59 protein-coding genes (1 of these 59 only partly in view) are annotated in these 56,100 nt (G+C 59.1%); 45 read left to right on the top strand and 14 right to left on the bottom strand.

Annotated elements, in window-relative coordinates; translation table 11 throughout:
* The 37 genes from rpoC to AD928_RS14470 form a co-directional block, all read left to right on the top strand.
* Nucleotides 1-1,720, top strand: partial view of a DNA-directed RNA polymerase subunit beta' gene (gene rpoC / locus AD928_RS08580; RefSeq protein WP_062141830.1) — the final stretch only. It extends 2,456 nt beyond the left edge of the window; 1,720 of the gene's 4,176 nt are visible here — the last part of the coding sequence; its start codon lies beyond the left edge, outside the window; the stop codon is at nt 1,718-1,720.
* Between the two features lie 350 nt (nt 1,721-2,070).
* Nucleotides 2,071-2,442 carry a 30S ribosomal protein S12 gene (gene rpsL, locus AD928_RS08575; protein WP_025826436.1) on the top strand — a complete coding sequence of 124 codons (372 nt, stop codon included), beginning with the start codon at nt 2,071-2,073 and terminating at the stop codon, nt 2,440-2,442.
* A 14-nt stretch (nt 2,443-2,456) separates the two neighbouring features.
* The gene (gene rpsG, locus AD928_RS08570; protein WP_043552235.1) at nt 2,457-2,933 is read left to right on the top strand and encodes a 30S ribosomal protein S7; all 477 of its coding nucleotides are present in this window, start codon (nt 2,457-2,459) and stop codon (nt 2,931-2,933) included.
* A gap of 91 nt (nt 2,934-3,024) precedes the next feature.
* Nucleotides 3,025-4,215 carry an elongation factor Tu gene (tuf, locus tag AD928_RS08565; RefSeq protein ID WP_062249798.1) on the top strand — a complete coding sequence of 397 codons (1,191 nt, stop codon included), beginning with the start codon at nt 3,025-3,027 and terminating at the stop codon, nt 4,213-4,215.
* Between the two features lie 104 nt (nt 4,216-4,319).
* The gene (gene rpsJ / locus AD928_RS08560) at nt 4,320-4,628 is read left to right on the top strand and encodes a 30S ribosomal protein S10 (protein WP_007282720.1); all 309 of its coding nucleotides are present in this window, start codon (nt 4,320-4,322) and stop codon (nt 4,626-4,628) included.
* A gap of 10 nt (nt 4,629-4,638) precedes the next feature.
* Complete coding sequence (gene rplC / locus AD928_RS08555; RefSeq protein WP_043552239.1) at nt 4,639-5,322, top strand: 50S ribosomal protein L3; 684 nt, start codon at nt 4,639-4,641, stop codon at nt 5,320-5,322.
* A 4-nt stretch (nt 5,323-5,326) separates the two neighbouring features.
* Nucleotides 5,327-5,941 (top strand): 50S ribosomal protein L4, encoded by a 615-nt coding sequence (gene rplD, locus AD928_RS08550; protein WP_062249796.1) that lies wholly within the window; start codon nt 5,327-5,329, stop codon nt 5,939-5,941.
* The gene (locus AD928_RS08545; protein WP_043552242.1) at nt 5,938-6,273 is read left to right on the top strand and encodes a 50S ribosomal protein L23; all 336 of its coding nucleotides are present in this window, start codon (nt 5,938-5,940) and stop codon (nt 6,271-6,273) included. The genes rplD and AD928_RS08545 overlap by 4 nt, the downstream gene beginning before the upstream one ends.
* A gap of 16 nt (nt 6,274-6,289) precedes the next feature.
* Nucleotides 6,290-7,120 (top strand): 50S ribosomal protein L2, encoded by an 831-nt coding sequence (gene rplB, locus AD928_RS08540; protein WP_043552244.1) that lies wholly within the window; start codon nt 6,290-6,292, stop codon nt 7,118-7,120.
* Between the two features lie 13 nt (nt 7,121-7,133).
* Nucleotides 7,134-7,412: a 30S ribosomal protein S19 gene (rpsS, locus tag AD928_RS08535; RefSeq protein ID WP_025826448.1), complete on the top strand. Its 279-nt coding sequence runs from the start codon at nt 7,134-7,136 to the stop codon at nt 7,410-7,412.
* Between the two features lies 1 nt (nt 7,413).
* A complete protein-coding gene (rplV, locus tag AD928_RS08530) occupies nt 7,414-7,824 on the top strand; it encodes a 50S ribosomal protein L22 (RefSeq protein WP_043552246.1) in 411 nt (136 codons plus the stop codon).
* Nucleotides 7,825-7,827: 3 nt separating this feature from the next.
* Nucleotides 7,828-8,505 (top strand): 30S ribosomal protein S3, encoded by a 678-nt coding sequence (gene rpsC / locus AD928_RS08525; protein WP_043552247.1) that lies wholly within the window; start codon nt 7,828-7,830, stop codon nt 8,503-8,505.
* 18 nt (nt 8,506-8,523) lie between these two features.
* The gene (gene rplP / locus AD928_RS08520; RefSeq protein WP_025826454.1) at nt 8,524-8,940 is read left to right on the top strand and encodes a 50S ribosomal protein L16; all 417 of its coding nucleotides are present in this window, start codon (nt 8,524-8,526) and stop codon (nt 8,938-8,940) included.
* 1 nt (nt 8,941) lies between these two features.
* A complete protein-coding gene (gene rpmC / locus AD928_RS08515; protein WP_061509090.1) occupies nt 8,942-9,181 on the top strand; it encodes a 50S ribosomal protein L29 in 240 nt (79 codons plus the stop codon).
* Nucleotides 9,182-9,194: 13 nt separating this feature from the next.
* A complete protein-coding gene (gene rpsQ / locus AD928_RS08510; RefSeq protein WP_043552251.1) occupies nt 9,195-9,467 on the top strand; it encodes a 30S ribosomal protein S17 in 273 nt (90 codons plus the stop codon).
* Between the two features lie 18 nt (nt 9,468-9,485).
* Nucleotides 9,486-9,854 (top strand): 50S ribosomal protein L14, encoded by a 369-nt coding sequence (gene rplN / locus AD928_RS08505; protein ID WP_006557767.1) that lies wholly within the window; start codon nt 9,486-9,488, stop codon nt 9,852-9,854.
* The gene (gene rplX / locus AD928_RS08500) at nt 9,855-10,175 is read left to right on the top strand and encodes a 50S ribosomal protein L24 (protein ID WP_043552253.1); all 321 of its coding nucleotides are present in this window, start codon (nt 9,855-9,857) and stop codon (nt 10,173-10,175) included.
* 10 nt (nt 10,176-10,185) lie between these two features.
* Entirely contained in the window at nt 10,186-10,755 is a 570-nt protein-coding gene (gene rplE, locus AD928_RS08495; RefSeq protein WP_061509091.1) for a 50S ribosomal protein L5, read from the top strand.
* An 83-nt stretch (nt 10,756-10,838) separates the two neighbouring features.
* Nucleotides 10,839-11,144, top strand: a complete 306-nt coding sequence (gene rpsN, locus AD928_RS08490) for a 30S ribosomal protein S14 (RefSeq protein ID WP_025826462.1) — start codon at nt 10,839-10,841, stop codon at nt 11,142-11,144.
* 9 nt (nt 11,145-11,153) lie between these two features.
* Nucleotides 11,154-11,552 carry a 30S ribosomal protein S8 gene (gene rpsH / locus AD928_RS08485; RefSeq protein ID WP_025826465.1) on the top strand — a complete coding sequence of 133 codons (399 nt, stop codon included), beginning with the start codon at nt 11,154-11,156 and terminating at the stop codon, nt 11,550-11,552.
* A 10-nt stretch (nt 11,553-11,562) separates the two neighbouring features.
* A complete protein-coding gene (rplF, locus tag AD928_RS08480) occupies nt 11,563-12,096 on the top strand; it encodes a 50S ribosomal protein L6 (RefSeq protein WP_061509092.1) in 534 nt (177 codons plus the stop codon).
* Nucleotides 12,096-12,458: a 50S ribosomal protein L18 gene (gene rplR / locus AD928_RS08475; protein ID WP_043552261.1), complete on the top strand. Its 363-nt coding sequence runs from the start codon at nt 12,096-12,098 to the stop codon at nt 12,456-12,458. Before rplF ends, rplR begins: the two co-directional genes overlap by 1 nt.
* Nucleotides 12,459-12,473: 15 nt before the next feature.
* Nucleotides 12,474-13,052: a 30S ribosomal protein S5 gene (gene rpsE, locus AD928_RS08470; protein ID WP_061490106.1), complete on the top strand. Its 579-nt coding sequence runs from the start codon at nt 12,474-12,476 to the stop codon at nt 13,050-13,052.
* Nucleotides 13,045-13,230, top strand: coding sequence for a 50S ribosomal protein L30 (gene rpmD / locus AD928_RS08465; protein WP_043552264.1), 186 nt, complete (start codon nt 13,045-13,047; stop codon nt 13,228-13,230). The genes rpsE and rpmD overlap by 8 nt, the downstream gene beginning before the upstream one ends.
* 1 nt (nt 13,231) lies before the next feature.
* Entirely contained in the window at nt 13,232-13,723 is a 492-nt protein-coding gene (rplO, locus tag AD928_RS08460) for a 50S ribosomal protein L15 (RefSeq protein WP_043552267.1), read from the top strand.
* A 136-nt stretch (nt 13,724-13,859) separates the two neighbouring features.
* A complete protein-coding gene (gene secY / locus AD928_RS08455; protein ID WP_061509094.1) occupies nt 13,860-15,218 on the top strand; it encodes a preprotein translocase subunit SecY in 1,359 nt (452 codons plus the stop codon).
* Complete coding sequence (locus AD928_RS08450) at nt 15,215-15,865, top strand: adenylate kinase (RefSeq protein ID WP_062249794.1); 651 nt, start codon at nt 15,215-15,217, stop codon at nt 15,863-15,865. Before secY ends, AD928_RS08450 begins: the two co-directional genes overlap by 4 nt.
* Before the next feature lie 138 nt (nt 15,866-16,003).
* On the top strand, nt 16,004-16,381 hold the full coding sequence (gene rpsM / locus AD928_RS08445; protein WP_025826479.1) for a 30S ribosomal protein S13: 378 nt from the start codon (nt 16,004-16,006) through the stop codon (nt 16,379-16,381).
* A gap of 67 nt (nt 16,382-16,448) precedes the next feature.
* Entirely contained in the window at nt 16,449-16,841 is a 393-nt protein-coding gene (gene rpsK / locus AD928_RS08440; protein WP_006557780.1) for a 30S ribosomal protein S11, read from the top strand.
* Between the two features lie 112 nt (nt 16,842-16,953).
* Nucleotides 16,954-17,973: a DNA-directed RNA polymerase subunit alpha gene (locus AD928_RS08435; RefSeq protein WP_043552272.1), complete on the top strand. Its 1,020-nt coding sequence runs from the start codon at nt 16,954-16,956 to the stop codon at nt 17,971-17,973.
* Nucleotides 17,974-18,003: 30 nt separating this feature from the next.
* Nucleotides 18,004-18,429 (top strand): 50S ribosomal protein L17, encoded by a 426-nt coding sequence (gene rplQ / locus AD928_RS08430; protein WP_043552274.1) that lies wholly within the window; start codon nt 18,004-18,006, stop codon nt 18,427-18,429.
* Nucleotides 18,430-18,746: 317 nt separating this feature from the next.
* A complete protein-coding gene (locus AD928_RS08425; RefSeq protein WP_061509096.1) occupies nt 18,747-20,075 on the top strand; it encodes an MFS transporter in 1,329 nt (442 codons plus the stop codon).
* A 316-nt stretch (nt 20,076-20,391) separates the two neighbouring features.
* Nucleotides 20,392-21,432, top strand: coding sequence for an ABC transporter substrate-binding protein (locus tag AD928_RS08420; RefSeq protein ID WP_062249792.1), 1,041 nt, complete (start codon nt 20,392-20,394; stop codon nt 21,430-21,432).
* A 107-nt stretch (nt 21,433-21,539) separates the two neighbouring features.
* Nucleotides 21,540-22,193 carry an ABC transporter permease gene (locus AD928_RS08415; protein ID WP_233420016.1) on the top strand — a complete coding sequence of 218 codons (654 nt, stop codon included), beginning with the start codon at nt 21,540-21,542 and terminating at the stop codon, nt 22,191-22,193.
* Nucleotides 22,190-23,002, top strand: a complete 813-nt coding sequence (locus AD928_RS08410) for an ABC transporter ATP-binding protein (protein WP_062249791.1) — start codon at nt 22,190-22,192, stop codon at nt 23,000-23,002. The genes AD928_RS08415 and AD928_RS08410 overlap by 4 nt, the downstream gene beginning before the upstream one ends.
* An 85-nt stretch (nt 23,003-23,087) precedes the next feature.
* Nucleotides 23,088-23,327 carry a hypothetical protein gene (locus tag AD928_RS08405; protein ID WP_062249789.1) on the top strand — a complete coding sequence of 80 codons (240 nt, stop codon included), beginning with the start codon at nt 23,088-23,090 and terminating at the stop codon, nt 23,325-23,327.
* A gap of 52 nt (nt 23,328-23,379) precedes the next feature.
* On the top strand, nt 23,380-23,556 hold the full coding sequence (locus tag AD928_RS14470; RefSeq protein WP_043552281.1) for a DUF1328 domain-containing protein: 177 nt from the start codon (nt 23,380-23,382) through the stop codon (nt 23,554-23,556).
* 63 nt (nt 23,557-23,619) lie between these two features.
* On the opposite strand, the gene AD928_RS08400 is transcribed toward AD928_RS14470, so the two are convergent.
* The 5 genes from AD928_RS08400 to AD928_RS08380 all read right to left on the bottom strand — a co-directional run bounded on the left by AD928_RS08400 (nt 23,620) and on the right by AD928_RS08380 (nt 34,593).
* Complete coding sequence (locus AD928_RS08400) at nt 23,620-25,176, bottom strand: efflux transporter outer membrane subunit (protein ID WP_062249787.1); 1,557 nt, start codon at nt 25,174-25,176, stop codon at nt 23,620-23,622.
* Between the two features lie 8 nt (nt 25,177-25,184).
* Nucleotides 25,185-28,481: an efflux RND transporter permease subunit gene (locus tag AD928_RS08395; protein ID WP_062249784.1), complete on the bottom strand. Its 3,297-nt coding sequence runs from the start codon at nt 28,479-28,481 to the stop codon at nt 25,185-25,187.
* The gene (locus AD928_RS08390; protein WP_062249782.1) at nt 28,478-31,669 is read right to left on the bottom strand and encodes an efflux RND transporter permease subunit; all 3,192 of its coding nucleotides are present in this window, start codon (nt 31,667-31,669) and stop codon (nt 28,478-28,480) included. Before AD928_RS08390 ends, AD928_RS08395 begins: the two co-directional genes overlap by 4 nt.
* Nucleotides 31,666-32,925, bottom strand: a complete 1,260-nt coding sequence (locus AD928_RS08385) for an MdtA/MuxA family multidrug efflux RND transporter periplasmic adaptor subunit (RefSeq protein WP_062249808.1) — start codon at nt 32,923-32,925, stop codon at nt 31,666-31,668. The genes AD928_RS08390 and AD928_RS08385 overlap by 4 nt, the downstream gene beginning before the upstream one ends.
* 267 nt (nt 32,926-33,192) lie before the next feature.
* Entirely contained in the window at nt 33,193-34,593 is a 1,401-nt protein-coding gene (locus AD928_RS08380) for an MFS transporter (protein WP_062249780.1), read from the bottom strand.
* A 112-nt stretch (nt 34,594-34,705) separates the two neighbouring features.
* On the opposite strand from AD928_RS08380, the gene AD928_RS08375 reads away from it, so the two are divergent.
* The 3 genes from AD928_RS08375 to AD928_RS08365 all read left to right on the top strand — a co-directional run bounded on the left by AD928_RS08375 (nt 34,706) and on the right by AD928_RS08365 (nt 36,888).
* A complete protein-coding gene (locus AD928_RS08375) occupies nt 34,706-35,011 on the top strand; it encodes a CsbD family protein (RefSeq protein ID WP_062141816.1) in 306 nt (101 codons plus the stop codon).
* 126 nt (nt 35,012-35,137) lie between these two features.
* Nucleotides 35,138-35,767 carry a ribonuclease HII gene (locus AD928_RS08370; RefSeq protein WP_062249779.1) on the top strand — a complete coding sequence of 210 codons (630 nt, stop codon included), beginning with the start codon at nt 35,138-35,140 and terminating at the stop codon, nt 35,765-35,767.
* Nucleotides 35,764-36,888 (top strand): site-specific DNA-methyltransferase, encoded by a 1,125-nt coding sequence (locus AD928_RS08365; RefSeq protein ID WP_062141814.1) that lies wholly within the window; start codon nt 35,764-35,766, stop codon nt 36,886-36,888. The genes AD928_RS08370 and AD928_RS08365 overlap by 4 nt, the downstream gene beginning before the upstream one ends.
* Nucleotides 36,889-36,999: 111 nt before the next feature.
* On the opposite strand, the gene AD928_RS08360 is transcribed toward AD928_RS08365, so the two are convergent.
* From AD928_RS08360 to AD928_RS08340, 5 genes are all read right to left on the bottom strand, one after another.
* Complete coding sequence (locus AD928_RS08360; protein WP_062249806.1) at nt 37,000-37,608, bottom strand: ankyrin repeat domain-containing protein; 609 nt, start codon at nt 37,606-37,608, stop codon at nt 37,000-37,002.
* Between the two features lie 71 nt (nt 37,609-37,679).
* A complete protein-coding gene (locus tag AD928_RS08355; protein WP_062249777.1) occupies nt 37,680-39,851 on the bottom strand; it encodes a hypothetical protein in 2,172 nt (723 codons plus the stop codon).
* A gap of 5 nt (nt 39,852-39,856) precedes the next feature.
* The gene (locus AD928_RS08350) at nt 39,857-42,859 is read right to left on the bottom strand and encodes a DUF4159 domain-containing protein (RefSeq protein WP_062249775.1); all 3,003 of its coding nucleotides are present in this window, start codon (nt 42,857-42,859) and stop codon (nt 39,857-39,859) included.
* On the bottom strand, nt 42,856-43,929 hold the full coding sequence (locus AD928_RS08345; protein ID WP_082779828.1) for a DUF58 domain-containing protein: 1,074 nt from the start codon (nt 43,927-43,929) through the stop codon (nt 42,856-42,858). The genes AD928_RS08350 and AD928_RS08345 overlap by 4 nt, the downstream gene beginning before the upstream one ends.
* Nucleotides 43,930-43,933: 4 nt before the next feature.
* Nucleotides 43,934-44,953 (bottom strand): AAA family ATPase, encoded by a 1,020-nt coding sequence (locus AD928_RS08340; RefSeq protein WP_062249774.1) that lies wholly within the window; start codon nt 44,951-44,953, stop codon nt 43,934-43,936.
* Between the two features lie 131 nt (nt 44,954-45,084).
* Here AD928_RS08340 and AD928_RS08335 point away from each other — a divergent pair, with 131 nt between their 5' ends.
* The 5 genes from AD928_RS08335 (at nt 45,085) to AD928_RS08315 (ending at nt 51,659) form a co-directional block, all read left to right on the top strand.
* Entirely contained in the window at nt 45,085-45,654 is a 570-nt protein-coding gene (locus AD928_RS08335; RefSeq protein WP_233420014.1) for a DUF1285 domain-containing protein, read from the top strand.
* The gene (locus AD928_RS08330) at nt 45,651-46,865 is read left to right on the top strand and encodes a CCA tRNA nucleotidyltransferase (protein WP_233420013.1); all 1,215 of its coding nucleotides are present in this window, start codon (nt 45,651-45,653) and stop codon (nt 46,863-46,865) included. The genes AD928_RS08335 and AD928_RS08330 overlap by 4 nt, the downstream gene beginning before the upstream one ends.
* 45 nt (nt 46,866-46,910) lie before the next feature.
* Complete coding sequence (locus tag AD928_RS08325) at nt 46,911-48,698, top strand: ABC transporter ATP-binding protein (RefSeq protein ID WP_062249770.1); 1,788 nt, start codon at nt 46,911-46,913, stop codon at nt 48,696-48,698.
* A 187-nt stretch (nt 48,699-48,885) separates the two neighbouring features.
* Nucleotides 48,886-50,085 carry an HlyD family secretion protein gene (locus AD928_RS08320; protein ID WP_082779827.1) on the top strand — a complete coding sequence of 400 codons (1,200 nt, stop codon included), beginning with the start codon at nt 48,886-48,888 and terminating at the stop codon, nt 50,083-50,085.
* Entirely contained in the window at nt 50,082-51,659 is a 1,578-nt protein-coding gene (locus tag AD928_RS08315; protein WP_062249768.1) for a DHA2 family efflux MFS transporter permease subunit, read from the top strand. The genes AD928_RS08320 and AD928_RS08315 overlap by 4 nt, the downstream gene beginning before the upstream one ends.
* A 151-nt stretch (nt 51,660-51,810) precedes the next feature.
* On the opposite strand, the gene AD928_RS08310 is transcribed toward AD928_RS08315, so the two are convergent.
* The 4 genes from AD928_RS08310 to AD928_RS08295 form a co-directional block, all read right to left on the bottom strand.
* The gene (locus AD928_RS08310; protein ID WP_156470155.1) at nt 51,811-53,247 is read right to left on the bottom strand and encodes a TonB-dependent receptor; all 1,437 of its coding nucleotides are present in this window, start codon (nt 53,245-53,247) and stop codon (nt 51,811-51,813) included.
* The gene (locus AD928_RS08305) at nt 53,214-54,215 is read right to left on the bottom strand and encodes a TonB-dependent receptor plug domain-containing protein (protein ID WP_167347357.1); all 1,002 of its coding nucleotides are present in this window, start codon (nt 54,213-54,215) and stop codon (nt 53,214-53,216) included. Before AD928_RS08305 ends, AD928_RS08310 begins: the two co-directional genes overlap by 34 nt.
* A gap of 277 nt (nt 54,216-54,492) precedes the next feature.
* Nucleotides 54,493-55,335, bottom strand: a complete 843-nt coding sequence (locus AD928_RS08300) for an SDR family oxidoreductase (protein WP_062249762.1) — start codon at nt 55,333-55,335, stop codon at nt 54,493-54,495.
* A gap of 148 nt (nt 55,336-55,483) precedes the next feature.
* A complete protein-coding gene (locus tag AD928_RS08295) occupies nt 55,484-56,002 on the bottom strand; it encodes an RNA pyrophosphohydrolase (RefSeq protein WP_062249760.1) in 519 nt (172 codons plus the stop codon).
* Nucleotides 56,003-56,100 lie beyond the last annotated feature (98 nt).

Genomic DNA, 56,100 nt, shown 5'->3' with positions numbered 1-56,100 from the left:
TGATTGCGGCACCGAGCGCGGCCTGACCATTCGTGCGGTGATGGATGGCGGTGAGGTTGTTTCCTCTCTGTCCGAACGGATCCTCGGCCGGACACTGGCTGCAGACGTGATCGATCCGGCTTCTGGTGAGGTTGTTGCGCCGCGCAACTGCCTGATCGACGAAGCCGATGCTGAACGCATTGAAGCATCCGGCGTGGAAACGGTTCAGATCCGCTCTGTGCTGACCTGTGACAGCCGCGTTGGCGTGTGTGGCCACTGCTATGGCCGTGACCTTGCACGAGGCACGCCGGTCAACATTGGTGAAGCTGTCGGTGTTATTGCCGCCCAGTCCATCGGTGAGCCGGGCACTCAGCTGACCATGCGTACCTTCCATATTGGTGGTGCGGCGCAGCGTGGTGCTGAGCAGTCCATGATCGAAGCGTCTCGTGACGGCAAAGTGGTTATTCGTAACCGCAACGTTGTGCAGAACAGTCAGGGCGTGCCAGTTGTCATGGCCCGTAACTGTGAAATCCTGCTGACGGACGAAGCTGGGGTCGAAAAAGCCCGCTATCGTGTGCCGTATGGTGCTCGTTTGCTGACGACGGAAGGTGCGGAAGTCACACGCGCTCAGAAACTGGCCGAGTGGGACCCCTACACCCTGCCGATCATCACCGAGAAGGCTGGTAAGGTTGAGTATCTTGACCTGATCGACTCCATCACGCTTGTCGAGCGTATGGATGAAGTGACGGGCCTGACTGCCAAGACCGTGGTGGACTACAAGCAGGCAGGGAAGGGCGTTGATCTGCGTCCGCGCTTGCAGCTGAAGGACGCCAAGGGCGACGTGATCAAGCTAGATAACGGCAACGATGCCCGTTACTTCCTGCCGCCTGAATCACTTCTGTCTGTTGAAAACGGCGCAGAAGTTCATGCGGGTGACGTGCTGGCACGTCTGCCGCGTGAAGGGTCCAAGACCCGTGATATTACCGGTGGTCTGCCGCGTGTGGCCGAGCTTTTCGAAGCCCGTCGCCCGAAAGACCATGCGATTATCGCGGAAATGGAAGGCCGTGTTGAGTTTGGGAAGGATTACAAGTCCAAGCGCCGCGTTATCGTGAAGAACGATGAGACGGGTGAAGAGACCGAATATCTGATCCCCAAAGGCAAGCACGTGTCCGTTCAGGAAGGCGACTTCGTCGAGAAGGGCGATCCGCTGGTTGATGGTCCCCGCGTGCCGCATGACATTCTGAAAGTCATGGGGGTTGAGGCTCTGTCCGACTACCTCGTGAACGAAATTCAGGATGTGTATCGTCTGCAGGGCGTGAAGATTAACGATAAGCACATTGAAGTCATCGTCCGTCAGATGCTCCAGAAGGTCGAAATTCTGGAGCCTGGTGATACGACGTATCTCATTGGCGAAACCGTTGATCGGATTGAGTATGAGACCGAGAATACCAAGCGCATGAATGCTGGGGAGCGCCCTGCGCTTGCTATGCCGGTGCTGCAGGGTATTACCAAGGCCTCTCTGCAGACCCAGTCCTTCATCTCTGCTGCATCCTTCCAAGAGACCACACGTGTCCTGACAGAGGCTGCAACGGCAGGGAAGGTGGATACCCTGAATGGTCTGAAAGAGAACGTCATTGTCGGTCGTCTGATCCCGGCTGGTACGGGGAGCGTCATGAACCGTCTGCGGGCAATCGCAGCGTCTCAGGATCGTCAGCGCGTCGGGCGGTCTGCTGCCGAGTAAAGAGCAGGCGTCATTAAGACGTTAGAAGAGGAGGGATCAGGGCTATGCTCTGGTCCCTTTCTTTTTATGTGAGGGCTTCTTTCTTCTTTTCGCGGTCGAGAATCGCGTACCCCGCTTGACTTAAGGGGGGGGGAGAGGTAGTTAGCAGCCCTCAGCTTCTGCTCCCGTGCCGGAGCGGAGGTAAATTCGTAATTCTTGTGTAAGCATGCGGTTGGCTTTCTCTGGAAAGTTAGAGCCGGATGCCTAGATAGCCCCACACGGGTGTTGTTGCCTGGTGGGTTTTTCAAATGACAGTCGGCAGCCGATAAAAAGGTTAGCCGGCCGAACTGTGTAAGGATCGGGAAAGGCGCATGCCGACCATCAACCAGCTCATTGCCAAGGGGCGCAAGCCTGCAGTCAAGCGCAACAAAGTGCCCGCGCTGCAGAGTTGCCCCCAGAAACGTGGTGTTTGCACCCGTGTTTATACGACGACGCCTAAAAAGCCGAACTCCGCACTGCGTAAAGTTGCAAAGGTGCGTCTGACGAACGGCTATGAGGTGGTGAGTTATATTCCGGGTGAAGGCCACAACCTTCAGGAACATAGCGTCGTGCTTATCCGTGGGGGTCGTGTAAAGGATCTTCCGGGTGTGCGTTATCACATCCTTCGCGGTGTCCTGGATACCCAGGGTATTGCTAAGCGTCGTCAGCGGCGTTCGCTCTACGGCGCGAAGCGTCCGAAGTAAGAGGAAGTTAAGGTATGAGCCGCCGTCACCGCGCTGTTAAGCGTGAGATTCTTCCTGATCCGAAGTTCGGAGATATTGTCATTACGCGTTTCATGAACGCTCTGATGTATGATGGCAAAAAATCCACTGCGGAGAGGATTGTTTATGGAGCTCTCGAGGCGATGGTTCGCCGGAGTGGAGCTTCTGCAGATCCGGTCGCATTGTTCCACAATGCTCTGGATAACGTTAAGCCTGCAGTAGAAGTTCGCTCTCGCCGCGTTGGTGGTGCGACCTATCAGGTGCCTGTTGAAGTTCGCACTGAGCGCCGTCAGGCGCTGGCCATCCGCTGGGTGATCGACGCTTCCCGCAAACGGGGCGAGAACACCATGCAGGACCGGTTGTCCAACGAACTGATGGACGCTGTGAATAACCGTGGCGCTGCTGTAAAGAAGCGTGAAGATACCCATCGTATGGCCGAAGCCAACAAGGCATTCAGCCACTATCGCTGGTAATCTTTTAGGTGTGGCATTCACTCCTTGTGGAGTGGGGGCGGACTTATTAAAAACTGCATCCCGATAAGTTTTCGGGGTATGGAGTAGAGAAATGGCTAAGGCTAAATTTGAGCGGAATAAACCGCACTGCAACATCGGCACCATCGGTCACGTTGACCATGGCAAGACGTCTCTGACGGCTGCTATCACGAAGATGCTGGCAAAATCCGGTGGTGCTGACTTTAAAGCATACGACCAGATCGATGCGGCTCCGGAAGAGCGCGCTCGTGGGATCACCATCTCCACGGCTCACGTGGAATATGAAACCGACAAGCGTCACTACGCGCACGTCGACTGCCCCGGACATGCTGACTACGTGAAGAACATGATCACGGGTGCAGCGCAGATGGACGGCGCTATCCTCGTGGTTTCCGCAGCTGATGGTCCGATGCCGCAGACCCGTGAGCACATCCTGCTCGCTCGTCAGGTCGGTGTGCCGGCTCTGGTTGTCTTCCTGAACAAAGTTGATCAGGTTGATGATCCGGAACTGCTTGAGCTGGTTGAAATGGAAGTTCGTGAACTTCTGTCTTCCTATCAGTTCCCTGGCGACGATATCCCCATCATCAAGGGTTCCGCTCTGGTAACTCTGGAAGATGGTGATCCAGAAGTCGGTGAAAACCGCGTTAAGGATCTGATGGATGCGGTCGACTCCTACATCCCGCAGCCGGAACGTCCGGTTGACCGTCCGTTCCTGATGCCGATCGAAGACGTGTTCTCCATCTCCGGTCGTGGCACCGTGGTGACGGGCCGTGTCGAGCGTGGCGTTGTGAACGTGGGTGACGAAGTTGAAATCGTCGGCCTGAAGGACACCGTTAAGACGACCGTTACGGGCGTTGAAATGTTCCGCAAGCTGCTCGATCGTGGTGAAGCTGGTGACAACATCGGTGCGCTGGTGCGTGGCACGAAGCGTGAAGATGTTGAGCGTGGTCAGGTTCTGGCTAAGCCGGGCTCCATCACCCCGCATAAGAAGTTCAAAGCTGAAGCTTACATCCTGACGAAGGATGAAGGTGGCCGTCACACGCCGTTCTTCACCAACTATCGTCCGCAGTTCTATTTCCGCACGACCGACGTCACCGGCGTTGTTCACCTGCCGGAAGGTACGGAAATGGTCATGCCTGGCGATAACTGCGCCATGGATGTTGAACTGATCGCTCCGATCGCCATGGATGAAGGCCTGCGTTTCGCTATTCGCGAAGGTGGCCGCACCGTTGGTGCCGGCGTGGTTGCTTCTATCACCGAGTAATCGGTTAGAAGCCTAGGACTGGATGGCCCCGGCTGAGTCTTCGGCCGGGGTCTTACTTGGCGGCCGGGTTACCCCGGACCAGTAAAGTGTTGGACTAAGAAACAATGGACAACCAGAACATCCGCATTCGCCTGAAGGCGTACGATCATCGTGTTCTCGATAACAGCACGAAAGAGATCGTCAATACGGCGAAGCGTACGGGTGCGCGGGTTCGGGGTCCTATCCCGCTGCCGACGCATATCGAGCGGTTTACAGTGAACCGCTCTCCCCACGTGGATAAGAAGAGCCGCGAACAGTTCGAAATTCGGACTCATCGCCGCCTGCTCGATATTGTCGAGCCGACTCCGCAGACCGTGGACGCTCTCATGAAACTCGACCTCGCCGCTGGCGTGGATGTCGAGATCAAACTTTAAGGTCCAGACGATGCGCACCGGATTGATCGCAAAAAAGTTGGGCATGTCCCGACTGTTCAAGGAAGATGGCACACATGTGCCCGTTACCGTCCTGCATGTGGATTCCGTGCAGGTGGTTGATGTCCGCACCCAGGAGCGGGATGGCTACACAGCCGTTCAGCTGGGTATGGGCAAAGCCAAGGTAAAAAATGTCTCTAAGCCGAACCGCGGCCATTTTGCCCGCACAAAGGTAGAGCCGAAGAAGAAGCTGGCTGAATTCCGTGTAGCTGACGATGCTACGCTGGACATCGGTGCTTCTCTGTCCGCAGCTCACTTTGTTGTGGGGCAGAAAGTCGACGTGACAGGCACCAGCAAGGGTAAAGGGTTCGCAGGCGCCATGAAGCGCTGGAACTTTGCCGGTCTGGAAGCCTCCCACGGCGTATCCATCTCTCACCGTTCACATGGTTCTACCGGTAACCGTCAGGATCCCGGCAAGACCTTCAAGAACAAGAAGATGGCTGGCCACCTTGGCGATGAGCGTATTACCACGCTGAATCTTGAAATTGCTGCGATCGATCCGGAAAAGAACCTGATCATGATCCGTGGTTCCGTTCCCGGAGCTAAAAACGGTGTCGTTCTGGTCCGTGATGCGATTAAAAAAGCCCGCCATGTCGATGCGCCTTACCCGGCCGCTCTCGTGACGGCGGAGGGCTGAGGTCATGGAAATCGAAATCAAAACGCTTGATAACGGCACCGCAGGTTCTGCAACGCTCCCCGAGGCGCTGTTCTCCGTAGCACCGCGCAATGACATCATGGCGCGTGTTGTGCACTGGCAGTTGGCTAAGCGCCGCGCTGGTACGCATAAGGTCAAAGGCATGGGCGAAGTGTCCGGCACGACCAAGAAGCCGTACCGCCAGAAAGGCACCGGTAGCGCCCGTCAGGGTTCTCTCCGTGCGCCGCAGTATCGTACCGGTGGCGCTGTCCATGGTCCGGTTGTGCGTGATCATGGCTACGACCTTCCCAAGAAGGTGCGTCGTCTGGGTCTGATTTCTGCGCTGTCCCAGAAGGCAAAAGAAGGCAAGCTGGTTGTTCTTCAGTCTGCTTCTGGTGTGGCACGCACGAGCGAACTGGCTGCAAAGCTGAAAACGCTTGGCTGGACGTCTGCCCTGATTGTTGACGCCGCTGTTGATGAAGACTTCCTGCGCGCAGCAAGCAACCTGCCGCGCATTGATGTCCTGCCGACAATCGGTGCCAACGTTTATGACATTCTTAATCACGAGGTCCTGGCAATTACCCAGGCTGGCCTCGAGGGTCTGAAGGAGCGCCTGGCATGACGAACATTCTTGCTCTGCGCAAGAAAGCCGAGCGTCTTTCTCGGGAAGCGATGTACGACATTGTTCGTTCTCCGCTGATCACCGAGAAGGCAACTGCGCTTTCAGAGAAAAATCAGGTTGCTTTCAAGGTTGCGATCTCTGCAACCAAGCCTGAAATCAAAGTGGCTGTGGAAACACTGTTCGGCGTCAAGGTCGTTGGCGTTAACACGCTTGTCCAGAAGGGCAAGACCAAGCGCTTCAAGGGGCGTCTGGGGCAGCGTTCTGATATCAAGAAGGCGTTCGTCCAGCTTGCGGAAGGTCAGTCCATCGACCTTACCGCCAAACTGGCGTGACGTGGGGTAGGAACAAATGGCACTGAAGCACTTTAATCCCGTCACGCCGAGCCTTCGTGGTACGGTTCTGATCGATCGTTCCGACCTCTGGAAGGGTAAGCCGGTCAAGCAGCTGACGGAAGGCAAAAACAAGACGGGTGGTCGTAACAATAACGGTCGCACTACGTCTCGTTTCCGTGGCGGCGGGCACAAGCAGTCTTACCGTTATGTCGACTTCAAGCGTCGTAAATTTGATGTGCTGGGCACGGTTGAGCGTCTGGAATATGACCCCAACCGTACCGCCTTCATCGCGCTGGTGAAGTACGAAGACGGTGAGCTGGCTTACATCCTGGCACCGCAGCGTCTGAAAGTTGGTGACAATGTCATCGCTGGCACACGTGTTGACATCAAGCCGGGTAACGCGATGCCGCTGGCATCCATCCCGGTTGGCACGATCGTGCATAACATCGAACTGAAGCAGGGTGCTGGTGGCAAGCTGGCCCGCTCTGCCGGGACGTATGCACAGCTGGTTGGTAAAGATGCCGGCTATGCACAGATCAAGCTGCAGTCTGGTGAACTGCGTGTTGTGCGCGGTGAATGCATGGCCACGGTTGGGGCAGTCTCCAACCCGGACAACATGAACCAGCACATGGGTAAGGCTGGCCGTGCGCGCTGGCTGGGTCGTCGTCCGCATAACCGCGGTGTTGTGATGAACCCGGTCGACCATCCGCATGGTGGTGGTGAAGGCCGCACCTCTGGTGGCCGTCATCCGGTTACGCCGTGGGGCAAGCCTACCAAAGGTTACAAAACTCGGGTCAACAAGCGTACGGACAGTCTGATTATCCGTCGTCGGAAGACCGGCAAGTAAGGGGCAATAGAAGATGGCACGTTCCGTCTGGAAAGGCCCGTTCGTCGACGGGTATCTGCTGAGCAAAGCTGAAACGTCCCGCGCGTCGGGTCGTAATGAAGTGATCAAGATCTGGTCACGTCGTTCTACGATCCTTCCGCAGTTCGTTGGTTTGACGTTCGGTGTTTATAATGGTCAGAAGTTCCTGCCCGTGCAGGTGACGGAGAATATGGTCGGACACAAGTTCGGCGAATTTTCTCCCACCCGTACATTCCACGGGCATGGGGCCGACAAGAAGTCGAAGCGGGGCTAAGATGAGCAAGCCGAAGCATCCGCGCACGCTCGCGGAAACAGAAGCGCAGGCGATTACGCGCAACATCCGGGTTAGTCCCCGCAAGTTGAACCTTGTTGCGGGTCTTATCCGCAACAAGCCTGCGTCTCAGGCTGTCGCAACCTTGACGTTCTCCAAGCGTCGCATTGCCCAGGAAGTCAAAAAGACCCTGGAAAGTGCGATTGCTAATGCCGAGAACAATCATCAGCTGGACGTTGACCAGCTGGTTGTGAAGACGGCTGAGGTCGGAAAGTCTATTGTCATGCGTCGTTTCCATGCGCGTGGCCGTGGTCGTTCCGCCCGTGTGGAAAAGTTCTTCAGCCATCTGAAGATTGTTGTTGCCGAGCGGGCTCCGGAGCCCGAAGCAGCTTCTCCTGAGCAGAAGGCGGCCTGACGTATGGGACATAAAGTCAATCCAATCGGGCTGCGGCTCGGAATCAATCGCACCTGGGATAGCCGTTGGTACGCTGACTCCGACTATTCTCGTCTGCTGCACGAAGACCTGAAGCTGCGCGCTTTCCTGCGTCGCAAGCTGTCTGGTGCTGGCGTGTCCCGCGTTGTGATCGAACGCCCGGCTAAAAAGCCGCGCGTTACCATCTATGCGGCTCGTCCGGGCGTTGTGATCGGTAAAAAAGGCCAGGACATCGATGCTCTGCGCAAAGAGCTGACCAAAATGGCCGGTACGGAAGTGGCTCTCAACATTGTTGAGATCCGCAAGCCGGAAATCGACGCAACTCTGGTGGCTGACAACATTGCTCAGCAGCTCGAACGTCGTGTGGCTTTCCGTCGCGCCATGAAGCGCGCCGTGCAGTCCGCTATGCGTCTGGGTGCACAGGGGATCCGGATCAACTGTTCCGGTCGTCTGGGTGGCGCAGAAATCGCTCGTATCGAATGGTATCGTGAAGGTCGTGTGCCGCTGCATACGCTCCGTGCTGATATCGATTACGGGACGGCTACTGCACAGACCACGTATGGCGCTTGCGGTGTGAAGGTGTGGATCTTCAAAGGTGAGATCCTGGCCCATGACCCACTGGCTCAGGACCGCCGGGCGGCCGAGCAGGCCCCTCAGCGCTGAGGCGAAGGATAGAAGACAATGCTCTCTCCGAAGCGAACTAAATTCCGTAAGGCTCACAAAGGTCGTATTCACGGCCTGGCCAAAAGCGGTACGACGCTCAACTTCGGTACGTTTGGTCTGAAGGCTCTTCAGCCCGAACGTATCACCGCACGGCAGATTGAAGCCTCTCGTCGGGCTATCACCAGGGCGATGAAACGTGCAGGTCGCGTGTGGATTCGTATTTTCCCTGACCTTCCGGTCTCGACAAAGCCTGCAGAAGTGCGTATGGGGTCGGGCAAGGGATCTCCCGAATACTGGGTGGCCCGTGTGAAACCCGGTCGCATTTTGTTTGAAATCGAAGGCGTGCCGCCCGAGATCGCGCGTGAAGCGCTGGCTCTCGGTGCAGCAAAGCTGCCGATTAAGACGAAATTTGTGACCCGAATTGGAGATGCGTAAGATGGCGAAGGCAACAAAGCCCGCTGACCTGCGTGCCAAAACGGCCGATGAACTGAACGCGCTTCTGCTCGAACTGAAGCGCGAACAGCTCAATCTCCGGTTCCAGCAGGCAACCGGGCAGAACGAAGGCCAGAGCCGCATTCGTGTGGTCCGTCGTGAAATTGCGCGCATCAAAACGATCGTCGCGCAGAATACTGAGAAGTCTGCGGCAGGTGCGAAAACATCTGCTGCCATTTCCTGAAGGGAGTTGGACGATGCCAAGGCGCGTCCTTACCGGACGTGTGACCAGCGACAAGATGGACAAGACCGTAACGGTTCTTGTCGATCGTCGCGTCATGCATCCGCTGTATAAGAAGTTCATCCGTCGCTCTAAGAAATATGCAGCGCATGATGAAGAGAATGTCTGCAAAGTGGGCGATACCGTGCGCATCATCGAATGCACACCGATTTCCCGGCGCAAGACGTGGGCCGTGGTGGCACGCAACGGTGAGGTTGTTGATGCGTCCTCCGCTGGCGTGTCGGCGTAAGGTAAGGATATCTAGATCATGATCCATCCCGAGACCAACCTCGACGTGGCCGACAATTCTGGTGCGCGTCAGGTGCAGTGCATCAAGGTGCTGGGCGGTTCCAAACGGAAATCCGCCTCGGTCGGCGACGTGATCGTCGTGTCTGTCAAGGAAGCCATCCCCCGCGGGAAGGTGAAAAAAGGCGACGTACACCAAGCTGTTATCGTGCGTACCTCTTATCCGGTTCGTCGCCCCGACGGGAGCGCCATCCGTTTCGATAAGAATGCTGCTGTGCTGATTAACAAGCAGCAGGAGCCGATCGGCACCCGTATCTTCGGCCCGGTTGTTCGTGAACTGCGTGCGCGCAAGTTCATGAAAATTATCTCTCTGGCGCCGGAGGTTCTATAAATGGCTGCTCGCATTAAAAAAGGCGATACGGTTGTTGTCATCAGCGGTTCCTCCAAAGGGACCCAGGGTGAAGTTCTTTCCGTCCGCCCGGCTGAAAATCGTGCGATTGTGCGTGGCGTTGCAATGATCAAGCGTCATCAGAAAGCAACGCGCATGGGTGAAGAGGGCGGCATCATCACGCGTGAAGCCCCGATTCATCTGTCAAATCTGAAACTGATCGATCCGGCCTCCAAGAAGCCGACCCGCGTTGGGTTCCGCGTTCTTGAAGACGGACGGAAAGTTCGTGTTGCGAAAGCAACCGGCGAAGTGATTGAAGGCTGAGGGGGCGAGAATGAGTGAGTCTAAGGGCGTTCGTTCCGTTCCTCGTATGCAGGAACGTTATGAAGCCGAACTGCGTGCCAAGCTGCGCGAGCAGTTCGGTTACAAAAATATCATGCAGGTTCCTCGGCTGGAAAAAATTGTCCTGAATATGGGCGTTGGTGAAGCTGCGGGCGACCAGAAGAAACTGGACGCTGCTGTTGCTGAAATGACGCTGATTGCAGGTCAGAAGCCGGTCAAGACTGTTGCTAAAAAAGCAATCGCGGGCTTTAAGATCCGTGAAGGTCTGCCGATTGGTTGTAAAGTTACGCTGCGTCGTGCGCAGATGTATGAATTCCTTGACCGTCTGGTCACGATCGCAATGCCCCGCATTCGCGATTTCCGTGGTCTGCCGGCAAACAAGGGATTTGACGGACGCGGTAACTTTGCTCTCGGTCTGAAAGAGCAGCTCGTTTTCCCGGAAATCGACTACGATAAAGTGGACGAAGTTCGTGGGATGGACGTGGTGTTCGTGACCAGTGCAAAGACGGATGCGGAAGCTAAGGCGCTTCTTAAAGCATTCGATCTGCCCTTTGCTGCCTGAGTGAAATAGGTTATCTGTCACCAGGTGTTGTTGTCTTGGAAAACCGTCGAAGGTTTTCGAAGGGTTCCGGAGGATAAAAATATATGGCTAAGACTTCTGCCATCACGCGTAATGCCAAGCGGACACGCATGGCTGCGCGGGACAAGGAAAAGCGTGCGGCGCTGAAAAACATCGTCATGGACCGCTCGCTTCCTGTAGAAGATCGGTTTGATGCGTCTTTAAAGCTGGCTGAACTGCCGCGGAATGGTTCACGTGTTCGCGTGCGTCTCCGTTGCAAACTTACGGGGCGCTCTCGCGGTAACTACCGCAAGTTTGAGCTGTGCCGTATCGCACTGCGTGATCTGGCTTCAAACGGGCAGATCCCGGGCCTGGTCAAAGCTAGCTGGTAAGGGCGCACAATGTCACTTTCTGATCCGCTGGGTGATATGCTCACCCGTATTCGTAACGCACAGCGTGCACGTCACGTGTCCTGTGTGTCGCCGGCTTCCAAGCTGCGTTCGAATGTTCTCGATGCCCTGCAGCGTGAAGGCTACATCCGTGGCTATTCACACGAAGAGATTCGCAAAGGCATCACTCAGCTCCATATCGAGCTGAAGTATTCCGAAGGCGAGCCGGTTATTAAGGAAATTCATCGCGTGTCCCGCCCGGGTCGCCGTGTGTATTCCAAGATTAAAGAATTGCCGCGTGTGCGTGCTGGTCTCGGGGTTTCGATCCTGTCCACACCGCGTGGTGTTCTGTCTGATGTCGAGGCTCGCGCTGCCAATGTTGGCGGCGAAGTCCTCTGTCGCGTGTTCTGAGGAGGGATAAATGTCACGTGTAGGCAAATATCCCGTTGATGTTCCCGCCGGGGTGACTGTCTCGATTGCAGACGGTGTGTTCAAGGCGAAAGGGAAGCTGGGCGAACTCGCGTTGCCGCTTTCCTCTCACATTGAGGCGGAAATTTCAGACGGGAAAGTCGCGGTGCGTCCGGTTGGGACAGCAGCGCAGGCTCGTATGATGTGGGGTACAACCCGCGCACTGATTGCAACAGCAATCAAAGGCGTATCTGAAGGGTTCTCAAAAGCTCTTGAGATTAACGGTACTGGTTACCGCGCTGCAGTGCAGGGTTCTAATCTTGTGATGAACCTGGGCTATTCTCACGACGTGGTTTATCCGATCCCGCAGGGTATCAAGATCTCCACGCCGCGTCCGACAGCTATTCTTGTCGAAGGTATCGACAAGCAGCGTGTTGGTCAGGTTGCTCTTGATATTCGCAGTTTTCGTAAACCTGAGCCCTACAAAGGCAAGGGTGTGCGTTATGAGACGGAAACCATTCGTCGCAAGGAAGGCAAGAAGAAATAATGAGCACTCAGCAGGAACTGCGGAACCGTCGGCGTGCTCGCCTGCGTTTTCAGCTCCGTCGCAAGGCTGGTGGTCGTCCGCGTCTGTCGGTCTTCCGGTCTGGCAAGAACATCTATGCACAGGTCATTGACGATGTGCGTGGCTGCACCCTTGCTGCCGCTTCCAGCCTGGATAAAGAACTTCGTCCGTCTCTGAAGAGCGGTGCCAACAAGGATAGCGCTGGCGCTGTCGGTAAACTTGTTGCGCAGCGTGCTGTGGCTGCAGGCGTCTCCCAGGTTGTTTTCGACAGGGGGTCGTATCTTTATCATGGGCGCGTGAAAGCCCTGGCGGAGGCTGCCCGTGAGGGCGGTCTCTCCTTCTGAGGAAAGGATCACGTAATGGCTCGTGAACCAAGAGAAGGCGGTCGAGGCGGCCGTGATCGTGAACGCGAAGGTGATGAACTGGTTGATAAGCTGGTAACCATCAACCGCGTTGCTAAGGTTGTTAAGGGTGGTCGGCGCTTTGCCTTCGCTGCTCTGGTTGTCGTTGGCGACCAGAAAGGCCGCGTTGGGTATGGTGCTGGTAAGGCCCGTGAAGTGCCGGAAGCCATCCGTAAGGCTACGGAACGTGCCAAACGTGGCATGATCCGCGTGCCGATGAAGGAAGGCCGTACGCTGCATCACGATGTGGCTGGTCACTTCGGTGCTGGTAAAGTGATCCTGCGCTCTGCGGAAGCAGGGACGGGGATCATCGCTGGCGGCCCGATGCGCGCTGTCTTCGAAAGCCTGGGCATCAATGATGTGGTTGCTAAGTCCCTCGGGACCCGTAACCCGCATAACATGGTGAAGGCGACGTTCTCGGCGCTGGAACGGTGTGCAAGCCCGCGCTCTGTTGCCAATCGTCGTGGTAAGAAGGTTGCTGAAATCTTCGGTAAGCGCGACCAGGCTGCTTCGGCTGTGGAGGCTGCAGATGTCTGAGGCGAAAACCTTTAAAGTCACCCAGATTGCGTCCGGCAACGGTCGCAAGCCTGGTCAGAAAGAGACCCTTGTGGGTCTCGGCCTGAACAAGATCGGTCGTGAGCGGGTGTTGGAAGATACCCCCTCAACCCGCGGTATGGTCCGTAAGGTGGCCCACCTTGTGAAGGTGGAGGATTGATATGAATCTGAACGAACTGCGTGATAACGAAGGCTCTCGTTATCGCAAAAAGCGTCTCGGTCGTGGTATCGGTTCTGGCAAAGGCAAGACCTCCGGTAGAGGTGTGAAGGGGCAGAAAGCACGTGAAGGCGTGTCCCTGAACGGCTTTGAAGGTGGTCAGCTGCCGATCTATCGTCGTCTGCCGAAACGCGGCTTCAAAAACATCTTCCGCAAGGTCTATGCTCCGATTAACCTCGGTACCATTGAAAAAGCCTTTGCTGAAGGCAAGCTTGAAGCTGGCGCGGCTGTGACGGAAGAAACGCTGAAGAACGCTGGTCTGATCGGCACGGGCAAATATGCCGGTGTGCGCATTCTGGCTGAAGGCGAACTGACCCGCGCTGTCACGTTCGAAGTGTCTGGTGCTTCTGCTTCTGCAGTGGCAGCTATTGAGAAAGCTGGCGGGTCCATCAAGGTCCTGGTAGCTCCCAAGGCTGCTGAAGCCAGCGCATCCTGATGCTTTGGCCAGAAGGACGGTTTCGTACTGTTCTTCTGGTCGATGCCTCTCCAGATGTGGTCTGGGTTAACTCTTAGACTATCATGACAGCGTCCCGCGTTACGTGGTGGCGCTGTTTGTGTGAAAGGACGGATGCATGGCTTCCGCGGCCGAACAGTTGGCTGCCAACTTCAATGTGGGCTCCTTTGCCAAGGCAACCGAACTCAAAAAGCGGATTTGGTTCACTCTTGGTGCGCTGATCATTTACCGTCTTGGTACTTACATTCCGGTTCCGGGTGTGGATGCCACGGTTATGGGGCAGTTGCTGGCCCAGCATCAGGGTGGCATTCTGGGCATGTTCAACATGTTCACCGGTGGTGCGCTTGGGCGTATGACCGTCTTTGCCCTGAATATCATGCCCTACATCTCTGCCTCGATTATCGTGCAGCTGATGTCTACGGCTGTTCCTTCTCTGGAAGCCTTGAAAAAAGAGGGTGAACAGGGGCGGAAAAAGCTTAATCAGTACACCCGCTATCTCACTGTGTTTATTGCTTTGTTTCAGGCTTACGGCATTGCTGTTGGTCTTGAGAACATGCACAGCGCGGCTGGATCTGCGGTTGTTAATCCCGGTGCGTTCTTTCTGGTTTCCTGCGTGATCACCCTGGTGGGTGGCACCATGTTCCTGATGTGGCTGGGTGAACAGATTACCTCCCGCGGTGTTGGGAACGGGATCTCTCTGATTATCTTTGCCGGCATTGTGGCAAACCTGCCGCATGCGATGGCAAGCTTGTTCCAGCTTGGCTATACGGGCGCGCTTTCACCCTTTTTTGTGTTGGTGTTTCTTGTTCTGGCTGCGGTGACCATCACGTTCATCGTCTTCATGGAGCAGGCACAGCGACGCGTTGTGATCCAGTACCCCAAGCGTCAGATGGGGCAGAGGATGTTTGGGGGGGATACCACCCATATGCCTCTCAAGGTGAATACAGCGGGCGTAATCCCGCCGATTTTCGCATCATCTGTGCTGCTGATCCCTGTAACGATTTCTGGCTTCATGAACGGCAAATCCATGCCGGGATGGCTTTCGTTTCTGGGTGAAGAGCTGGGGCAGGGGCAGCCGCTCTATATGCTGTTCTATGCAGCAATGATCGTGTTCTTCTCGTATTTCTATGCGGCGGTCACGTTTAATCCGGCTGAGACGGCAGATAACCTGCGCAAGCAGGGGGGCTTTATTCCCGGGATTCGTCCCGGTGCTGCGACGGCAACCTATTTTGATAAGATTCTGACGCGCCTGACGACGATTGGCGCTGCCTACATGGTTCTTGTGTGTCTGCTGCCGCAGATTCTGATCAGTCGTTACAACGTGCCGTTCTACTTTGGTGGCACCAGTCTGATCATTATCGTGTCAGTCACGATTGATACCGTGACGCAGGTGCAGTCGCATCTTGTTGCGCACCAGTATCAGGGGCTTATGCGGCGCTCCCGTGGAGGCAAGAAGCAGAGGATTATCAGACGATGAACGTTATTTTTCTGGGACCTCCCGGTGCCGGGAAGGGGACGCAGTCCAAGCGGCTGGAAGAGCAATACGGTCTGGTGCAGATATCAACGGGGGACATGCTGCGTGCAGAAGTTGCCCGGGGGTCTGACATCGGGAAGCAGGCGAAATCACTCATGGATGCCGGGCGACTGGTGCCTGATGAGCTGATTATTGCCATGCTGCACTCCCGGATTGCGCAGCCTGATTGTGCAAAAGGATTCATCCTGGATGGATTCCCGCGCACGCTCGGGCAGGCGGATGCTCTGGATAAGATGCTGTCTGCCGAAAATAAAAAAATAGATGTGGTTCTGTTTCTGGATGTTGATGAAGACATTCTGGCAGACCGAATCTCCGGCCGCTTTACGTGCAGCAAGTGTGGCGCGACGTACAATGAAGTCTCCAAGCCTCCCCAGAAGGAAGGCGAGTGTGATGTGTGCGGAAGCCATGAGTTCAAGCGTCGGGCGGACGACAAGCGTGAAACGGTTGTGGAGCGCCTGAAGGAGTATCGGAATCTTACGGCTCCGATTCTTCCTTTTTACGTAAAAACCGGACGGCTTTATAAAATTAATGGAATGCTTCCGACCGCTCAGGTCACGGCAGACATTGAAGCTGTCATGGCTGGGAAGTGACAGCTCACGAAAAAGTGATCTGTTTTCGTTGACTTGTGCGGGTGGCCGGTATATTTCGCGGCCACTGATTGAAATCATGCATCCATGTGGATGCCAGTAGTGTTCGACCAGCGAGTTGGACCGACAGGAGTGTAAAGCGTGGCACGTATTGCCGGCGTGAATGTCCCGACGAACAAACGGGTTGTTATCGGGCTTCAGTATATTTACGGAATTGGCGCAACCAAAGCGGCTCAGATCTGCGAGAAAGTCGGCATTGCCGATGCAAAGCGCGTGAACGAGCTGAGCGATGACGAAATCGCAAAGCTGCGTGAAGTGATCGACACCGACTATCGCGTTGAAGGTGATCTGCGTCGTGAAGTCGCAATGAACATCAAGCGTCTGATGGATCTGGGTTGCTATCGCGGTCTTCGTCACCGTCGCGGTCTGCCGGTGCATGGTCAGAGAACCCACACCAATGCCCGTACGCGTAAGGGTAAGGCTGTGGCTATCGCTGGTAAGAAGAAAGCCACGCGTTAATCTGATTTGTTGAGGATCTCCGGACGGCTTTTGCGGGCTTCTGGGCAGGGACTGAGGTAGGAAAACAATGGCGAAAGCCGCTACACCGCGTATTCGTAAAAAAGAGCGCAAGAACATTATTTCTGGCGTGGCACATGTTCTGTCCACGTTTAACAACACCATGATCACCATCTCTGATGCCCAGGGGAATGCAATTTCCTGGTCTTCCGCTGGTGCTCAGGGCTTCAAAGGCTCCCGTAAGTCTACGCCGTATGCGGCGCAGGTTGCTGCTGAAGATGCAGGCCGCAAGGCCCGTGAACACGGCATGGAAACGCTGGAAATCGAAGTCTCCGGTCCTGGGTCAGGGCGCGAGAGCGCTCTGCGTGCTCTGCAGGCAGTCGGTTTTTCCATCACCTCTATCCGTGACATGACCCCGGTGCCGCATAACGGTTGCCGCCCGCGTAAGCGTCGTCGCGTCTAAGCATTGAGGCTGTGCGGCTACCTTACAGTAGCCGCCGTCTTTTCGCTGTTCTGTTAATTTTCTGAGAAATCGCTGCATCAGCAGTGTTTTTTCATATTGAAAGGCCGGTACCTTGGTCCTTCAGAAAAACTGGCAATCTCTGATCAAGCCCGAAAAGCTTGAAGTCGAATCCGGTGTGGAACCGACACGTATTGCGACAGTTGTGGCAGAACCGCTTGAGCGCGGTTTTGGTATGACTCTGGGCAACGCCCTGCGTCGTGTGCTGTTGTCTTCCCTGCAGGGGGCTGCTGTTACGGCCGTGCAGATTGACGGCGTCCTGCATGAGTTCTCTTCCGTTGCTGGCGTGCGCGAAGATGTGACGGACATTGTCCTGAACATCAAACAGCTTGCACTGCGTATGCATGGTGAAGGGCCGAAGCGCATGGTGCTGACGGCGACTGGCCCCGGTGAAGTGCGTGCCGGCCAGATCCAGACCGGGCATGACATTGAAGTCATGAATCCTGACCTGGTGCTCTGCACGCTGGATGACGGCGTGAAGCTGGGCATGGAATTCGTGGTGAACATGGGCAAGGGCTATGTCCCTGCTGCTGCAAACCGTCCGGAAGATGCGCCGATCGGTCTTATTCCGATTGATGCCATCTATTCTCCGGTTAAGCGCGTGTCTTACAAAGTGGAGCCGACCCGCGTTGGGCAGGTTACCGACTTTGATAAGCTGCTGCTGACGGTGGAAACCAACGGCGCCATCACGCCGGAAGATGCTGTTGCTCTTGCTGCCCGAATCCTTCAGGATCAGCTGCAGCTGTTCATCAACTTTGACGAGCCGCGTCCGGTTCAGGCTGAAGAGCCGCAGGATGACCTGCCCTTCAACCGTAACCTGCTGCGCAAGGTGGATGAACTTGAACTGTCTGTTCGTAGCGCAAACTGCCTGAAGAACGACAACATCATCTATATCGGGGACCTGGTCCAGAAGAGCGAGCAGGAAATGCTGCGCACTCCGAACTTCGGGCGTAAGTCTCTGAACGAGATCAAGGAAGTCCTGACCTCCATGGGGCTTTCTCTGGGTATGAATGTGCCGGCCTGGCCGCCGGAAAATATTGAAGATCTGGCAAAGCGGCTTGATGAGCCGTTCTAAGTCCATATCTTACTGACTAGGAACTGAACTATGCGTCACCGGATGGCCGGCAGAAAGCTCGGCGTAACCTCTTCTCACCGCGCGGCAATGTTTCGCAACATGGCCGTTGCTCTCATCAAACACGAGCAGATCACGACCACTCTGCCCAAGGCGAAGGAACTGCGTCCCGTCGTCGAAAAGCTGATCACGCTGGGCAAACGTGGTGATCTGCATGCACGTCGTCAGGCTTATGCCATGCTGCGTGACGAAGTGATCGTGAAGAAACTGTTCTCTGCGATTGCTGAACGCTACAAAGGCCGCACCGGTGGGTATTCCCGCGTGATGCGCGCTGGCATGCGTTATGGCGATGCCGCCGACATGGCTGTGATCGAACTGGTCGACCGCGATGTCAGCGCGAAGGGCCAGGACAGCGGCCCCCGTCCGGAAGTGACGGAATCGCACGATCTGGCAGCCTGAGGCTTTCAGAGTTTGATTTGGGAGGCCGGCTTCTTCATGCCGGTCTCTTCTGCCACTCTGGCAGAGGCGCCCACACACGGTGGGCGTTTTTATCAGCCCGGATGTTGAGTTTTGCTCCGTCCAAGCGGCTGTATGGGTGAGATCTCACGATCTGTCTATTTCGTCTGAAGTCTGACGGATACCCAACCAAAAATCGTTTTTTTCGGTTCTTTGCGAGCACTCCCGCAAGGTCCCGTAAGGTGATGCGCCCAAAGCCCCCGCAATGAGGCGAGGTGTCTTTATTTCGTGCCGTCACCGCATGTCAGGAGAGCATGTAGATGCAGACAGCAACACAGCAGGAAAAACCACACTTAATAGACAGGATGGGCATACCACGTCCCTTACTCTGGGGCTTTGTCGGGCTTTTGCTATTCATGATCGGGGACGGGGTTGAAGCCGGGTATCTGGCACCGTACCTGGAAGGGCAGGGGCAGTCCTCCACACGCGTTGCACTGCTGTTTACCATTTACGGTGTTGCTGTTTCCATTTCATCCTGGCTTTCCGGCCCGCTATCTGACCTGTGGGGCCCAAAGAAGGTCATGTGGGCCGGCCTGTGGATCTGGGGTATTTTTGAAGTCCTGTTCCTGCTGCTGGGCCTCCAGCCGAACAACTATCAGATGATGATGGTGGCCTATACGGCCCGTGGTCTGGGCTATCCGCTGTTTGCCTATGGCTTTCTGGTGTGGATTGCTGCGGCAACGCCGGCCCGTCAGCTTGGCTCTGCGGCTGGCTGGTTCTGGTTTGCCTTCTCTGGTGGACTTCCCACGCTTGGCTCTCTGTTTGCCAGCTTTGCCATTCCGCGCATTGGGGAAATGGGCACGTTCTGGTCTTCTCTGATCCTGGTTATGGCTGGCGGCCTTGTGGCTCTGCTGTTCACACGCGAACCGCGTGGCATGCAGCGCCTCAGCCCGCCGGACGTGACGCTGAAACAGGCCATGTTTGGCTCTATCAGCATCATCTGGAGAGAGCCGAAGACGCTGGTTGCTGGCATTGTCCGCACCATCAACACGTCCTCTGAATATGCTTTTCTGGTCATCATGCCGGGCGTGTTTACCAAGCTGGTCGGGTTCTCTCTGGAGCAGTGGCTGCAACTGCTGTCTATCGTGTTCCTGAGCAACATCATCTTCAACCTGCTTTCCGGGATGATGGCCGATAAGCTGGGCCCGCGGACGGTTGTGGCTGTTGGTGGCGGTCTTGGTGCGGCGATCTCTGTTCCGCTGTTCTATTATGTGCCGCTGTCCTTCACGCATAACTTCCCCATCGCAGCTGCTATGGGTGTGCTGTATGGCGCGTCTCTGGCATCCTTCGTGCCGCTGTCTGGCCTGATGCCGCAGGTTTGCCCGCGTGAAAAAGCCGCAGCTCTGTCCATTCTGGGTCTTGGTGCTGGTGCCAGCACGTGGGTTGGCCCGGCGATTGTGACCTGGTTTGAAGGTTGGCGCGGTGTTGAAGGCGTGATCTGGATCTTCAGTGGTCTGTATGTCGTCTCTGCGCTGCTGACGCTAATGATCACGGTTTCTCCGGAAGCGCGGGCGCAGATCCGCAAGGATGAGTTGAGCGAAGCGCAGGCCGACCGTGAAGCTGCGATGCATGCCGTCGGTAACCAGTAAAAACCGGGAGGCAAACGCCTCTTTGGTCTGAAGACGTCTGGTTTGTGAAAAACCGTGCCGCTTCCGGTTTCAGGGTGACCTGAAAGGAGGGGGCGCGGTTTTTTGCTGTTGGGCGGTGGCGGTATGGTGGCAGGAGCGTGCTGTGGTGGGGCAACCTCATCGCAGGCGCTCCTGTTTTTTTGTCAGGGTCTCAGATTACCCAGAAGCTATGGCGAAACGGAATAATCCCCATTTCCGATTGTAGCATTGACAGAGAGTCGTATTTTCTCACTATTACGTTTAGGTATTAAACGCTTTTTCTCAGCGTGGTGATGAAATGAAACGGCTCTTTTCCCGATTAATGGTTTTAGGCGCGTTGACGCTCTCCGCGCTGAGTGGCACGGCGCAGGCTGGCACGCCGGTAAGAATTGGCTACATCCCGGTTTTGGGATCGTCCGCACTGTTTGTGCTGGAAGGCGAAGGCTGGGCGAAGGACGCCGGGCTGGACCTCAACCTGGTGCGCTTTACCTCTGGCCCGCAGGCTATTCAGGCGCTGGTCTCCGGCCGGATTGACGCCTATGTGGCCGGTGTTCTGCCGCTGTTGCAGGCACGGGCGCATGGGGCTGACGTGAAGGTGGTGACGGCTGCCTCTGTCGAAGAGCTGGAAGTGGTATCTCGCGGCACGCTGAGCGCTCTGCTGCCTGAAGGAACAGAAGGTGGTCTTTCTCCTGATGCTCTGAAAGGCATCCTTGATAAATTCAGGCAGGAGCAGTCTCGCCTGCCGCGCATTGCCGCTCAGCCGTCTGGCTCTGTGCCGGATAGCCTGCTGCGGTTCTGGCTGCAGAAGCGCGAGGGGATTAACCCTGTCACATCATCCGTGAACATTATCGGCGTGGATATTGATGCCGCTCAGCAGGCCTTTCTGGCCGGGGCGGTGGATGCTGCCGTGCTGAGAGAACCGGCTCTGACGGTTGTGCGCAGCCGCCTGAAGGATGTCAGAACGCTGGCCAGCGGGCATGACCTGCTGCCGGACCAGCCCGGTTCTGTGCTGGCCATTGTCAAACCGGATGCGCCGGACCGTCAGGCATGGGCCAAAGTGCTGGGCGGCCTGTTTGTGCGGGCGACAACACTGCTGTCTACGCACCCGGATGAGGCTGCTCCGTTTGTGACCAAAGCGCTGGGTGGCGGCATTCTGAGCGAAGACGTTCTGAAAAAAGCCCTGGAAGGCTCGGCCTCCCGTTTTGTGAGTGACCCGACCCGCATTATCGAAGGTGTGCGGCAGGTGCAGGATTTTGAGGTTGAGCAGGGGCTTCTGCGTAAGGCGCAGCCGGTTGAAGAGCTGTTTGATCTGGACCTGTGGCGGCAGCTGAACCCGTGAAGGCTGCTCTTTCCCGACGGCAGCGCGTTGCGCTGTCGGGCCTTGGTCTGGTTGTGTTTTTTGGAGGCTGGGAAGCGGCAGTCCGCACCGGCCTCCTGCCGTCCGGCATGGTACCTGCGCCCAGTTCCCTCTGGCAGGCCTGGCTGGATGAAGTGCATGGCGGATTCTGGCAACAGGCCATTCTGGATAGCCTGAGCCATTATGCGCTGGGGCTGTTGTTCGGGTCCGTGCTGGGCGCGTTGATCGGGCTGCTGTGCGGCATGGTGCCGGTGCTGGATGCGTTTCTGGCTGGCATTGTGCATCTGCTGCGCCCGGTGCCGGGGCTGGCATGGGTGCCGTTCGCCATTTTGTGGTTTGGGCTGAACACATCCGGGGCGACCTTTGTTATCGCCATTTCCGTCTTCTGGATCAATTTCTACGCGGCCTATGCAGCGGTGCGCAGTGTGGACCCGGAACTGTATGAACTGGCCTCAGCCTTCGGGCATGGCAGCTTTTTGGGGCGTCTGTTCAAGGTTGTGCTGCCGGCGTCTGCCCCCGGTGTGATGGCCGGGCTCAGAACCGGGCTGGGGCAGGGCTGGATGTCGGTTGTGGCGGCGGAGTTGTTTGGTGTGCCGGGTATTGGCGCGCGGATGATGCAGGCGTCCAGCCTTCTGGCGACTGATGTGGTTGTGGTTTATATGCTGACCATGGCTCTTCTCTATGCAGTGACGGATTTTCTGTTCGGGTTTGTGCGTCTGCGTGTGTTGCGGTGGCAGGCATGAGTGATGCGATGCCGCTGGCGCGGCTGGATGATGTCGGGCTCTCGCATGATGGCGGTGAGACCTTCATTCTGCGCCATGTCAGCCTGAATTTGCACAAAGGTGAGTTTGTTGCCCTGTTGGGGCCGTCCGGCGTGGGGAAGTCCACGCTGCTGCGCGTGCTGATGGGACTGAGCAAGCCGTCCGAAGGCACGGTGACAGGCCCGCAGGATGATACTGGCGCGGCAGAAGGGCGTTCTGCGGGTAAACGTCGGGCGCAGGCGCTGGTCTTTCAGGATGCGCGGCTGATGCCCTGGCGCTCGGTGTTGCGGAATGTTGCCTTTGGTCTGGAAGGGTTGGGGCTGGACCAGCAGGAAAAGCGGGAGCGCGCTCTGGACGCTCTCCGGCTGGTGGGGCTGGAAGAGGCGGCAGACCGTTGGCCCAAGCGGCTCTCTGGTGGCCAGCGGCAGCGTGTTGGCGTGGCGCGGGCTTTGACCGTGGACCCGGACCTGCTGCTGATGGACGAGCCCTTTGGGGCTCTGGATCCCATTACACGTAACAGCCTGCAGGATGAACTGCTACGGATCTGGCAGCAGACTCATAAGACGGTGCTGTTTGTTACCCATGATATTGAGGAAGCTCTGAAGCTGGCGACCCGTATTGTCGTGCTCTCCGGCTCACCCGCAGGGATTACCGGAGAGCTGACAATTGGGGCTGAGCAGAAGACGCCGGACTCTCCGGCCTTCCGAATGTATGCAGCCCGGCTGCGCGCCATGATTGCCGGAGAACCCGACCCCGGTGGCGCTCCTTACTGGCGTTCTGCTGAAATTTAATTTTTTTCTAAGAAAGTGCCGTCATGACGCATCTCTCTGCGCAAGAGTGCGTTATGAGGAGTCACGAGTAAGGGGAGGGTTTCCTATGAGCGACGAAAAAACAGTTGAGCACAAACTGGAAGACGGCATTGGCCGCGTGCAGGACGGTGCTGAAGACCTTTTTAACAAGGCCAAAGATAAGGCTGATGATCTGACCTCCTGCAACAAGGGCTGTGCCGCACTGGATGCGATGCGGGACTGCGTTGCAGATCAGCCTGTGATTGCAGCCTCATTTGCTGGGCTGCTTGGCTTTATTTTGGGCGCCGTGATTGCCCGCAAATCCTGATTTAAAGCAACCGACGGGTCTGTTGGTTCAAAACATATAAGGACGCACGTACATGCTGAAAATGGCACTTTTCTTTCTGGTCATCTCCATCATCGCGGGCCTGTTCGGCTTTGGGGGGATTTCCTCCGCGGCTGCCGGAATGGCAAAAATTCTGTTTTTTATCGCGATTGTTCTGTTCGTGGTGTTCCTGGTCATTGCCCTGCTGGCAGGCCGGTCGCTCACCCGATAAACGGTTTAGCCCGCTTTAATAAAAAAGCCCCTGTCCGCAAGGAGAGGGGCTTTTTTTGTGACCTCAGTTTTTGTCTTTCTGAATGAAAGACGGCAGGAACGGATTATCCGTCTGCATGGAGTTCTTGCTGGGCAGTTCGGCCGCATCCCAGCCGCCGCCCAGATTTTCAATCAGTGTCACAGAATCCAGCATCCGGCTTTGCTGGATCTGGAGCGCGGTCTCCGCGTTGGAAAGGGCCGTGACTTCCGATGTGATGACCGTCGTATAAATCTCGGTGCCTGCCATATACTGGTTAAATGCCACATTCACGGCACGGTTGGAGGCTTTGACGGCTATATCCTGCTGGTCAGCCTGCTGAGCCAGCACGCGCAGGTTAGCCAGCTGATCTTCCACGCCTTGCAGGGCGGTCAGCACGGTCTGACGGTAAGTCGCGACGTAATAGTCGTAATTAGCATTGGCTTCATGCACCGCCGCAGTACGGCTGCCACCGGAGAACAGCGTTTCCGTGGCTGAGGCCCCCAGAGCCCAGATACGGTTAGCCACCTGCACCAGCGTACCCACCGGGTCCCCGCTATAGGAATAGGAGGCTGTGAGCTTTACGTCAGGGTAGAAGGCGGCAATGGCAGCGCCAATCTGGGCATTATATTCTTCCATCCGGCGTTCAGCCGCAGCGACGTCCGGGCGGCGTTGCAGCAGGTCGGCCGGGACTGTTACCGGAATGGCCGGGATGCTGCGGGGCAGGGCGCCGGGGGCGATGGAGACATCCGCAGGGGCCTTGCCAATCAGAATGGCAATGGCGTGCTCATACTGCGCACGGGCCGCCTGTGTGGCGGTGGACTGGGCGCGGGTCTGCTCCAGCTGGGTCTGCGCCTGCAGCAGCGTGGTCGGGGTGGCTGTCCCGGCGTCATACTGGTTTTTGGTGATCTGATAGGAGCGTTCATAGAACCTCACGTTCCGCTCCAGCAGGTCATGCAGGCTGTCCTGATAGCGCATGTTGAAATACGCCGTGGCCAGCTGGGCCTGATAGGACAGGCGCGCATTGGCGAGGTCCGCTGCGGTGGCCTGTGTTTCCGTCACCTGTGCCTGAATCTGGCGGCGGATCTTGCCCCAGAGATCAAGATCCCATGAGGCCGTTGGCCCCATGCCGTAGGTGTTTTCCGTCGTGTTGGACGGGGTGTAGCCCGTAGAGGATGACCCATCCCCACCGTAATTGATGATGGTGCCGGAGGAGCGTGAACCACGGCCCGAGCTCTGCCGGTTGAAAGACAGGGAGCCGCTGAGCGTTGGGTAGAGCTGCGCGCGCACCGAGTTGATGGTCGCACGGGCGTTCCGGTAGCGGGCGTCATACTCCAGCACGTTCTGGTTGTTCAGCGCGACCTGTGCTTCCAGCTCGTTCAGCGTGGGGTCATTATAAATGGTCCACCATGTGCCCTTGGGCAGCTCCGCCAGAGCGGGTTTGGCATAGCTCCAGCCCGGTGCCGGGCGCAGTTCCTTGAACTGCGGGGAGACAATGGCGGACGGGCGCTTGTAGCTGGGGCCGACCATGCAGCCCGTCAGAATAAGAGGTGCCAGCAGGATACTCAGGCGGCGAGAAGACGGACGGAGAGGGAAATGCTTCATCGGGCGTATCAGGTATCTTGCATGTTGTGAGAGAGGCGGAGGGAGCGGGTGCGCCGCCGGGTAAAGCGCAGGCGTAACCCATCCATAACGAGGTAGATAACGGGTGTCGTATAGAGCGTGAGCGCCTGACTGACGATAAGGCCGCCCACAATCGCAATTCCCAGCGGGCGGCGCAACTCGGCGCCGTAGCCATTGGCGATAATCAGGGGCGCAGCCCCCAGAGCCGCTGCGACAGAAGTCATCATAATGGGCCGAAAACGCAGCAGGCAGGCCGTGCGGATGGCCTCCAGCGAGGACAGGTTCTGGTCTCGCTCGGCTTCAATGGCGAAGTCCACCAGCATGATGGCGTTTTTCTTGACGATGCCGATCAGCAGAATCACGCCAATCATGGCAATCAGCGAAAATTCCTCGCCGGCCAGTTGCAGCGCCAGCAACGCACCCACGCCTGCGGAGGGCAGGGTGGAGAGGATGGTCAGCGGATGCACGTAGCTCTCATACAGCACGCCCAGCGTAATATAGACGGCGGCAAGGGCTGCCAGAATGAGGATAGGTTCGTCATTCACCGTCTGCTGGAACTGCGCGGCATTGCCCGCAAAGCTGCCGTGGATGGTCGGCGGCATGTGCAGGGATACCTGCGCCGCCTGCAGAACCTGCGTGGCCGTCCCCAGAGAGACACCCTTGGCCAGATTGAACGAGATGGTGGTGGCGACGGACTGACCCTGATGGTTGATGGACAGCGCTGTTTTGGCCGGCACCAGTTTGGAGACCAGCGTAAGCGGCACCATGGTTTCCGACGAGGTGCTGACCGCCGAGCCATTGGACGCGCTCGCACCACCAGCCAGAGCATTGGCGATCTGGTTCTTGAAGGACTGGCTGCTCAGGCTGGAAGAGCTGCTATTGCCCGCGGAATCCAGACCAGAGGAATCCCGCCGGACGCGCACGGTATTGGACTTTGTGCCGCCCCCGGCAGACCCGCCGGAGACACTGATCCACACCTGATTGAGCGAATTGGGACTGGACCAGTGCTGAGGGTCCGCTTCCATCACCACATGATACTGATTGAGCGCGTTATAAATGACGGACGCTGAGCGCTGACCGAAGGCGTCATACAGCGTATTGGCCAGAAGCTGGGGGGTGATCTCCACACGGGCGGACGTGTTGCGGTCAATCTGCACATCAATAGCGGCACCGCCCTGCTGCACGTCGGAAGAGAGATCCGTAAATTCCGTGCGGTGTTGCAGGGCCGCCAGCAGCTTGCTGGTCCATGTATAGAGTTCGGAGGCGGACTCCCCTTCCAGTGTATACTGATACGAGGCATTGCTCTGCCGTGCGCCGGCCCGCACCGCGCCGGGTTGCATGAGGAAGAACTGAGCCCCCACCAGATGACTCAGCTTGCGTGTGACGCGGGCAATCAGATCGGTCGGGGTGTCTGAACGGTCGGCCTTGTCCTTGAGTTGCAGGAACAGGTTGGCCTGATTGGAGCCGCGCCCGCCGATAAAGCTGGAGACGCTCTGCACGTCCTTGTCTTTCAGGATGGTCTTCTGAACATCCACCAGCTTTTGCGACAGAGCGGTGAAGGAAATGGACTGGTCGCCCTGCAAATGGCCCATCAGCATGCCGGTATCTTCCGTGGGGAAGAAGCCTTTGGGCATGTGGATAAACAGCGCCACAATCAGTGCCAGCGTAACCGGCAGGCTGAGCAGCACCAGTTTACGGTGGCTGAGCGCCATATCCAGCGTGCGCGTATATCCTGCCTGCAGGCTGTTGAGCACCGTGGTAATGGCCGCGGCGATGCGACGGAGAAAGGCAGGCGTGCTGCCGGGCTTGCGCGGCGTGAGCAACTGCGCGGCCATCATGGGGGTGAGGGTGAGGGACAGCACCATGGACACCAGAATGGTGATGGAGACCGTCATCGCAAATTCATGGAACAACCGCCCGGCCAGTCCGCCCAGCAGCAGAATGGGCAGAAACACAGCAATGAGCGAAATGGAGATGGAGAGCACCGTAAAGGCGACTTCGCCCGTGCCGCGAATGGCGGCATCCCGCGCGGAATAGCCCTGCTCGATATAGCGGGCAATATTTTCCATCACCACAATGGCATCATCCACCACAAAGCCGGTGGAGACGGTCAGCGCCATGAGGGACATATTGTCCAGCGAATAGCCGAGAGTGGCCATCACGCCAAAGGTCGCAACAATGGAGGTCGGCACCACGACGGCGGGGATGAGCGTCATGCGGCCGGAATGCAGGAAGGCCAGCACCACCAGCACCACCAATATTACGGAGATGATGAGGGTGTATTGCGTATCCGCCAGCGAGGCGCGAATGGTCAGCGAGCGGTCCAGCCCGACATGCAGATCCACGCCGCCGGGGAGGGCCGCCTGCAGGAGCGGCATTTTGGCGTTGATCTGATCCACCGTTTTGATGGTGTTCGCCCCGGCCTGCGGGAAGACAACGGCAATGACGGAGCGGGACCCGTTGTAATAGCCAGCGTTGCGGAGGTCTTCCACGCTGTCCTGCACATAAGCCACGTCCGCCAGGCGTACCGGGCGGTTGTTCCGCCAGGCAATAATCAGATCCCGGTAGTCCTGCGCGCTGCGGGCCTGATCGTTCGTATCCAGCGTAAAGCGCAGGCCGTTCTGGTCCACAATCCCTTTGGGCGTGTTGGCGTTGGCGGAGGCCAGCGCTGCCCGGACGTCTTCAAAGCTGATGCCGTATTTGTAGAGTGGGTGCGGGTTGATTTCCACGCGCACAGCCGGAAGCGCACTCCCGCTGATTTCCACTTCCCCCACGCCCTCAATCTGAGAAAGCTGCTGTTCCAGAACGTTAGTGGCGTAATCATACAGCTGCGGCTGGGTGTGGGTGTCTGACGTGAGCGCCAGAATCAGGATGGGCGCGCCGTTGGGGTTGGCTTTTGAATAGGACGGATTTTGCCGCAGGGTTGAGGGCAGATCCGCATGGGCGGCCTGAAGAGCAGCCTCCACATCCCGCGCAGCCCCGTTGATGTCCCGCGAGAGCGCGAATTGCAGGGTGATGCGCGTTGTGTTCTGGGAGGACTGGGACGTCATTTCCGTGAGGTCCGCAATCTGGCCCAGATGCCGTTCCAGTGGTGCGGCGACCGCACTGGCGATTTCTTCAGGCGAGCCACCGGCCTGACGGGCCTGCACCTGAATAACCGGGAAATCGACGTTCGGCAGGTCCGCAACCGGAAGGCTTCTGTACCCCAGCACCCCGGCAAGCAGAAGCGCTACGGTCAGCAGAATGGTGGCAACAGGCCGGTCAATGAAGATCCGGCTGAAGTTCACGAGTTAACCTGTCCGGCTGGAGGAGGCTGGGTGGGAGGCAGGTCATGGCGGTGGCGCCACGTATTCCAGCGGTGTGCCCATGTATCCAGCGTCAGATAGATCACCGGTGTGGTGAATAGCGTGAGCAGCTGGGAGAGTGCCAGACCACCAATAATGGTCAGCCCCAGCGGGTAACGCAGTTCAGACCCCGTGCCATTGGAAATGACCATCGGCACAGCGCCCAGCATGGCCGCCAGCGTCGTCATCAGAATGGGACGGAAACGCAGGGTGGCAGCCTGACGGATGGACTGAAGGGAGTCCATGCCGTGCTCGCGCTCGGCGTCCAGCGCGAAGTCGATCATCATGATGGCGTTTTTCTTCACGATGCCAATCAGCAGCACGATGCCGATAATGCCCATCACATCCAGATCGACCCCGGCCACAATCAGCGTCAGCAAGGCACCAATGGCGGCGGAGGGCAGGGTGGAGAGAATGGTGATGGGGTGAATGAAGCTCTCGTAGAGAATGCCCAGCACGATATAGACCGCGATCAGCGCTGCTGCGACGAGGAACAGCTCGTTGCTCAGAGAGCCTTCAAACGCGGCGGCTGTGCCCTGGAAGGACGTCTGGAAGGACGACGGCAGTTTGATCTCTTCTTCCACCTTGCGGATGGCCGCCGTGGCATCCCCCAGCGCGTAGCCGGGTGCGAGGTTGAAGGAGACGGTCGTGGCAGGGAACTGCCCGAAATGCGTAATCAGCAGCGGGGCCTTGCCTTTTGTCACCGTGGTGACAGCGGCCAGAGGCACCAGTCCGGAGGTGGGCGAACGGGTAGGGCCGGAGGCGCTTTCCCCCGAGTTCCCGCTGATACCGGGCAGGTAAATCTGGTTGAGCGAGGCCAGATTGGTCTGGAAGGCCGGGTCGGCTTCCAGAATCACGCGGTACTGGTTGGACTGCGTGTAGATGGTGGAAATCTGCCGCTGGCCGAAGGAGTCATACAGCACGTTATCAATGGTCTGCGGCGTGATGGAGTAGCGGGCCCCGGTGGTGCGGTCCAGCGTGACATGGGCCACCAGCCCTTCGGCCTGAAGGTCAGACGTGACATCGGCCAGAGCGGGCTCCTGCCGCAGGCGGTCCAGCAGTTTGGGGATCCACGTGTTGAAGGTTGCGGAATCCGGGTTTTCCAGCAGGAACTGATACTGCGTAGCGGTGACGGTGGTATCCAGCGAGAGATCCTGAATGGGCTGCATATACAGCTTGATCCCGGCGACCTGCGACGTTTCTTCTTCCAGGCGGCGCGCAATGGTGGAGGCGCTGTCTGAGCGGTCATCATGCGGGCGCAGGTTGATAAGGAAGCGTCCCTGATTAAGCGTGGCGTTCTGCCCGTCCACCCCCACAAAGGAGGAGAGGGAGACCACATCCGGGTCTTTCAGCAGCACCCGTGCCAGTTCCTGCTGGTGCTCCTTCATGCTCTCGAACGAGATAGCCTGGGAGGCAACGGAAATACCCTGAATGACGCCGGTATCCTGCGCGGGGAAGAACCCCTTGGGGATGATGCACGCCAGAACGCCGGTCAACACCAGTGTGCCAACTGCCACAAACAGGGTCAGAACACGGTGGGCCAGAACCACATCCAGCGCGCGGTCATATCCGGCAATCAGCTTTTCCGTTGCCACTTCCATGCGGGCGGACCAGCGCTGGAAGGCGGTGGTGGCGTGGGCTTCATCATGCGGGCGCTCGCTGAGGATGCGGGCGCACATCATGGGCACCAGCGTCAGCGAGACCACCGCGGACAGGACGATGGTGATGGAGAGCGTCAGCGCAAATTCATGGAACAGGCGGCCAACCACATCGCCCATGAACAGCAGCGGGATCAGCACCGCAATCAGTGAGATGGTCAGGGAGATAATGGTGAAGCCGATTTCCCCGGCACCTTTGATGGCGGCGGTCATCCGGTCTTCGCCCGCTTCCACGTAGCGCGAGATGTTCTCAATCATCACGATGGCATCATCCACCACAAAGCCGGTGGCGATGGTCAGAGCCATGAGCGAGAGGTTATCCAGCGAGAAGCCGAGCAGATACATGATGGCCAGCGTGCCGATAATGGAAAGCGGCACGGACAGGCTGGGGATGATGGTGGCCGGAATGTTGCGCAGGAAGACGAAGATCACGCCAACAACCAGCACCAGTGCCAGAAACAGCTCGAACTCCACGTCCGAGACGGAAGCGCGGATGGTGGTGGTGCGGTCTGTCAGCGGGACAATATCAATGCCCGGCGGCAGCGCCTTGCGCAGGACGGGCAGGGCGGACTGAATATTGTCCACCACGGAAATGACGTTGGCCCCCGGCTGGCGCTGCACATTCATGATCAGCGCCGGGGTCAGGTTGGACCATGCGGCAAGCTGGGTGTTTTCCGCACCGATGACGACGGTCGCCACATCCCGGATACGCACAGGCCCGCTGTTCTGATAGGCGATGATCTGATTGAGCAGCATATCCACATTGGTAATCTGGCCATCAACCCGCAGCGTCGCCGCACGGGTTGCGCCGTCAAACGTGCCGGTCGGGGAATTGACGTTGACGTTGCCAATGGTGGTGCGCAGCGTGTCCAGATCAATCCCGTAAGATGTCAGTTTGGGAATGTTGACGCGGACGCGAATGGCCTTGCGGTTGCCGCCAGAGAGCGTGACCAGCCCGACGCCGGAAATCTGGCTGATTTTCTGGGCCAGACGGGTATCAACATAGTCTTCCACTTCCGGCAACGGGATGGTGGAGGACGTGATGCCCAGTGTCAGCACGGGGGTGTCTGCCGGGTTAACCTTGGCGTAGACCGGCGGGGCCGGAAGGTCAGTCGGCAGGAGGGAATTGGCCTGATTGATGGCCGCCTGCACTTCCTGCTCCGCCACATCCATGGACATGGTGAGGTTGAAGCGCAGCGTAATGACGGACGCGCCCCCGGAGGAGCGGGAGGTCATCTGGTCCAGCCCCGGCATCTCGCCAAACTGGGTTTCCAGCGGGGCGGTGACAGAGGTCGCCATCACATCCGGCCCGGCGCCCGGGTAGAACGTCTCAACCGTAATGGTGGGGTAATCCACCTGCGGCAGCGCCGAGACCGGGAGGAAGTGGTAGCCCAGAAGCCCGCTCATCAGAATGGCGAGCATCAGGAGCGTTGTGGCGACGGGCCTGCGGATAAAGAGGCTGGAGGGGTTCACTGGGCAGGCGTACCGGCAGGTGTGGTGGTGGGAGACGTGTCGGCTGCCGTCTTGGGATCAGGAATAGTGACCTTGCTGCCAGCGCGCAGGTGGTCCACGCCGTCCGTCACCACGCGGTCCCCGGCCTGCAGGCCGGTTTTCACGACCGTGTTCGTGCCGTCAGAAATCCCGATGTTGACCTGACGGACTTCCACCGTGCTGTCCGCTTTGACCACATACACAAACTGGCCGGAGGGGCCCGTCTGCAGGGATGTGGAAGGCACCAGAATGACGTTTTCCAGATCCTTCACCAGCAGGCGTGCGTTGACGAACTGGTTGGGGAACAGATGCTCATCGGTATTGGGGTAGATGGCGCGCAGGCGGACCGTGCCAGTGGCCGTATCAATCTGGCTGTCCAGTGTGCTGACGGTGCCATCAGCAATCTTGGTGCTGTTTGAGCTGTCCCATGCTTCCACCTTCAGGGAGCCCTTGGCGCGGAGCTGTTCCGCAACCTGCGGGAGCTGGTCCTGCGGCAGGGTGAAGATGACGGAGATGGGTTGCATCTGGGTCAGCACAGCCAGACCGCCGGACTGACCAGCACTGAGGTAGTTGCCCTTATCCACCGCGCGGATACCAATACGGCCATCCACCGGGGCGGTGATGTGACAGTAGATCAGCTGAAGTTTCTGGTTATCCACCAGAGCCTGATCAGACTTGACGGTGCCTTCATACTGCTGGACCAGAAATTCCTGATCCCGCGCAGTTTTGGCGTCGATACTGTCCTGCTTGATCAGGCGCTGGTAACGGGCGTTATCCACGCGGGCCTGCGCCAGCTGGGCTTTGTCGCGCTCAAGCTGGCCTTCATACTGAGCAAGCTGCACTTCATAGGGGCGCGGGTCGATAACGGCCAGCAGATCGCCAGCATGCACATGCTGCCCTTCCGTAAAGAGCACCTGCATCAGGTAGCCTTCCACACGGGTCTGCACCGTCACGTTGGTGACGGGCACAACCGTCCCAAGTTCCGTCAGGACCACCGGCATGGTGCCGGTCTTGACGACCTGCACCGCAACGGGCTGGGCCGTGCTGCTATCGACGGCAGCATGGCGGCTGGAATGCTTGCCTGTTGTGGTTGTGTGGTGCGGGCGCAGGAAGGCAAACGCCAACACACAGACGCCAGCAACGGCTACGCCGCTCCAGAGGAGACGCTTTTTCCGGCTTGATGTGCGGGGAGGAGGCGTGGGTGAATCGGATCGTGTGTCCGTGGTATGATCATCCATAGGGCGCGCGGCTCGTTTCACCTGACAGCTAGAGTGGACAGCAGAGGCTGCAATGCAGCCCTGCGGGAAACCAAAGGGCACAGTAGCAGCTTTTCCCAACCGTTCAATTTCAATCCTGACAAGAAACTGACGGATGGGAGGCGGCTTCTGTTGTAACAAAAACAAGATTTGAGTTTACACGGACTGAAAGTGCCATCCAAGATTTATTACGGAAAGAGAACACTATCAAAGAGCGTTTAAAATAAGGTTTAAGATCGGAAGGCGGGATCAGGATTTGTTGCCGCTCATGCTGGCTCCGGCCTGTGGGGAAAGACACGCCGCAGCCGGCACGGCCAGCATGGAGATGGTGCCCGTCACCAGAAAGGCGATTGAGAAATCATGCAGGGTGGGTGTGGCGTGCTGGCGGAGGATGTGCGTGAGCGTGAGCGTGAGCGTGCCTGCTGCCGTGCAGATGCCAACCGAGAGCATGAGCTGTTGCAGGGTGGAATAGAGGCTGGTGGCCGCACTCATGCGCTGCCTGGAAATATCCGCATAGGCGATGGTGTTATAGGCCGAAAACTGCGTGGCCTGCGCCATGCCGGCTACGAACAGAATCAGCGATAGCGTCCAGAGCGGCTGGCCTTTGTGGAAGCCTGCAATCAGGGCGAACAGAATGGCGGCGGAAAACCCGTTGGCCATCAGCACGCGCCTGAAGCCCCAGCGGGCCAGTGTGGCGGGCACAAAAGGCCGCATGGCAATGGCCCCGAGGGGCGCAATAAAGGTGATAGCCCCGCTCTGTGCCGCATTCAGGCCTGCGCCAATTTGCAGGAACGTTGGGAACAGGAACGGGAGTGAGCCGACAGCGACGCGAGACGCCGCGCCCCCCACCACGGAAATGGCGAAGGTCGGCACGCGAAACAGGCTAAAATCCAGTAACGGGGCCTCCGTGCGGCCCGCATGCAGGCTATAAAGCCCCATCAGGCTGCTACCGCCTGCCAGCATGCCCAGAACCAGCATGCCGCCGCCTTCACCATGGCTGAAGAGTTCCGCTGCAATTGAAAGAATGGCAAGTCCGCCACCGGCCAGAAGCATGCCACGCAGGTCAAACGGTGGCGGGTTGGGCGCGCGGACATTGGGGATGAAGCGGCGGGTCAGTAGGAGCCCCACAAGGCCGACCGGGATATTGAGATAGAAATTCCAGCGCCAGGACAGATAGGTGGTGATGAAACCGCCCACCACAGGCCCCATCAGCGGGCCGAGGGTGGCGGGGAGCATCATCCACGTCATGGTGCGCACCAGATCTTCCCGCGCTGTGCCGCGGAGCACCACCAGACGCCCCACCGGCACCATCAGTGCGCCGCCAATGCCCTGCAAAGTAAGCATACAAGCCAGAAAAATCAGGCTGGTAGAGGATGCGCACAGCACCGAGCACGCAACGAACATGATGATGGCCCCGGTCAGCACCGTGCGGCTGCCCAGCCTGTCGGCCAGCGCGCCGGAAGCGGGGATAAATATGGCCAGACCTATGATGTAGGACGTCAGCGCCACGGAGGTGGACACTGTATCGACATGCAGGCTGTGGGCGATGGAGGGGAGTGCTGTGGCCAGAATGGTGCCGTCCAGCTGCTCCATGAAGAACATGGAAGCGACGATAAGGGCGATCAGATGAGGGCGGCTTATAGACGGCATGCTAGCCAGAGACGTGTTTTTGCGGTCTGATGCAACAGAAGACCGTGCTCAAACGCTATTTTATGGCGACCGGCATTCTGAATACGGAACGGTCTAAAAAAGGAGAAAGTTTATGGCTGACGATAAGCTCAAAAACATCGGCACGAAACTCGAAGGCGCAGCTGATGAAGCCAAAGGCCGCGTGAAAGACGCAGCCGGTGGTCTGACGGGTGATCTGGGTCTGCAGGCCGAAGGCAAGTACGATCAGTTCTCCGGCATGGCACAGCAGGAATTTGCTGACCTGTATGAAGAAGGCGAGGGTGTGGTGGAAAAAGCCGTGACCTTCGTGCGGGATAAACCCTTGCTTTCACTGGGTATTGTGTCCTTCGTGGGCGTGCTGCTCGGCTGGCTGGTGTTCCCGCGTTCCAAGCGCTCCTGATAAAACATTTTCACCGGGAGTCTTGCGCGTTTCGGTGAAAAGTGATTCTCCTCTTTCCACGGAGTCGGAATTGGTGCGACTCGGTTATTTTAACCGAGTCCTGCCAAACGAGTGGAAAGAGGGACCATGCCGGATTTTACACGGGAGCAGCAACACGGCGGACGCGTCGCCGGTGTTGATGAAGTCGGGCGTGGCCCGCTGGCTGGTCCCGTGGTGGCTGCCGCTGTGGTGTTTGGCGCTGGTGTGCCGGATGACCTTGCAGCCGTTATTGATGATTCCAAAAAACTGAAGCCTGCTGTGCGTGAGGCCATTGCGGCCCGCCTGCCTGATGTGCCCGGCATTGAAATTGGCCTGGGCGCTGCGTCTGCTACCGAAATTGATACGCTCAACATCCATCACGCTGCCCATCTGGCCATGCAGCGCGCCGTCGCGCGTCTGCCCCGCCTGCCGGACCATGTGCTGGTGGATGGAAATAAGCTGCCGTCTTTCGGGTGTAGTGCGGAAGCGATTGTTGGGGGCGACAGGCTCAGCCTTTCCATTGCAGCAGCATCCATCGTGGCCAAAGTGGTGCGGGATCGCATCATGGCCCGTCTTGACGTGCGCTGGCCCGCTTATGGCTGGGAACGCAATGCCGGATACGGCACCGTGGTCCACCGCGAGGCTCTGAGCAGCGTGGGGGTGACCCCGCATCATCGTAAAACATTCGGCACTGTGCGCCGGCAAATTGAACATCTTGCTATGGAGGGCCGGGCATGAGCGGCGCAAAATCAGTCACTATGGAACTTCCTCTTGATCAGATTCTGCGTGGCGAATGCGTGGAAACCATGCGCAGCCTGCCGTCTGGTTCTGTGGACTGCGTGTTTGCTGACCCGCCGTATAACCTCCAGCTGCGCGGTGAGCTGCGTCGCCCGGATGATTCCCTTGTGGACGGCGTGGATGATGACTGGGACAAGTTTTCCGATCTGGCTGAGTATGACCGCTTTACCCGCGCATGGCTGACGGAAGCGCGCCGCGTTCTGCATAAGGACGGCACCATCTGGGTGATTGGCTCTTATCACAACATTTTCCGCATTGGTGCGATCCTGCAGGATCTGGGGTTCTGGATTCTGAATGACATCGTGTGGCGCAAGTCTAACCCGATGCCGAACTTCCGTGGCCGTCGCTTTACCAATGCGCACGAGACGATGATCTGGGCCGCCCGCAGCGAAGACAGCCGCTATCGCTTCAACTATCAGGCCATGAAGGCCCTGAATGATGACGTGCAGATGCGCTCCGACTGGTATCTGCCGCTGTGCACAGGCAATGAGCGCCTGCGCAACGAACATGGCCTGAAACTGCACCCGACGCAGAAGCCGGAAAGCCTGCTGCATCGTGTTCTGCTGGCCTCAACGTCTGTTGATGATGTGGTGCTGGACCCCTTCACCGGCACGGGTACCACGCCAGCTATGGCGAAGCGTCTGCGCCGTCGGTTTATTGGGATTGAGCGTCACCCCGATTATGTGGAAGCCGCTCTGGGTCGTGTGGCGCGGGAAGAACCTCTGTCTGACGATGCCGTGATGACCACGCAGGACAAGCGCGAAGCACCGCGTGTGCCGTTTGGCAGTCTGGTTGAGCAGGGCCTTCTGTCTGCCGGTGTCGTTCTGGCTGACAAGAAGCAGCGCGTGCAGGCTACGGTTTCGCCCGATGGCACGCTGGTAAGTGGGGACAAGCGCGGCTCCATTCACAAGATGGGCGCAATGCTGACCAATGCACCGTCCTGCAACGGCTGGACCTTCTGGCACTTTGAACGGGATGGCGTCTGGCTGCCGCTGGATGTGCTGCGGCAGGAAAGTCTGGTGCAGTCTGGTCGTGGGGCCAGCAACGTGATTTCTGTCTGAGCAGCAACGGGGCTGGGGCCAGTCAGGCTTCGCCCCTGTTTGCGTTGGGTCGATGGTATAAAAAAAGCCGCCTCTTATGGGCGGCTTTTTTCGTGGCTAGACCTGATTGGTTTAGCTGCCGCCAAACCCAAGGAAACCGATATCGGGGCGGGCAGCGCCGCCGGATCTATCATAACGGCTGCTGGTCGCGGCTTCAGCATTATGTCGGCCAGCCGTGCCGCCAATGGTCAGATGGCCTGCGCCATTTTGGGTATCCATGCCGCGGGTTTGCGACGCGATATCGGTGCGCGGACGGTCATCATTGCCGCGCATGGACAGTAGCAGGAAGATGATGGGGTTCCGGTTGAGGTCAATCGCCATATCCAGCGGCGTCTGACCCAGCATGTTGCGATGGTTCAGATCCGCACCACGGTTTACGGATTCCTTGGCGGAAAGCAGGCTGCCGCGATTGATGGCGTCAAACAGAGCGGCGGTGGGTTCCATATCCGCATTGGTGCGGTCACCCTCCTCGTCGTCATTGCCTTCCGCACCCGGGATGGAGGCCGGAGGGGCGGCGCGCTTCATGGCCTTGGCGGCTTCCGCTTTCTGGGCAGCTTCTTCAGCAGCCGCCTGCGCTTCAGCCTCGCGGGCGGATTGAGCCCAGACGGGCGTAGCACAGGCAAAAAGAAGACTGCCACCAACCATGAGAGCAGCCGGAGTAAAGCGGAAGAAACGGGTCATGATCTGTCCATAGGTGGAACCTGACTTCATTATTTATCACACCCGCGTGCGGGCGGAAAGGAAAACGGTAGTCAGCGCCGTCCTTCCCGCCACCAGCCCGCAAACAGCAGGCAGAGGGACAGGCCCAGCATCAGCCATGCAGGTAGCAGGGGCGTTGCACTTTTCCCCGTGACGACATGCGCGTTGCGGTGCGGGAAGCCCATCCAGTCCGCTCCGTGCAGGGTGCTGCCGTCTGCCAGCCGCAGAGCCGGAACGCTGAGGGAAGCACTGTTCTCTCCCGTCCAGAACACGCCGCCACCAGAGGCTGAAACGACAGAGCCGATCCGGCTGGCCGTGGCCCGGAGGTCTGCAAATTCCTGCGGGTCTGGCTGCACCGGGGCAGCAAAGGCTTTGTGCGTGCCGTCATCCACCTGCCAGATGCCGGGCTTATCGGCCTGCATGCGGCCCACGCTGAGGCCGGTTGCGTCTTCCTTATTTCCGGCGTCTTCCGCTGGCGGCTTTAAAGCCAGACTGATGGCAGGGCGGCCGGGCGGGGTCACGGTCACACTTTTTTGCGCGGCATCTGCCGTGCTGCGACGGGTGACGGTGAGTTCTCCTCCGGCAATCGCGGCCGTCAGTTGCTCTTCTTCCAGTTCCGGCTCTTTCATCAGCCAGTGTGAAATCCGACGCAGCAGCTCGGCCTGCGGGCCGCCACCACCTTCACCACGCGACCACAGCCAGATCTGGTCAGACAGCAGGAGGGCCACACGCCCCTGATCCACATGGTCCAGCACCAGCAGCGGAGCGTTATCCGGCCCGCTCATTAGCGTCTGGCCATGCGTGGAATCGGGCTTGAGGGCGCGATACCACGGACCCCACTGGCCGGGGATGGTCTGGGCTGTGTCTGCTGCACTGTTCTGTGGCGGCGCACCTGGCAGGGCAGCCGTGACCGGATGGCGGCGGCCTTCAGCCGTCAGCTTTGGGCGGAAACGCTGTTCGACCATGCCGCCTTCAGAGGGCACATGCGCGGGCAGGATGTCGCCCACAGGGGTATCCTGCAGCGTGCCGGGGCCAACAAATTCCGGCCCACCCGTCAGCAACAGGCCGCCACCTTTGCGCACAAAGCTGGCGATGTTGTTCAGATAGGCGTGCGGCAGAATGTTTCTGTTCTCGAACCCGTCCAGAATGATCAGATCAAACTGGTCGATTTTGTCCTGAAACAGCTCCCGCACGGGGAAGGCGATCAGCGCCAGATCAGACAGCGGAGTGCCATCATCCTTGTCCGGCGGACGCAGAATGGTGAAGTGAATCAGATCAACCGACGGATCAGCCTTCAGCAAACGCCGCCAGACGCGCTCACCCTGATTGGGTGTGCCGGAAATCAGCAGAACGCGCAGCCGGTCCCGGATGTCGGTAATGTGGGTGACGGACTGGTTGTTGAGCTGTGAGACCTCGCCTTCCAGCGGGGCCACGGACAGGCTGACCAGCATCTGGCCCGGATGCGGCACGGGCAGGGAAATGTCCTGCGGGGAGCCTGTGCGCACGGGAATGACAACCGGATCCTCCCCATTCACCCGCAGGGTGACGTCTGCCTGTGCGCCGGGCGTGGTGCCTGGCCCGGCATCATCCACCTGCACGCGCAGTTTGGCGGGCTGGCCCACAATGGCATACGGCGGGGCTTGCAGAATGCGGAGTTGCCGGTCGGTCTCCTCGCCCTTGGCCGGCAGCAGGACATGCAGGGGCAGGGTGAGCCGTTTGCCGTCTGGCGTGGTGGGGCGCAGGCGGTCCGGCACGCTGGCCGGAATATCGGCCACCTGACCATCCGTAATCATCACCGCGCCGGCCAGCTGGTCCGGCGGAACATCGGCAGCGGCCTGTTCCAGCGCATCAAACAGGCGAGTGCCGTTATGGCCGGAATTGCGGACGGTGACGGTACGCAGGTTCAGCCCATCCGTATGGGCCTGCGCCATCGTGCTGGCCGCCTGCCGGGCGATGGAGGCCCTTTGCCCGACGGACATGGAGGGCGACTGATCCACCAGCAATAACGCCGTTTCCGGCAGCACATGCCAGCTTTCATGCAGGCGCTGCGGCCCGGCCAGCCATACCAGAACGGAGAGCATGGCTGCCAGCCGGAAGAAAGCCCCCTTGGTGCGGCGGAAGAGCGCATAGCCGCACAGAACAACAGCAAGAATGCCAAGTGTTGCCAGCACCCAGAGCGGCACCAGCGGAGCAAAACCGAGAGAGCGGGCGAGAGACTGAGACATGGTGCTTATTCTCCCAGCCGCTTGAGCAACATGGGCACATGCACCTGATCGGCTTTGTAGTTGCCTGTCAGCGCATAAATGATGGTGTTGACGCCAAAGCGATACGCAAGCTGACGCTGGTCCGCACCATCAGGCAGGACGGCAAACGGGGTATTACCGCTTTCATCCACCGCCCAGGCGTGCGCCCAGTCTGCTGAGCCGATAATCACCGGGCTGACATCATCATTCTCGGCTTCTCCTTCCCGCGCGACCCAGACGGGCTGTTCCGCGTAACGCCCGGGAAATTCGTGCAGCATATAGAAGGTGTGCGCCAGCAGGTGATGGTCCGTCATGGTCATGAGCGGCGGAATGGGCAGGCCAGCCGTAACGCGGCGCAGTGCCGAGCGTGTGCCGGGAGCATCACCCGCATAAGGGCCGGAGGCGTTGGTCTGACTGCCGGCATCCTGCCCCTGCGTATCAATCAGCACAATGCCGCCATGGGCCATGAAGGCGGTGAGGGCGGCGGTCATGGCAGGAGTGGGGGCGGCGTCCGGCGTGATGGGCCAGTAGAGCAGCGGGTAATAGCTCAGATCATCCTGCCCAGGCCTGACCCCGTCCGGGTGGCCGAGCATGGCGGAGGTGCGGGCGTTGGTATAGTCCGACAAGCCCTGAAGCCCCTGACGAGAGACGGTATCAATATCGTCATGCCCGGTGATGACATAGGCCAGCCGTGTTTCGAGCGCCGCTCCGGGGACGGGCGTCGAGCCGGAGGGGGCTGTGGCGGAAGAAGGCGGGGACGACACCGCTGCGCCATTGTCTCCGGAACCGGAAGCTGATGCCGATACGGACGTGGAACTGGACGCTGTTCCGGCATTCGTTCCTGTGGCTCCCGCGGAGGCCCCGACGGGGGCTGTTGGAGTATGCCCGGAAGGCGCGCTTTGTGCGTAGGCGAAAACCGGGAAAGTCAGTGCACCAGCCAGCAGTAGAGACAGGCCATGTTTGCCCGCGCCGTGCTTTGTCACGGAGCGCAGAGAAAGGCCTGCACGCATGGCCAGAACCAGCAGGCCATCCAGCAGAAGCAAGACGGCTGCGGCACAGAGGAAGACCGGAGCCAGCGCCGTATCCGGCCTGCGTCCACCGGGGCTGGTGACGGTGCCGACCGGCGTTGCAGGGGCAAGTGCTGTGATCTGGCTACTGGCGTTCAACGCACGGCGGGCGGCACGCGGGCCATACAGGCCGGGCGGATGGGCTGGAGAGACGGCTGTGCGGGCGAAGTCGCTCGCTTTCAGGCCGCGGGCAGCGGGCGGCGGCGGCCCGAGCACGCCGTCTCCATCCAGTGTGAGAACCGGGGCCAGAAGCGTGTCATCTGCCGGAATGGTTACGCCATTGGCGTGGTCGGTCAGTCTTTGCAGTATGGAGACAAACAGGCCGGAGAGCGGCAGGTTGGACCAGTCCGCCGTGCTGCTGACATGGAAGAGGATGATGTCGCCCTTGCCCAGAGCCGCATGCGTCACCAGTGGCGTGCCATCGGCCAGACGTGCCCAGCTATGGGCGGCGAGGTCCGCCACAGGACTGGCCAGAACCTGCCGGGAAATGGTGACATCTGCCGGAATATCCAGCCCGTGGAACGGAGAGGTGGCATCAAACGGGGCCAGCTTTTGCGGCGCGCCCCACGTCATGGTGCCGCCGAGCTGGCGGGAGCCGTCCAGCAAAGCGACGGGTAGCAGGTCAGCCGTTGGGTCTGCTGAAGGAGTGCCCGTTGCGGAGCGGGTTTCCGGTGTGTCTATATCGTCCCCAGCAGGGGCCTCAGGGGCGGATTCAGCCCCATCTGCGTTTGCACCATGTTGTGCGCCGGCCAGAGCAGGGCCGGCAAAGCGGATCAGGGTGCCGCCCTTTTTTACCCAGTCCTTCACCTTCTGGCGGATGGCCGGGTTTGCCAGTGTGCCATCCGGCGCGATGATGACGGAGAGCGGCTGAGCGAGCAGGGTGGCCGGTGTTCCCTCATGCAGATCGGCCGTGGGGGCAAGGGCGCGGCGCAGATAGAACAGCGGGCCGATGAGCGGGGTATCCGCTGCGCCGGAGGTCATCAGCCCCACAGGGCGCAGGCGGTCGCCTTCATCAAACAGGAGTGTTGTGGCGGCACTGGCCTGACCAGCCAGAGAAAGCTGGTCAATCCGGTTGCGCACGGCTGTCGGCAGCGTGACGGGAACATCTATCTGCGTGGCTCCGGCGGGCAGAACCAGCGGCAGGACCGCCAACGTGCCGCCATCCTGCGCATGCACGCGCACGGACAAGGAGCGTGGAGCGGGCTGTGGCAGAGCCAGAAGACGCGCCATCTGGGTGCTGTTGCGTTCAGCTGCCGGGGCAAGAGCCAGAACAGAGGCGTCCGGGAAATGGATTTCCTGCACCGGACCAAAAGCGCGCAGGGCGCGGGCAAAAATGTCATCCCCCGGGGAGGCGACGCCATCTGCCAGATAGAGCACGCTGCCATCGGCATGCGGCAGTTTGCTCAGCGCACGCGCTACGGCAGCGCGGTCTGTGCGCCAGGGGGCAGGGCGCATGCTGTCCAGTTCCTGCCGCACAGCGACGGCGGCGCGGGGGGCGGGGGGCTGGATTTCGTGGCCGTCGGCGGCGGGAGCGGTGCGGACAAACAGAATGGTGCGACCGGCGTGATCGGCGTCATCCACCAGTCCTTGTGCTGTGGCAATGCGCCGCCCCCAGTCTGAGGCAGAGAACAGGCCATCATCCATGACCAGAAGCAGAGGGCCATGCCCGGTGCTGGGCAGGCGATCCCCCGGAAGCACCGGCTGAGCCAGCCCGAGAACCAGACAGGCCACAGCGGCAAGCCGGACCAGCAGAAGCCACAAAGGAGAGCGGACAGCGTCATTCTGATGCGGGCGCAAAGTGCGCAGCAGGGCGACGGCGGGGAAAATCTGGGCGCGCGGAGCGGGCGGTGTGGCGCGGAGCAACCACCAGACAACCGGGAGTGTCAGCAGGCCAAGCAGGGCCAGCGGGGCGAGAAAAATCATGAGCGCACCCCGGACTGGCCAGACAGAAGAGCATGGAGCGCCAGCAGCGTGGGCATAGGCGGCGCTTCCGTGCTGTGCAGAACAAGGTCATGCCCGTACCGAGTGGCAAGTGTGGCAAGCTGCGCGTTCCGGGCTTCGACCAGATGCACGTAGTCCTGTTGCAGGCTTTGCACGTTGGGCAGGTCGATCTCAGGCTCGCCTTCCAGTCCTTCAAACCGCACGCGGCCCTGATACGGCAGGGTGCGTTCAGCCGGGTCTGTCACCTGCACCAGATGAGTGCGGACAGGGCGACCGGCCAGATGATGCAGGCAGGTTTGAAAGGCGTCCTCCGCACAGAGAAAATCACTGACAACCAGCAGTTGTGCATAGCGTGGTAACACGGCGGAGGGAGGCAGTGCCAGACGCTTGGCCTCCGGTGTGCTGGCAAGCTGGGCCAGCCCTAAGGCCAGCCGTTCCAGCGGGCTGCCACCGGGGGGCAGAATGGCCGGGCCGGTGGGGGTGAGAAGCTGAACACGCTCCCCGTTCCGCAGCAGGAGGGCGGCGGTTGCGAGGGCAATCAGAATGGCGCTGTCCTGCTTTTCCGGCAGGGGCGGGCTGGAGCGCCACACCATGGAGGGGGACAGGTCACACCAGATGAAAACGGTCTGGGCGGATTCGGCTTCCGTCTCACGAACATAGGCATGCGTGCTGCGGGCGGACTGCCGCCAGTCGATATGGCTGGCAGGCTCGCCGGGTAAAGCCTGCCGATATTGCCAGAAGGTTTCTCCGCCACCGGAGCGCCGCTGGCCATGCTGCCCGGCAAACAGGGTTGCGGCAATATGGTCGGCCTGCAAGACCAGCCCCGGCAGACGCGCCGCCAGAGCGGCGGCCGTGTTGGTGCTGTTGGTTGCCAGACTCGGGGAGGAAACAGGCTGCCCGGTTCTGGGGCGTAAGGCTCCAAACAGACCGCCAGAGGAGTCAGCCGCGCTGCCATTCGCTCCACGGCGTGCGGAGGGGCGCGCATCGGACGGCGCTCCCTGAGCGAACAGGCGGCGGAACAGGCTGGATGGAGAAAAAGCAGACCGGGCCAAAGGGTTAGCCCAGCCGGTTGACGAGCCGCGTCAGCACATCGTCCAGCTGCACGCCGTCTGCCCGGGCGGCAAAGGTCAGCGCCATACGGTGCGCCAGCACGGGGCGGGCGAGGGCAATCACGTCATCCAGACTGGGGGAGAGCCGCCCATCCAGCAGAGCGCGGGCACGGGTGGCCAGCATCAGCGCCTGTGCAGCACGCGGGCCGGGGCCCCAGGCAATCTGGCTGCGGAGGGTTTCATCCGGTGAGGTTTCCGGGCGGGCTGAGCGGACCAGAGCCAGAATGGCATCCACAATTTTTTCACCCACCGGCAGGCGGCGGACCAGAGCCTGTGCGTCCATCAGCCCGGTGGTGTCCATAATCGGCTGGGCCTGTGCATCCTGCGTGCCGGTGGTGGCCAGAAGCATGGTGCGTTCGGCCTGCTCATCCGGGAAAGTCAGTGGAATTTGCAGCATGAAGCGATCAAGCTGGGCTTCCGGCAGCGGGTAGGTGCCTTCCTGCTCCAGTGGATTCTGGGTAGCGAGCACATGGAAGGGGCGCGGCAGCGGATGTTCGGCCCCGGCAATGGCCACGCGACGTTCCTGCATGGCCTGCAACAGGGCGGACTGGGTGCGCGGGCTGGCGCGGTTGATTTCATCCGCCATCAGCAACTGGCAGAACACAGGGCCGGGCACAAAGCGGAAGCTGCGGCGGCCTGAGGCGTCTTCATCCAGAATTTCACTGCCGGTAATGTCAGACGGCATCAGGTCGGGCGTAAACTGCACGCGGCGGGCGTGCAGCCCCAGAACGGTGCCAAGCGTTGTCACCAACAATGTTTTACCCAGCCCCGGCGCGCCCACCAGCAGTGCGTGGCCACCTGCCAGAATGGCGGTCAGCGTCTGGCTGATCACTTTGTCCTGACCAAAGATGATGCGGGACGTTTCCTGCCGGGCACGCTGGAGGCGTTCACAGATCATATCCGCTTCACGCACGTCGGGCATGGTGGCAGGCTGGCTGGCGAGGGGCGATGTGTCTGATGAGGTCATGGGTCCAGTCTGACAGATACAGGGCTTACATCAAGCGGGGTATCATCCCTATATCATGCTCAAAGCAGTGAAACAGTCACGAACAGGATGCTCCACCGGTGAATGCTGAAGGCCAAACCCAGAAGAATGCGGTGTCTCACCACACCGCCTGCACGGAAAAAGCCGCAACGGGCGAGGCGCCGGGGAAGCTGCCGTTTCTTATTCGTCGTGATGGTGTCTGGCTTTATCGCGGGTCACCCATCAAGCGGAAGGAAATGGTCTGTCTGTTCGGCTCCTTGCTGACGCGGGATGAGGCAGGCGGGTATCTGCTGCGCTCCCCGTTTGAGACGGGGTATATTGACGTAGAGGACGTGCCCTTTCTGGCTGTGGAACTGGACTGGAAAGGCTGTGGCCGCATGCAGAAGCTGTGTTTCCGCACCAATGTGGATGAACCCGTGGTCGCCAGCCGTGAGCATCCGATTCGGGCTGTCTGGAATGTGCCGAGCGAGGCCTGTGGCGACGGGGGCTGTCCGCCCTATCTGCTTGTACGCACAGGAGAAGGGCAGTTTCCGATAGAAGCGCGTCTGTCTCGCCCGGTCTGGTATGAACTGGCGGCGCTGGCAGAACCCGGCATGTGTCATGGCGTGCCCTGCATGGGCGTGTGGAGTTGCGATTGCTTCTTCCCGCTGGCCCGGATGCCTGCCGAAAACTCCGATATATGATGACACAACAGCAGGCCGCGGAAACGCATCTTTCCCCGCAGCAAAACCACGCGCTTGCGCTGATCTGGCAGGTCCTGCCGGAGGCGCGCCTTGTGGGCGGTGTCGTGCGGGATCTGCTGGTGGGGCGGGCCGTTGCCGATATTGATATGGCGACCCCGGAGCCGCCGGAGCAGGTGCTGGAGATGTTGAAAAAGGCCGGGATCAAGGTCGTGCCCACAGGTCTGGCGCATGGGACCGTGACTGCGGTGATTGACGCCGCCCCGTATGAAATCACCACCCTGCGGCGTGATGTGGAGACGGACGGGCGGCATGCCGTCGTGGCGTGGACTGCCGACTGGCGGGAAGACGCCGCCCGGCGCGATTTTACCATCAACGCCATGTCACGCGGGCGGGATGGCGTTCTGCATGATTATTTTGGCGGGCGGGATGATCTGGCGCAGGGCGGGGTGCGCTTTGTGGGAGAAGCCGCGACCCGCATTGAGGAAGACGCGCTGCGGATTCTCCGCTTTTTCCGTTTTCAGGCGCGGTATGGCAGCAATCAGCCTGACCCCGAGGCCATGCAGGCCATTACGCAGCAGGCGGATTTGTTGCGCGGGCTTTCTGTTGAGCGAATCTGGTCCGAACTCAAACGGATTCTGACTGGGCCGAATGTGCCGAATGTGCTGACGCTGATGGACCGGACGGGTGTGCTGGCCGTGCTGTTTCCTGGTGGTGTGACATGTGCGCGTCTGGTGCGCATGCTGGATGCTGGTGGGCCTGCGGATGCGGTTCTGCGTCTGGCGGCTCTGGTGCCTGAAGAGAAAGCCGGACTGGCTCGTCGCCTGAAACTTTCAAAGGCAGAGGGCGCCTTTCTGATTGGCGTGTCCAGCGGGCCTGTACCGGAGCCCGGCATGACAGACGCTGATCTGCGCCGCCTGCTGGTGAAGGACCCACCCGAAGTGCTGCTGGGGCGCACATGGTTGTGGCAGGCAGAAGAGCCGGACAGTGCACTACCGGACGACTGGCTTGCGCTGAGGAGCGCGCTCTCCGCGATGTCACCGCCGGTTTTCCCACTGGCCGGGCGTGATGTTCTGGCCGCAGGGCACCCGCCGGGGCCGCAGGTTGGGGCTGTGCTGGAGCAGGTGCGCGCATGGTGGCTGGCGGAGGGCTGCACGCCGCCGCGGGACGTGTGTCTGGCGTTCCTGAAAAAGGTTTTAAAACCACAAAGCTAGGGTGCCCCTTTGCATAGCGAGGCATGAGGCTGGTAGAGGTCTCGCATGACTTCTGCAAAGCCTGATGCTGCGGCTGCTGCCCGCCGCCGTTCCCTGCTGCCCGATGACTCACGCGTTCTGCTGCAACGCCTCTGGCGGGAGCAGGTGCGTCAACACCCTGCGCGTATTACTGCGGTGATTGGACTGACGGTGCTGACCGCCGCTCTGACGGCTCTGTATCCCCTGGTCATTCAGCGGGCGCTGGACATGTTTGCCACGCATGATTCCCGCATTCTGTATCAGGTGCCGCTGCTGGTGGTGCTCATCACCATTTCCAAGGCGGCCTCGCAATATGCGCAGACTCTGGCAGCGCAGGGGCTGGTGCTGGTGGTGATTCGTGGCCTACAGGGCGAGATGTTTGACCATCTGGTGCAAACTGACGTGACCCGCATTGAGCGGGAACCACCCGCCAAACTGGCAGCTCGCTTTACAACAGATGCCGTCTCCATCCGCGAGGCGATGATCCGCGCCGTCAATTCTCTGGGTGATGTGGTGACAGTGGTCGGGCTGATTGCCTCCATGTTCTACATGGACTGGGAACTGAGCCTGATTGCCGGTCTGCTGTACCCCATTGCCGCTGTGCCAATTCAAAAGCTCGGCAAACGTGTGCGCCGGGCGTCCGGTGGCATGCAGGAGAGAATCGGTGAGACGGCAGCTTTTCTGACGGAAAGCTTCTCTCAGGCCCGCACCGTTCGCGTGTACGGCATGGAGCAGAAGGAGAGTGCGCGGGCCGCTCTGTCCTTTGACCATCTTTATAGCGCGATGCTGCGTATTACCCGTGGCCGTGCCCGTGTGGACCCTCTGTTGGAGGCACTCGGCGGTTCTGCCGTGGCGGCTGTGCTGGGCTTTGCGGGCTGGCGCGCAGCAATGGGCGGGGCGACGCTAGGGGACTTCTCCGGCTTTGTCGCGGCTCTGCTGCTGGCCGCACGACCGCTGCGGGCGCTGGGTGCGCTGAATGCAGCCTTGCAGGAAGGTCTGGCAGGCCTTGTGCGTGTGTTTGATGTGATTGATGAAAAACCGGCTGTGCTGGAACGGGCCGGGGCCATTACGCTGCCGCCGGGGCAGGGGCATCTGGCGTTTGAAGATGTCGGCTTTATCTACCCGGACGGGCGTGTGGGGCTGGATGGGTTGAGTCTTGAAGCCGCTCCCGGTTTTACCGTCGCTCTGGTTGGCCCCTCTGGCGCGGGCAAGTCGACGGCCCTGTCTCTGGTGCCGCGTCTGCATGATGTGACGTCTGGCCGGATCAGGCTGGACGGGGTGGACCTGCGGGATCTCACGCTCTCCAGTCTGCGGCATGCCATTGCCTATGTCAGTCAGGACCCGCTGCTGTTCGACCTCTCCATCCGCGATAATATTCTGATCGGGCAGGAAGATGCGTCCGATGAGGCCGTGCGGGAAGCCGCCCGAGCCGCTGCGGCAGAGCCGTTTATTCTGGCGCTGCCGGATGGGTATGACACGGTGGTTGGCCCCGGTGGCCAGCGCCTGTCCGGCGGCCAGCGGCAGCGCGTGGCGCTTGCTCGCGCTCTGCTGCGGAATCCGCGCCTGCTGTTGCTGGATGAAGCCACCAGCGCACTGGATAGCGAGAACGAGGCCGCCGTGCAGGAAGCGCTGAGCACTCTTCGCCATTCCCGCACCACCATTGTTGTCGCGCATCGGTTGTCCACCATCCGTTCGGCGGATCTGGTGGTGGTTATGCGGGAAGGGCGTGCGGTGGAATATGGCACGCATGACGAGCTGATTGCGCAGGATGGTCTGTATGCCCGGCTGGTCCGCACGCAGGGGCTGGACCGTTAAAGCGGGTCTTTTTTCCCACAGCGGATAAGGCTTTTTGGTTGGAATAGGGGCTGCGCGCTGCATGCACGCTTGAAGCCTTTTTCCGATCATGCCACATACTGACCGAACCGGTCGGTCAGCGGGGCGGGGGCGAGAGCTTCCGTGACTGGCTTTGTGTATGAAGTGTGTCTCAGGGACGGGAAACAGAATGGCCGAAGACCATAACGAACAGTCTGATGCAACGTCTGATAACGGGCAGGCCCCGCCGGAAAAGAAGAAAAGCGGGCGCGGCAAGGTTATTCTGACATGCGTTGTCATTATGCTGGCGGTGGCGGCCGGGGTTTACTGGTTCCTGACGCGCAATGAAGTGGAAACGGACGACGCCTTTACCGCAGGCCGCGCCGTCTCCATCGCCCCGCATGTGGGCGGCTATGTGACGGAACTGCTGGTGAACGATAACCAGTTTGTTCGCAAAGGGCAGGTTCTGGCCCGCATTGACCCCAGAGACTGGCAGGCCGCGCGTGATAAAGCCGCAGGCCTTTTGGAAAAATCTCAGGCCGGTATGCAGGCTAGTGACATGATGCACATAGTTGCCATGCAGAGCTATCCGGGTCAGCTGGTCCGCGCGCAGGGGAACCTGGCGGCTGCCAAAGCGCAGTTGTTCAAGGCGGAAACCGATTATAAACGGCAGCATTCAGTCGAGCGCGCCGCAACCTCGCAGCAGGATATTGATTACGCCCGCGCTGCGCTGGAAGCCGCAAAAGCGCAGGTGCAGGAAGCGCAGGGTGCCGTGCAGATTGCCACCCCGGTGCAGCCGAACATCAAAAACGCGCAGATTACGGTCAGCCAGCAGGAAGGTCAGGCCAAAGCAGATCAGGCCGAGCTGGATAACGCGAACCTCAATCTGGAATGGACGGTGATCCGTGCTCCGTGTGACGGCTGGATTTCCCAGCGTAATCTGGAGCAGGGCAACTACGTCCGCGCCGGGCAGGTTGTGCTGTCCATTGTGGAGCCGGAAGTCTGGGTTATGGCCAACTACAAGGAAACGCAGATCACCCGTATCCGCCCCGGTCAGACGGTGGATATCAAGGTGGATGCCTATCCGTCTCTCAAGCTGCACGGACATGTCGATTCCCTGCAGAAGGGCACAGGGGCAACCTTCAGCGCCTTCCCGCCTGAAAACGCGACCGGCAACTACGTGAAGATCGTGCAGCGTGTGCCGGTGAAAATCCTGATTGATGACGGTCTGGACCCCAATCAGCAGCTGGCTCTCGGCATGTCCGTGATCCCCGTTGTGCATGTGGATACGCAGGGCCATTCCGATGCCGCGCCGCAGGATGTGCAGCAGGCCGTGGCGCAGCGCCAGAAAGCAGCCTCCACAGCTGGTCACGAGACCGCCGCGCAATGAGTGCTCAGGACGAGGTCGCCGCCGGAGGGTGGAAGCCCAAGCATAATCCATGGTCCGTCGCCTTCATTGTGACGATGGCGGCGTTCATGGAAATTCTGGATACGACAATCGTCAACGTGTCCCTGCCGCACATCGCCGGGAGCTTATCCAGCACCTACGATGATGCGACATGGACGCTCACGGCTTACCTCGTCGCAAATGGTATTGTACTCACCATCTCCGGGTGGCTGGGCAAGGTTTTTGGCCGAAAACGGTACTTTCTGATCTGTATTGTGATGTTTACGGTCTCCTCCTTTCTGTGTGGCATGGTCACCAGTCTGGCGGAGCTGATTGTGTTCCGCATGATGCAGGGCTTCTTTGGGGGCGGTCTGCAACCTAATCAGCAGTCCATTATTCTGGATAGTTTTCCGCCGGAAAAACGCGCGGCAGCCTTTGGGCTGACGGCGATTGCGGCGGTCGTCGGGCCGGTGATTGGCCCGACGCTGGGCGGCTGGATTACCGATAACTTCTCATGGCGCTGGATCTTCTTCATCAACGTGCCGTTCGGGATTCTGACAACGCTGGGTGTGGCGGCTCTGGTGGAAGATCCGCCGTGGGCCAGAAAGCGAAAAGCCCCGGTGGATCTGATCGGTATCAGTCTCATCACCATCGGGTTCAGTTGTCTGGAAGTGATGGTGGACCGTGGGGAAGATGCCGACTGGTTCGGCTCCACCTTTATCCGCGTGATGTGCGTGCTTGCCGTGCTGGGGCTGGGTGGTGCCGTGATGTGGCTGCTGCATACGGATAAACCTGCGGTGGATCTGCGGGTGTTCAAGGATCGCAACTTTGCTGTGGGCACGGCAATGATGGGGGCGATGGGCGCACTGCTTTATTCCTCTGCAATTATCGTCCCGCAGTTTGCCCAGCAGGTTATGGGTTATACGGCCACGCTGGCCGGACTGGTTCTTTCTCCGGGCGGGATTGCGGTCATTATCCTCATCCCGATTGTGGGAAAGCTGATGAGCATTTTCAGCGTCCGTAGCGTCATCGCGTTAGGTTTTACGCTGATGGGGCTGTCGCTGTTCTTCTCAGCACAACTGACGCCGCTGCTGGATTTTAAGCATCTGGTCTTCTTCCGTATGAGCCAGACGGCATGCCTTGCGTTCCTGTTTGTGCCGCTTTCCACTATTGCGTATTCCACTATTCCGGGACATCTGAATGCGGATGCGTCGGCGTTGTTCAGTATGTCGCGTAACGTGCTGGGGTCTCTGGCTATTTCCGGGGCCACGGCGCTGCTGATGGAGCGCAAACAGGCGCATCAGGCGCATATGGTCCATTGGATGACGCCTTATAACCAGCCGTATAATGAGTATCTGACGCAGGCTCAGAATGCAGGCATCAATCGGGGCCTGACGCCTGAGAGTGCGCAGGCTGTGGCCCAGCATGTGCAGTATCTGGAGTTCTCCCGTCAGGTTGCCATGCTGACCTATAACGAGGTCTTCATGATCCTCGGGATTGGCGCGTTCCTGTGCGTGCCGTTCTGCTTCCTGCTGTCCAACATCAAAAGCGGCGGCAAGCCGACGGGCGCGCACTAGAGTGCGCTGTAACTCGTGATTCAAACAGATTGAATCACGAGTTTCCCGGAGGGCGAGGGAGGCCCGCCTTGATGCCGAACCTGATCTAATCCCTGCCGCTTTGCGCACCGCGCAGGAAGTCGCATATGCGTCAACCTCATCACAGCATGTTCTAAAAGCCGGTTGAGACGGAAACGACCCCGGCAAAGCCTCCACCTACAAAATAGGTGGGAGCCTTTCCCGCAATGGTGGTGCCGTAAACCCCCTGTGTGGTGCGGGCGTTTGCGGAAACACTGTTAACCCCGGACAGATAACCCGACTGACCAAGATTGATCAGATTGAGCTGGATCTGGGGAGAGCGCGCAAACCCCACCTGCCGCAGCCGGTAGCCCATGCTGAGATTGGCCGTCATAAAGCCCGGAATACGCTCATCATTCATGAAGGTGGAATAGGTGGGTCCCACGTAACTGAGCGTGAACTGACCAAACAGATGCGTGTCATCATAAGATAAACCAAGACTGCCGGAAAAATCGGGGGTGCGAATGGCCTTTTTGCCGCGTGTGGGCAGGTAGTCCATGCCTGATTTCAGGTTATTGTCGATGGTGGCGTGAATATACTGGCCCGAGAGATAAGGGCTGAAATGGTGCCAGGGCTTGAGCCCGACCTCAATCTGTGCGCCACGGGCTGTCTGCCCCCCTCCATTGAGAGATTCCGTCACTAGCGCACCATTCAGATTGCTTGTTGTACTGATCTGGCGATTTGTAAAATTGTAATTGAAGAGGGCCGCAGAGACGTTGATCTGCCCGGTGTGGCGGTAGCCCACTTCTTCACCAATGGAATATTCGGGCCGTGTGTCACTGGTGGCGCTACGGGTCTGTGCGCCGGTGGCGACGCTGAAACGGTCATTATAGCTGGAAATACCGGAGGGAGCGCGGAACCCCGTTGTCCCGTTCAGGAAGATCTGGTCGTGGGGCGTCAGGTCATAACTGGCGGAAAGCTGTGGCTGGGGCGAGAAATAGCTGGCCCCGTTGCGGTACCGTGCGCCTGCAAGCTGGTTGCTGACGGTGCGCGTGACCATAATGGCGCGAAACGTGGCGGAAAGCGTCAGCCGGTTGGACAGGGCACGAAAGCGGTCCTGCACAAACAGGGCATTCACCTGCTGCACCAGATGCGAGTTGTAGGATGTCAGCGGGTCTCCTGATGCCGTCAGAATAGGGTAAGAACCCCGCATGTTGGAAACCCCGCCATCTGCATTCACAGCGGCATAACGGGAGGGATCTGAATAATCATAGTAGGAATACCACGCGCCCCCTGTCAGGCTGTTGCGCCCAGCATCCCAGCGCAGGGACGCCGTGATGCCGGAATGGGTCTGCTTAAAGGTATCCGTCGCAACTGCGGTAATCAGGCCTGTTCCGGGGGCAGCACTGGCTTGTAGCGGCCCGGCGGGCTGGTTGCCCTGATAGCTGTGCTGCGGGTCAAGCGTGGTGCCAAACCCATCATATCCCGAGACATAAATGAAATAGGGCGTCAGCGAGAGATGGAAGTGCCGGTTTAGCCTGAATTCCAGAGGGGCTGTCAGCAAGGTCTGGGCGCGGGCGTTTTCCTGCAACAGGTAATAGGAACTGTCACTCTCGTATAATGGGATGAATAATTGAAATGGGTGCCACTGGCATCCCACTGCGTACGCGTCGGTGCGCGCAGGTAATATTGCCGCTGCCGGTTGAAGGAAAAAATGAGCGAGGCCGAACTGCCCTTGCCCCATTCCCGCAGCAGGCGGCTGTCCACATGGTAGCGTGGGCTGTCTCCGGCCCCGCGCCACTGGTTGGCATTGCGGTAGGAAAAGGAGGCAAAACCGGTTACCCCTGTATGGCCAATTTCTCCACTGTCCAGCCGCAGAAATTCACGGTTGAGCGCATAGGACCCGTAAGAGAGATCCATAAAACCGCCTGCTGTTTTGCGCGGTTTGATCATGTGTACACTCAGCTGGCCGCCTACCGCGTTGTAAAGCGGTGCCGTCGCTTCCGCTGCGCCCTGCGTGAGGGTGACGGAACTGATGTTTTCCGTATCTGCCGTGGCGGAGGTGTAAGGCATCAGAAAAAGCGGCGGGGCAGCGGGCACGCCTTCAAACAGATACCCGATTTCCGTCTGGTCCAGCCCGCGGATGGAAAGGCCCTGCTGCTCATCATTCGTGCCGAGCGGGTCATTGGCGGAATAGATCACGCCGGGCAGGGCGGCAATCATGGCCGTGGGGCTCTCAGTGGGGCTTTGGCGGGCAATGTAGTCTCGCGTCAGGCCGCTCTGCGCGTGGGGCGCATGCTGTTGCGACATCAGGCCACCGCCTGCAGTGCGGCCCGTGGTGCCATCTGCTGTGGTGTGGCTTTTGACGGTAACGTATTCCGGGTGCGCAGGTGCTGAGCTTTTCTTTTTCTGCTCGCGTCTTGTTTCTTCCGTTGTCGTGCTGGATGTTTCCGTAGCGGCATCCGCCTCAGGCGTACCACACAGGCCGGATAATGCCGTTGCCAGCATAAGCATGGAGACGAGAGTGCTGTCGGGAAAAGAAGAGGAGGCGCGCGGCATGCAGGTCAGACTTTTCATCGGATTTTATTGATTTTTTCATAGCCTATCGGTCTTCTGGGAAGATTCAAATGTTATATCATAACATTTCTGTTAGGAGGCCTGTGAAGCATCGTTCAGCCTGCCTGTGCGCGCGCATTAAAGGTGCTTCGGGCGGTAGATATGGAAAGGGGGAAAGAGACGTGCTCTTTCCCCCTTTTTTTGTGCCCGCATGATGCGGCGGGGCTTTTTGTAAAACTCTGGAGATAAGAACCGGTTTTGCGTACCGGGGTTTATTGCGTCAGACCGGTGTGCCGGGCTTGATATCGTAGGCTTTCTGGACAATTTCCGGGCGTGTGCCCAGACCATCTGTGACTTTCTGTGTCCAGGCGGCGTCCATCTGTTCGCGCTGTTGCGGAATGATTTCCTTCGGTTCCACGTTCCGATAGGACTTGATGCTTCCGTTGATGACCCCAACTGTGGTTTTGAAAACCGACTCCGGATCATACTGTTCATGGGGGAAGGCAATTTTACTGTAATCGAACAGGCGTTTTGACGGATCGTCTTCCCAGCTTTTCCATGTGTCAAACATGCGGTCATTAAAGCCGGTGAGGAACGGGCCGGGGTTGACGGTGGCAACCTCAATACCGAATTCGCGCACTTCCTGACTTAAAGATGCGGCAATGGCTTCGACCGCATGTTTGGAAGAGGAATAGGCTGCGGTGAAAGGATCTGCCGTGAGGCCAGCCACGGAGGACATGAATACGACCTTGCCCTTTTTCTTCGCCACCATTTTTCTCAGGACAATCTGCGTTAGCAGGACCGGGCCGATAATATTGACTTCATACTGACGACGCAGGTTTTTAGCCGGGATATCGGCCACAGCGCCGCCTTCGGAAATGCCAGCGTTATTCAACAGAATATCAACATCCCAGTCTTCGGCTTTCTGGCGATCGCCTTCATGCGTGACATCAAGCTTTTCGACCTGAAGCGTGACATTGCGACTGCGGGCTTCTTCTGAAAGTTCGTAAACCTGCGGGGCAATTTCCACACCAGCGATGACGTCAAAGCCTTCGGCTGCAAGACGGAGAGCAACTTCACGGCCAAAACCCGTGCCTGCGCCTGTAATCAGGACTGTCGTCATGGTGTTTTCCTTTAAGCTTAAGGGAAGGGTGCTGCCGTCACGCCAGACAGCCCCCGTTGCTTAAAGGGACGCACAGCCTCGCCCGGAGTTCCGATCAACTCTCAGGCGGTTCTGGCAGGAGAGATATGTTTTTAGAGAAAAATGGGGATCAGACTGGCGTTGCGAGCGGCCCGAAATCCTGCACCAGACGTTCATAAATCGGCTTTTTGAACCCGACATTGCCGGAGGGCAGGTCGGCCAGTTCGATCCACTGGAAAGCATCAAATTCCGGGGGTGTCTGGGCGTCCAGCCGGATATCGGCATCGGTGCCGGTAAAGGCCAGCGCAAACCATTTCTGGGTCTGCCCGCGGAAGCGGCCACCCAGCGCCTTGCCGATCAGATAATCCGGCAGATCATACGTAATCCAGTCTGGATGTTCCTGCAGGATGCGCAGCCTGCTGGCATCTAAGCCCAGTTCTTCCTGCACTTCCCGAAAGACGGCTGTTGTCGGGTCTTCCCCTTCATCAATCCCGCCTTGCGGGCATTGCCAGACGCCTTCGGAAAGCGGGCCGCCTGCGCCGGGCTGGTCCGTACGGCGGGCGATAAGGATACGGCCATCGGCCCGAAAAATCATGGCGGCGACGTTCGGGCGGTAGGGCAGGCTTTCTGCCTTAGGGCTGGTGCTCATTGCGGGAGTCCGAGAGAGGTGGGGCCGTTCTGGGCGTTGGGTGTGGCGTTGTGAACGTTCACATGCATGGCGCCAGTTGCAGCTGTGGGCGGGGGTGG

This window comes from Acetobacter cerevisiae (assembly GCF_001580535.1).
Lineage (GTDB): Bacteria > Pseudomonadota > Alphaproteobacteria > Acetobacterales > Acetobacteraceae > Acetobacter > Acetobacter cerevisiae.
Note: the sequence above shows the minus strand (reverse complement) of the source record. Positions and strands in the feature narration are given on the sequence as shown.

Bases quoted from the DNA above. Each gene is read 5' to 3' on its own strand.
- rpsL (WP_025826436.1), top strand. From the start codon at position 2,071: ATGCCGACCATCAACCAGCTCATTGCCAAGGGGCGCAAGCCTGCAGTC.
- rpsG (WP_043552235.1), top strand. From the start codon at position 2,457: ATGAGCCGCCGTCACCGCGCTGTTAAGCGTGAGATTCTTCCTGATCCG.
- tuf (WP_062249798.1), top strand. From the start codon at position 3,025: ATGGCTAAGGCTAAATTTGAGCGGAATAAACCGCACTGCAACATCGGC.
- rpsJ (WP_007282720.1), top strand. From the start codon at position 4,320: ATGGACAACCAGAACATCCGCATTCGCCTGAAGGCGTACGATCATCGT.
- rplC (WP_043552239.1), top strand. From the start codon at position 4,639: ATGCGCACCGGATTGATCGCAAAAAAGTTGGGCATGTCCCGACTGTTC.
- rplD (WP_062249796.1), top strand. From the start codon at position 5,327: ATGGAAATCGAAATCAAAACGCTTGATAACGGCACCGCAGGTTCTGCA.
- AD928_RS08545 (WP_043552242.1), top strand. From the start codon at position 5,938: ATGACGAACATTCTTGCTCTGCGCAAGAAAGCCGAGCGTCTTTCTCGG.
- rplB (WP_043552244.1), top strand. From the start codon at position 6,290: ATGGCACTGAAGCACTTTAATCCCGTCACGCCGAGCCTTCGTGGTACG.
- rpsS (WP_025826448.1), top strand. From the start codon at position 7,134: ATGGCACGTTCCGTCTGGAAAGGCCCGTTCGTCGACGGGTATCTGCTG.
- rplV (WP_043552246.1), top strand. From the start codon at position 7,414: ATGAGCAAGCCGAAGCATCCGCGCACGCTCGCGGAAACAGAAGCGCAG.
- rpsC (WP_043552247.1), top strand. From the start codon at position 7,828: ATGGGACATAAAGTCAATCCAATCGGGCTGCGGCTCGGAATCAATCGC.
- rplP (WP_025826454.1), top strand. From the start codon at position 8,524: ATGCTCTCTCCGAAGCGAACTAAATTCCGTAAGGCTCACAAAGGTCGT.
- rpmC (WP_061509090.1), top strand. From the start codon at position 8,942: ATGGCGAAGGCAACAAAGCCCGCTGACCTGCGTGCCAAAACGGCCGAT.
- rpsQ (WP_043552251.1), top strand. From the start codon at position 9,195: ATGCCAAGGCGCGTCCTTACCGGACGTGTGACCAGCGACAAGATGGAC.
- rplN (WP_006557767.1), top strand. From the start codon at position 9,486: ATGATCCATCCCGAGACCAACCTCGACGTGGCCGACAATTCTGGTGCG.
- rplX (WP_043552253.1), top strand. From the start codon at position 9,855: ATGGCTGCTCGCATTAAAAAAGGCGATACGGTTGTTGTCATCAGCGGT.
- rplE (WP_061509091.1), top strand. From the start codon at position 10,186: ATGAGTGAGTCTAAGGGCGTTCGTTCCGTTCCTCGTATGCAGGAACGT.
- rpsN (WP_025826462.1), top strand. From the start codon at position 10,839: ATGGCTAAGACTTCTGCCATCACGCGTAATGCCAAGCGGACACGCATG.
- rpsH (WP_025826465.1), top strand. From the start codon at position 11,154: ATGTCACTTTCTGATCCGCTGGGTGATATGCTCACCCGTATTCGTAAC.
- rplF (WP_061509092.1), top strand. From the start codon at position 11,563: ATGTCACGTGTAGGCAAATATCCCGTTGATGTTCCCGCCGGGGTGACT.
- rplR (WP_043552261.1), top strand. From the start codon at position 12,096: ATGAGCACTCAGCAGGAACTGCGGAACCGTCGGCGTGCTCGCCTGCGT.
- rpsE (WP_061490106.1), top strand. From the start codon at position 12,474: ATGGCTCGTGAACCAAGAGAAGGCGGTCGAGGCGGCCGTGATCGTGAA.
- rpmD (WP_043552264.1), top strand. From the start codon at position 13,045: ATGTCTGAGGCGAAAACCTTTAAAGTCACCCAGATTGCGTCCGGCAAC.
- rplO (WP_043552267.1), top strand. From the start codon at position 13,232: ATGAATCTGAACGAACTGCGTGATAACGAAGGCTCTCGTTATCGCAAA.
- secY (WP_061509094.1), top strand. From the start codon at position 13,860: ATGGCTTCCGCGGCCGAACAGTTGGCTGCCAACTTCAATGTGGGCTCC.
- AD928_RS08450 (WP_062249794.1), top strand. From the start codon at position 15,215: ATGAACGTTATTTTTCTGGGACCTCCCGGTGCCGGGAAGGGGACGCAG.
- rpsK (WP_006557780.1), top strand. From the start codon at position 16,449: ATGGCGAAAGCCGCTACACCGCGTATTCGTAAAAAAGAGCGCAAGAAC.
- rplQ (WP_043552274.1), top strand. From the start codon at position 18,004: ATGCGTCACCGGATGGCCGGCAGAAAGCTCGGCGTAACCTCTTCTCAC.
- AD928_RS08425 (WP_061509096.1), top strand. From the start codon at position 18,747: ATGCAGACAGCAACACAGCAGGAAAAACCACACTTAATAGACAGGATG.
- AD928_RS08420 (WP_062249792.1), top strand. From the start codon at position 20,392: ATGAAACGGCTCTTTTCCCGATTAATGGTTTTAGGCGCGTTGACGCTC.
- AD928_RS08415 (WP_233420016.1), top strand. From the start codon at position 21,540: ATGGTACCTGCGCCCAGTTCCCTCTGGCAGGCCTGGCTGGATGAAGTG.
- AD928_RS08410 (WP_062249791.1), top strand. From the start codon at position 22,190: ATGAGTGATGCGATGCCGCTGGCGCGGCTGGATGATGTCGGGCTCTCG.
- AD928_RS08405 (WP_062249789.1), top strand. From the start codon at position 23,088: ATGAGCGACGAAAAAACAGTTGAGCACAAACTGGAAGACGGCATTGGC.
- AD928_RS14470 (WP_043552281.1), top strand. From the start codon at position 23,380: ATGCTGAAAATGGCACTTTTCTTTCTGGTCATCTCCATCATCGCGGGC.
- AD928_RS08400 (WP_062249787.1), bottom strand. From the start codon at position 25,176: ATGAAGCATTTCCCTCTCCGTCCGTCTTCTCGCCGCCTGAGTATCCTG.
- AD928_RS08385 (WP_062249808.1), bottom strand. From the start codon at position 32,925: ATGGATGATCATACCACGGACACACGATCCGATTCACCCACGCCTCCT.
- AD928_RS08380 (WP_062249780.1), bottom strand. From the start codon at position 34,593: ATGCCGTCTATAAGCCGCCCTCATCTGATCGCCCTTATCGTCGCTTCC.
- AD928_RS08375 (WP_062141816.1), top strand. From the start codon at position 34,706: ATGGCTGACGATAAGCTCAAAAACATCGGCACGAAACTCGAAGGCGCA.
- AD928_RS08370 (WP_062249779.1), top strand. From the start codon at position 35,138: ATGCCGGATTTTACACGGGAGCAGCAACACGGCGGACGCGTCGCCGGT.
- AD928_RS08365 (WP_062141814.1), top strand. From the start codon at position 35,764: ATGAGCGGCGCAAAATCAGTCACTATGGAACTTCCTCTTGATCAGATT.
- AD928_RS08360 (WP_062249806.1), bottom strand. From the start codon at position 37,608: ATGACCCGTTTCTTCCGCTTTACTCCGGCTGCTCTCATGGTTGGTGGC.
- AD928_RS08355 (WP_062249777.1), bottom strand. From the start codon at position 39,851: ATGTCTCAGTCTCTCGCCCGCTCTCTCGGTTTTGCTCCGCTGGTGCCG.
- AD928_RS08350 (WP_062249775.1), bottom strand. From the start codon at position 42,859: ATGATTTTTCTCGCCCCGCTGGCCCTGCTTGGCCTGCTGACACTCCCG.
- AD928_RS08340 (WP_062249774.1), bottom strand. From the start codon at position 44,953: ATGACCTCATCAGACACATCGCCCCTCGCCAGCCAGCCTGCCACCATG.
- AD928_RS08330 (WP_233420013.1), top strand. From the start codon at position 45,651: ATGATGACACAACAGCAGGCCGCGGAAACGCATCTTTCCCCGCAGCAA.
- AD928_RS08325 (WP_062249770.1), top strand. From the start codon at position 46,911: ATGACTTCTGCAAAGCCTGATGCTGCGGCTGCTGCCCGCCGCCGTTCC.
- AD928_RS08320 (WP_082779827.1), top strand. From the start codon at position 48,886: ATGGCCGAAGACCATAACGAACAGTCTGATGCAACGTCTGATAACGGG.
- AD928_RS08315 (WP_062249768.1), top strand. From the start codon at position 50,082: ATGAGTGCTCAGGACGAGGTCGCCGCCGGAGGGTGGAAGCCCAAGCAT.
- AD928_RS08305 (WP_167347357.1), bottom strand. From the start codon at position 54,215: ATGCCGCGCGCCTCCTCTTCTTTTCCCGACAGCACTCTCGTCTCCATG.
- AD928_RS08300 (WP_062249762.1), bottom strand. From the start codon at position 55,335: ATGACGACAGTCCTGATTACAGGCGCAGGCACGGGTTTTGGCCGTGAA.
- AD928_RS08295 (WP_062249760.1), bottom strand. From the start codon at position 56,002: ATGAGCACCAGCCCTAAGGCAGAAAGCCTGCCCTACCGCCCGAACGTC.